Source organism: Pseudomonas sp. B21-021, from assembly GCF_024749205.1.
Lineage (GTDB): Bacteria > Pseudomonadota > Gammaproteobacteria > Pseudomonadales > Pseudomonadaceae > Aquipseudomonas > Aquipseudomonas paraglycinae.
Map to the genome: position 1 here is coordinate 4,683,153 of NZ_CP087192.1, position 57,671 is coordinate 4,740,823.

At 60.3% G+C, this 57,671-nt stretch carries 47 protein-coding genes (2 of these 47 cut by a window edge); 15 read left to right on the plus strand and 32 right to left on the minus strand.

Annotation, left to right across the window (positions count from 1 at the left end; all coding sequences use genetic code 11):
- From rfbD to mtnA, 13 genes are all read right to left on the minus strand, one after another.
- Nucleotides 1-249: the start of a dTDP-4-dehydrorhamnose reductase gene (gene rfbD, locus LOY31_RS20925; protein WP_085607228.1), read on the minus strand. Its footprint begins 645 nt before the window's first position; only the first 249 of its 894 coding nucleotides appear in the window; it begins with the start codon at nucleotides 247-249; the stop codon falls past the left edge of the window.
- Complete coding sequence (gene rfbB, locus LOY31_RS20930) at nucleotides 246-1,322, minus strand: dTDP-glucose 4,6-dehydratase (protein WP_170929391.1); 1,077 nt, start codon at nucleotides 1,320-1,322, stop codon at nucleotides 246-248. Before rfbB ends, rfbD begins: the two co-directional genes overlap by 4 nt.
- A 225-nt stretch (nucleotides 1,323-1,547) precedes the next feature.
- Nucleotides 1,548-1,787: a LapA family protein gene (locus LOY31_RS20935; RefSeq protein ID WP_085607232.1), complete on the minus strand. Its 240-nt coding sequence runs from the start codon at nucleotides 1,785-1,787 to the stop codon at nucleotides 1,548-1,550.
- Between the two features lie 28 nt (nucleotides 1,788-1,815).
- Complete coding sequence (ihfB, locus tag LOY31_RS20940) at nucleotides 1,816-2,112, minus strand: integration host factor subunit beta (protein ID WP_003189779.1); 297 nt, start codon at nucleotides 2,110-2,112, stop codon at nucleotides 1,816-1,818.
- Nucleotides 2,113-2,263: 151 nt separating this feature from the next.
- Entirely contained in the window at nucleotides 2,264-2,542 is a 279-nt protein-coding gene (locus tag LOY31_RS20945; protein ID WP_007950919.1) for a hypothetical protein, read from the minus strand.
- A 203-nt stretch (nucleotides 2,543-2,745) separates the two neighbouring features.
- Nucleotides 2,746-4,431 carry a 30S ribosomal protein S1 gene (gene rpsA / locus LOY31_RS20950; protein WP_007950918.1) on the minus strand — a complete coding sequence of 562 codons (1,686 nt, stop codon included), beginning with the start codon at nucleotides 4,429-4,431 and terminating at the stop codon, nucleotides 2,746-2,748.
- Between the two features lie 120 nt (nucleotides 4,432-4,551).
- Nucleotides 4,552-5,241, minus strand: a complete 690-nt coding sequence (cmk, locus tag LOY31_RS20955) for a (d)CMP kinase (RefSeq protein ID WP_007950916.1) — start codon at nucleotides 5,239-5,241, stop codon at nucleotides 4,552-4,554.
- Nucleotides 5,238-7,445: a bifunctional prephenate dehydrogenase/3-phosphoshikimate 1-carboxyvinyltransferase gene (locus LOY31_RS20960; RefSeq protein WP_258713625.1), complete on the minus strand. Its 2,208-nt coding sequence runs from the start codon at nucleotides 7,443-7,445 to the stop codon at nucleotides 5,238-5,240. The genes cmk and LOY31_RS20960 overlap by 4 nt, the downstream gene beginning before the upstream one ends.
- A 28-nt stretch (nucleotides 7,446-7,473) precedes the next feature.
- Nucleotides 7,474-8,586 carry a histidinol-phosphate transaminase gene (gene hisC, locus LOY31_RS20965; RefSeq protein WP_221533138.1) on the minus strand — a complete coding sequence of 371 codons (1,113 nt, stop codon included), beginning with the start codon at nucleotides 8,584-8,586 and terminating at the stop codon, nucleotides 7,474-7,476.
- A gap of 12 nt (nucleotides 8,587-8,598) precedes the next feature.
- Complete coding sequence (gene pheA / locus LOY31_RS20970) at nucleotides 8,599-9,693, minus strand: prephenate dehydratase (RefSeq protein WP_007950913.1); 1,095 nt, start codon at nucleotides 9,691-9,693, stop codon at nucleotides 8,599-8,601.
- Nucleotides 9,693-10,778, minus strand: a complete 1,086-nt coding sequence (gene serC, locus LOY31_RS20975; protein ID WP_221533139.1) for a 3-phosphoserine/phosphohydroxythreonine transaminase — start codon at nucleotides 10,776-10,778, stop codon at nucleotides 9,693-9,695. Before serC ends, pheA begins: the two co-directional genes overlap by 1 nt.
- Before the next feature lie 64 nt (nucleotides 10,779-10,842).
- The gene (gene gyrA / locus LOY31_RS20980; protein WP_127799246.1) at nucleotides 10,843-13,506 is read right to left on the minus strand and encodes a DNA gyrase subunit A; all 2,664 of its coding nucleotides are present in this window, start codon (nucleotides 13,504-13,506) and stop codon (nucleotides 10,843-10,845) included.
- A gap of 424 nt (nucleotides 13,507-13,930) precedes the next feature.
- Nucleotides 13,931-15,007 (minus strand): S-methyl-5-thioribose-1-phosphate isomerase, encoded by a 1,077-nt coding sequence (mtnA, locus tag LOY31_RS20985; protein WP_011335374.1) that lies wholly within the window; start codon nucleotides 15,005-15,007, stop codon nucleotides 13,931-13,933.
- Nucleotides 15,008-15,115: 108 nt separating this feature from the next.
- Here mtnA and LOY31_RS20990 point away from each other — a divergent pair, with 108 nt between their 5' ends.
- The 5 genes from LOY31_RS20990 to LOY31_RS21010 all read left to right on the plus strand — a co-directional run bounded on the left by LOY31_RS20990 (nucleotide 15,116) and on the right by LOY31_RS21010 (nucleotide 19,992).
- Nucleotides 15,116-16,450, plus strand: a complete 1,335-nt coding sequence (locus tag LOY31_RS20990; RefSeq protein WP_085607241.1) for a TRZ/ATZ family hydrolase — start codon at nucleotides 15,116-15,118, stop codon at nucleotides 16,448-16,450.
- Between the two features lie 57 nt (nucleotides 16,451-16,507).
- Entirely contained in the window at nucleotides 16,508-17,206 is a 699-nt protein-coding gene (ubiG, locus tag LOY31_RS20995) for a bifunctional 2-polyprenyl-6-hydroxyphenol methylase/3-demethylubiquinol 3-O-methyltransferase UbiG (protein WP_007950906.1), read from the plus strand.
- Nucleotides 17,207-17,210: 4 nt separating this feature from the next.
- Nucleotides 17,211-17,882, plus strand: a complete 672-nt coding sequence (gene mupP / locus LOY31_RS21000; protein ID WP_007950905.1) for an N-acetylmuramic acid 6-phosphate phosphatase MupP — start codon at nucleotides 17,211-17,213, stop codon at nucleotides 17,880-17,882.
- A gap of 80 nt (nucleotides 17,883-17,962) precedes the next feature.
- Nucleotides 17,963-18,703, plus strand: coding sequence for a YciK family oxidoreductase (locus LOY31_RS21005; RefSeq protein ID WP_258712163.1), 741 nt, complete (start codon nucleotides 17,963-17,965; stop codon nucleotides 18,701-18,703).
- Between the two features lie 362 nt (nucleotides 18,704-19,065).
- The gene (locus LOY31_RS21010; RefSeq protein WP_258712164.1) at nucleotides 19,066-19,992 is read left to right on the plus strand and encodes a GGDEF domain-containing protein; all 927 of its coding nucleotides are present in this window, start codon (nucleotides 19,066-19,068) and stop codon (nucleotides 19,990-19,992) included.
- Between the two features lie 63 nt (nucleotides 19,993-20,055).
- On the opposite strand, the gene LOY31_RS21015 is transcribed toward LOY31_RS21010, so the two are convergent.
- Nucleotides 20,056-20,850, minus strand: a complete 795-nt coding sequence (locus tag LOY31_RS21015; RefSeq protein WP_007950902.1) for a TenA family transcriptional regulator — start codon at nucleotides 20,848-20,850, stop codon at nucleotides 20,056-20,058.
- A 46-nt stretch (nucleotides 20,851-20,896) separates the two neighbouring features.
- Complete coding sequence (locus tag LOY31_RS21020) at nucleotides 20,897-23,359, minus strand: EAL domain-containing protein (RefSeq protein WP_007950901.1); 2,463 nt, start codon at nucleotides 23,357-23,359, stop codon at nucleotides 20,897-20,899.
- 219 nt (nucleotides 23,360-23,578) lie between these two features.
- Here LOY31_RS21020 and LOY31_RS21025 point away from each other — a divergent pair, with 219 nt between their 5' ends.
- Together LOY31_RS21025 and LOY31_RS21030 are read left to right on the plus strand one after the other, a co-directional pair.
- Entirely contained in the window at nucleotides 23,579-25,432 is a 1,854-nt protein-coding gene (locus tag LOY31_RS21025) for a hypothetical protein (RefSeq protein WP_258712165.1), read from the plus strand.
- An 11-nt stretch (nucleotides 25,433-25,443) separates the two neighbouring features.
- Nucleotides 25,444-27,732: a hypothetical protein gene (locus LOY31_RS21030; protein WP_258712166.1), complete on the plus strand. Its 2,289-nt coding sequence runs from the start codon at nucleotides 25,444-25,446 to the stop codon at nucleotides 27,730-27,732.
- A 1-nt stretch (nucleotide 27,733) separates the two neighbouring features.
- Here LOY31_RS21030 and LOY31_RS21035 read toward each other — a convergent pair whose 3' ends face one another.
- The 5 genes from LOY31_RS21035 to LOY31_RS21055 all read right to left on the minus strand — a co-directional run bounded on the left by LOY31_RS21035 (nucleotide 27,734) and on the right by LOY31_RS21055 (nucleotide 32,071).
- A complete protein-coding gene (locus tag LOY31_RS21035) occupies nucleotides 27,734-29,551 on the minus strand; it encodes an ABC transporter ATP-binding protein (RefSeq protein WP_039770577.1) in 1,818 nt (605 codons plus the stop codon).
- Complete coding sequence (locus tag LOY31_RS21040; protein WP_258712167.1) at nucleotides 29,544-30,179, minus strand: DsbA family protein; 636 nt, start codon at nucleotides 30,177-30,179, stop codon at nucleotides 29,544-29,546. The genes LOY31_RS21035 and LOY31_RS21040 overlap by 8 nt, the downstream gene beginning before the upstream one ends.
- Before the next feature lie 2 nt (nucleotides 30,180-30,181).
- A complete protein-coding gene (locus LOY31_RS21045) occupies nucleotides 30,182-31,123 on the minus strand; it encodes a rhodanese-related sulfurtransferase (RefSeq protein WP_096821010.1) in 942 nt (313 codons plus the stop codon).
- A 117-nt stretch (nucleotides 31,124-31,240) separates the two neighbouring features.
- Nucleotides 31,241-31,540 (minus strand): BolA family transcriptional regulator, encoded by a 300-nt coding sequence (locus LOY31_RS21050; RefSeq protein ID WP_007950896.1) that lies wholly within the window; start codon nucleotides 31,538-31,540, stop codon nucleotides 31,241-31,243.
- Nucleotides 31,541-31,552: 12 nt separating this feature from the next.
- A complete protein-coding gene (locus tag LOY31_RS21055) occupies nucleotides 31,553-32,071 on the minus strand; it encodes a DUF2059 domain-containing protein (protein ID WP_085607251.1) in 519 nt (172 codons plus the stop codon).
- A 193-nt stretch (nucleotides 32,072-32,264) separates the two neighbouring features.
- Between LOY31_RS21055 and LOY31_RS21060 the strand changes: the two genes are divergently transcribed.
- Nucleotides 32,265-33,659, plus strand: coding sequence for a class II fumarate hydratase (locus LOY31_RS21060; RefSeq protein ID WP_085607253.1), 1,395 nt, complete (start codon nucleotides 32,265-32,267; stop codon nucleotides 33,657-33,659).
- A gap of 122 nt (nucleotides 33,660-33,781) precedes the next feature.
- Here LOY31_RS21060 and LOY31_RS21065 read toward each other — a convergent pair whose 3' ends face one another.
- A complete protein-coding gene (locus tag LOY31_RS21065) occupies nucleotides 33,782-34,741 on the minus strand; it encodes a DMT family transporter (protein ID WP_258712168.1) in 960 nt (319 codons plus the stop codon).
- 215 nt (nucleotides 34,742-34,956) lie between these two features.
- Between LOY31_RS21065 and LOY31_RS21070 the strand changes: the two genes are divergently transcribed.
- Complete coding sequence (locus LOY31_RS21070; protein WP_221533143.1) at nucleotides 34,957-35,151, plus strand: DUF6316 family protein; 195 nt, start codon at nucleotides 34,957-34,959, stop codon at nucleotides 35,149-35,151.
- Between the two features lie 129 nt (nucleotides 35,152-35,280).
- Here the strand turns inward: LOY31_RS21070 and LOY31_RS21075 are convergent, their stop codons facing one another.
- Complete coding sequence (locus LOY31_RS21075; RefSeq protein ID WP_258712169.1) at nucleotides 35,281-36,465, minus strand: thiolase family protein; 1,185 nt, start codon at nucleotides 36,463-36,465, stop codon at nucleotides 35,281-35,283.
- 102 nt (nucleotides 36,466-36,567) lie between these two features.
- Nucleotides 36,568-38,082 carry a polyphosphate:AMP phosphotransferase gene (gene pap / locus LOY31_RS21080; protein WP_221533145.1) on the minus strand — a complete coding sequence of 505 codons (1,515 nt, stop codon included), beginning with the start codon at nucleotides 38,080-38,082 and terminating at the stop codon, nucleotides 36,568-36,570.
- A 173-nt stretch (nucleotides 38,083-38,255) separates the two neighbouring features.
- Here pap and mnmC point away from each other — a divergent pair, with 173 nt between their 5' ends.
- Nucleotides 38,256-40,235, plus strand: coding sequence for a bifunctional tRNA (5-methylaminomethyl-2-thiouridine)(34)-methyltransferase MnmD/FAD-dependent 5-carboxymethylaminomethyl-2-thiouridine(34) oxidoreductase MnmC (mnmC, locus tag LOY31_RS21085; RefSeq protein ID WP_258712170.1), 1,980 nt, complete (start codon nucleotides 38,256-38,258; stop codon nucleotides 40,233-40,235).
- A 24-nt stretch (nucleotides 40,236-40,259) separates the two neighbouring features.
- On the opposite strand, the gene LOY31_RS21090 is transcribed toward mnmC, so the two are convergent.
- Complete coding sequence (locus LOY31_RS21090; protein WP_258712171.1) at nucleotides 40,260-45,092, minus strand: NEL-type E3 ubiquitin ligase domain-containing protein; 4,833 nt, start codon at nucleotides 45,090-45,092, stop codon at nucleotides 40,260-40,262.
- 297 nt (nucleotides 45,093-45,389) lie between these two features.
- Between LOY31_RS21090 and LOY31_RS21095 the strand changes: the two genes are divergently transcribed.
- The 4 genes from LOY31_RS21095 to LOY31_RS21110 all read left to right on the plus strand — a co-directional run bounded on the left by LOY31_RS21095 (nucleotide 45,390) and on the right by LOY31_RS21110 (nucleotide 50,549).
- Entirely contained in the window at nucleotides 45,390-47,162 is a 1,773-nt protein-coding gene (locus tag LOY31_RS21095) for an N-acetylglutaminylglutamine amidotransferase (protein WP_085607268.1), read from the plus strand.
- A 3-nt stretch (nucleotides 47,163-47,165) separates the two neighbouring features.
- Entirely contained in the window at nucleotides 47,166-48,914 is a 1,749-nt protein-coding gene (ngg, locus tag LOY31_RS21100; RefSeq protein WP_127799266.1) for an N-acetylglutaminylglutamine synthetase, read from the plus strand.
- Between the two features lie 157 nt (nucleotides 48,915-49,071).
- Nucleotides 49,072-50,262 carry an osmoprotectant NAGGN system M42 family peptidase gene (locus LOY31_RS21105; RefSeq protein ID WP_085683500.1) on the plus strand — a complete coding sequence of 397 codons (1,191 nt, stop codon included), beginning with the start codon at nucleotides 49,072-49,074 and terminating at the stop codon, nucleotides 50,260-50,262.
- 59 nt (nucleotides 50,263-50,321) lie between these two features.
- Nucleotides 50,322-50,549 carry a YheU family protein gene (locus tag LOY31_RS21110; protein WP_003192759.1) on the plus strand — a complete coding sequence of 76 codons (228 nt, stop codon included), beginning with the start codon at nucleotides 50,322-50,324 and terminating at the stop codon, nucleotides 50,547-50,549.
- A 6-nt stretch (nucleotides 50,550-50,555) separates the two neighbouring features.
- Here the strand turns inward: LOY31_RS21110 and csrA are convergent, their stop codons facing one another.
- The 3 genes from csrA to LOY31_RS21125 form a co-directional block, all read right to left on the minus strand.
- Nucleotides 50,556-50,741 carry a carbon storage regulator CsrA gene (gene csrA / locus LOY31_RS21115; protein WP_007950875.1) on the minus strand — a complete coding sequence of 62 codons (186 nt, stop codon included), beginning with the start codon at nucleotides 50,739-50,741 and terminating at the stop codon, nucleotides 50,556-50,558.
- A 140-nt stretch (nucleotides 50,742-50,881) separates the two neighbouring features.
- Nucleotides 50,882-51,214 carry a YnfA family protein gene (locus tag LOY31_RS21120; protein ID WP_258712172.1) on the minus strand — a complete coding sequence of 111 codons (333 nt, stop codon included), beginning with the start codon at nucleotides 51,212-51,214 and terminating at the stop codon, nucleotides 50,882-50,884.
- Between the two features lie 64 nt (nucleotides 51,215-51,278).
- A complete protein-coding gene (locus LOY31_RS21125; RefSeq protein ID WP_258712173.1) occupies nucleotides 51,279-52,094 on the minus strand; it encodes an SDR family oxidoreductase in 816 nt (271 codons plus the stop codon).
- Between the two features lie 256 nt (nucleotides 52,095-52,350).
- Here LOY31_RS21125 and LOY31_RS21130 point away from each other — a divergent pair, with 256 nt between their 5' ends.
- A complete protein-coding gene (locus tag LOY31_RS21130) occupies nucleotides 52,351-52,509 on the plus strand; it encodes a DUF3309 family protein (RefSeq protein ID WP_169432680.1) in 159 nt (52 codons plus the stop codon).
- A 60-nt stretch (nucleotides 52,510-52,569) separates the two neighbouring features.
- On the opposite strand, the gene LOY31_RS21135 is transcribed toward LOY31_RS21130, so the two are convergent.
- The 5 genes from LOY31_RS21135 to LOY31_RS21155 all read right to left on the minus strand — a co-directional run.
- On the minus strand, nucleotides 52,570-54,663 hold the full coding sequence (locus tag LOY31_RS21135; protein ID WP_127799270.1) for an LTA synthase family protein: 2,094 nt from the start codon (nucleotides 54,661-54,663) through the stop codon (nucleotides 52,570-52,572).
- A 313-nt stretch (nucleotides 54,664-54,976) separates the two neighbouring features.
- Nucleotides 54,977-55,582 carry an START domain-containing protein gene (locus tag LOY31_RS21140; protein WP_007950871.1) on the minus strand — a complete coding sequence of 202 codons (606 nt, stop codon included), beginning with the start codon at nucleotides 55,580-55,582 and terminating at the stop codon, nucleotides 54,977-54,979.
- A 41-nt stretch (nucleotides 55,583-55,623) separates the two neighbouring features.
- Nucleotides 55,624-55,878: a YkgJ family cysteine cluster protein gene (locus LOY31_RS21145; protein ID WP_007950870.1), complete on the minus strand. Its 255-nt coding sequence runs from the start codon at nucleotides 55,876-55,878 to the stop codon at nucleotides 55,624-55,626.
- A gap of 166 nt (nucleotides 55,879-56,044) precedes the next feature.
- The gene (locus LOY31_RS21150; RefSeq protein ID WP_258713626.1) at nucleotides 56,045-56,524 is read right to left on the minus strand and encodes a translation initiation factor 2; all 480 of its coding nucleotides are present in this window, start codon (nucleotides 56,522-56,524) and stop codon (nucleotides 56,045-56,047) included.
- Between the two features lie 74 nt (nucleotides 56,525-56,598).
- Nucleotides 56,599-57,671 carry the 3' portion of a PLP-dependent aminotransferase family protein gene (locus LOY31_RS21155; protein WP_258712174.1) on the minus strand. Its footprint extends 367 nt past the window's final position, so only the last 1,073 of its 1,440 coding nucleotides appear in the window; the start codon falls outside the window, past its right edge; it ends in the stop codon at nucleotides 56,599-56,601.

Sequence of the window (57,671 nt, forward strand, 5' to 3'; positions counted from 1 at the left end):
ACCATTTACGCGCTCAGCCAACTCTTTTTCAGATTCAGCTTTGTCGACCGCGGTGTACGCCGCAGCATTGACGATGATATCGGGTGCGCACTGACGAATCGTTGCGCGCAAGCCTTCAAGGTCGGACAAGTCGCCGCTTAGCCCGCTCACCGAGTGACGATCCAATGCAATCAACTCACCAATTGGAGCAAGGGAGCGCTGCAGCTCCCAGCCCACTTGGCCGTTTTTTCCTAAAAGTAGGATTTTCATGCTTTGTTCGAGCGACCTGCGTAGTTCTGGTCGATCCATTGCTGGTAGCTGCCACTCTTCACATGCTCTACCCATTGGGTATTGCTCAAATACCACTCGACAGTCTTGCGGATGCCGGTTTCGAATGTTTCTTCCGGAGTCCAACCCAGGTCTCGCTGGATTTTGCTCGCATCGATTGCATAACGCTGGTCATGACCGGGACGATCCTGAACGTAGGTGATCAGGCTCGAATGAGGACGATGAGCGGAGTCTGGACGCAATTCATCGAGTAGTGCACAAAGCGTGTTCACGACTTCAATGTTCTGTTTTTCGTTATGACCGCCGATGTTGTATGTCTCACCAACCACACCTTCGGTCACAACTTTGTACAACGCACGGGCGTGGTCTTCGACATACAGCCAGTCGCGAACCTGATTGCCTTTGCCGTAAACCGGCAAGGGCTTGCCTTCCAGTGCATTGAGAATGATCAATGGAATCAATTTCTCAGGGAAGTGGCACGGGCCGTAGTTGTTCGAGCAATTGGTAACCAATGTCGGCAGGCCATAAGTGCGAGCCCAGGCGCGAACGAGGTGATCGGAGCTGGCTTTGCTGGCCGAATAAGGCGAGCTTGGCTGATAAGGTGTGGTTTCGGTAAAGAGGTCTTCAGGGCCTTCAAGGTCACCGTAAACTTCATCGGTCGAAATATGATGGAAACGGAAGTTGGCTTTGCGCGCACCATCCAATTGCGCCCAATAATGGCGAGCAGCTTCCAGCAGAGTGTAAGTGCCGATAATGTTCGTCTGAATGAACTCGGACGGACCGGTAATCGAGCGATCGACGTGAGACTCTGCGGCCAGATGCATGATGGCATCTGGTTGGTGCTCACGCAAAACACGGTCGATCTGGTCACGATCACAGATATCGACGCGCTCGAATGCATAGCGTGAATTACCGCTAACCTCGGCCAGCGACTCGAGGTTACCGGCATACGTCAGCTTGTCGACGTTGATCACTGCGTCGTTGGTATTGGAAATTATGTGACGGATGACTGCTGAGCCGATGAAGCCGGCGCCGCCGGTAACTAGAATTTTCACGCGAAACCATACCCTTGAGCTGCGGACAGTGTCACCAACGAGCACTGCCTAATCCATGAATGCAGAAGCCATCAAACCTGTGGCTTCCGTCAGAGTCAGTCTAAATCGATGTGGGAATATGCCACTATCGAACAAGGGACGCATTTTACAGCTTAATGAATCTTTTACTAATGGATATAGACAGGTAAGGACGCAATTTCGACAGACGCCCTGCGCCTGCCGTTATCACACTACACGCTTGCGTGAAGCTCTGGACGAACGTCCCAGAAACCAGCCAAAAAACGGCCCGATCAGCATACCTACCAGCAATGCACCAACCGTAATCACCGATACCGGAAGTTGTGGTCCTGCCCAACCAAGAAACAGCAGGGAGACCGATTGCTGGTTTTCGAGAACGAACGCAAGGATCGCCAATACAAGCAATAGAATCAAAACGGAAAACAAAATGCGCTTGAGATTACTCATGAGCGGCTTCCTCGCGTAACGGCGACCGTCAAACCCCCTCCTCCTCTTCTTCATTCACGCGATCTCGCAGCTCTTTGCCTGGCTTGAAATGCGGAACGAATTTTCCATCAAGGCTGACGGACTGACCGGTCTTTGGATTACGACCGACACGCGGCGCACGATAGTGCAAGGAAAAGCTGCCAAAACCACGGATCTCGATACGATCCCCCGTGGCCAGACACTGGGACATTTGCTCAAGCATGGTCTTGATGGCCAGCTCCACATCCTTGGATGAGAGCAGCCCCTGATGGGTGACAATTCGTTCGATCAACTCCGACTTCGTCATATTTTTCCCTTCTTTTTCAAGCAGCTAGATCAGCGCTTGAAAGGTTTTAGCACGCCCGGAAGATTTTGAACAGCCCAGGGCTTGACATATCTTTCCGCTCGCCGAAACGCCCATTTTCAGGGCATCGGGCGACAAGCCCGCCAACGCTCACTCACCGACAAATCACCAACATGGTTCGGGTGACGTAGCCTGCCGGATTGAAGCCAAAGGGAAACTCATCCTCATCCCGGGCGTCATCGGATCGCGTGACCACCTTATACCCCGCCCCCTTGCATTCCTTGGCGGCACGCTTCTGACACTTCTCCCAGCCCGAACCCAAGCCGGAACAGTCAACCTCGATACCACTGACTCCACGCACCGCATGGGTCTTGGCGCTCGTTGTGCAGCCCGCCAACATCAAGACACCTATAAACACTATAAATTTGCTCATTCACTTCCTTATGCCAGGCGCCTGCCCGACTACTGCGATCTTCAGACTAAGCCTAGACGCGAATAGACGATTGATCCGATTAAAGAAACAGACCACCCGGCAAAGGGAATGGTTTCACTCGCACAACCAGAGCGCGACACCCACCAAATCGCAGGCACAAAAAAGGGCGACCGAAGTCGCCCTTTTTAATGATCAGACAGAACTCAGTTCTGTTTGGCCATTGCTTGACGCAGCAGTGCCGCCATGGTGGTGTCGGCTGCTTCGCCTTCCGGAGCTGCTTTCAGGCTCTGGATGGCTTCTTTCTCTTCAGCATCGTCTTTCGATTTGATCGACAGCTGGATTACGCGGCTCTTACGATCAACGCTGATGATCTTGGCTTCTACTTGCTGGCCTTCTTTCAGAACGTTGCGCGCGTCTTCAACGCGGTCACGGCTGATTTCGGAGGCTTTCAGAGTCGCTTCGATGTCGTCGGCCAGAACGATGATGGCGCCTTTGGCGTCAACTTCTTTCACGGTGCCAGTAACGATTGCGCCTTTGTCGTTAACCGAGACGTACTCGGAGAACGGATCGCTTTCCAGTTGCTTGATACCCAGGGAGATACGCTCACGCTCCGGGTCAACCGACAGGATAACGGTGTCCAGCTCGTCGCCCTTCTTGAAACGACGCACGGCTTCTTCGCCCACTTCGTTCCAGGAGATGTCGGACAGGTGAACCAGACCGTCGATGCCGCCGTCCAGACCAATGAAGATACCGAAATCGGTGATCGACTTGATGGTGCCGGAGATCTTGTCGCCCTTGTTGAACTGGCCAGAGAAGTCTTCCCATGGGTTCGACTTGCACTGCTTGATGCCCAGGGAGATACGACGACGCTCTTCGTCGATGTCCAGAACCATGACTTCCACTTCGTCGCCGACTTGTACGACTTTCGAAGGGTGGATGTTCTTGTTGGTCCAGTCCATTTCCGAAACGTGTACCAGACCTTCAACGCCTTCTTCCAGCTCAGCGAAGCAGCCGTAGTCGGTCAGGTTGGTTACACGGGCGGTAACGCGAGTGCTTTCTGGGTAACGGGCTTTGATAGCAACCCATGGATCTTCACCCAGTTGCTTCAGGCCCAGGGAAACACGATTGCGCTCGCGATCGTATTTCAGAACCTTGACGTCGATCTCGTCGCCAACATTGACGATTTCGGAAGGGTGCTTGATACGCTTCCACGCCATGTCGGTGATGTGCAGCAGGCCGTCCACGCCACCCAGATCGACGAATGCGCCGTAATCGGTGAGGTTTTTGACGATACCTTTGACTTGCTGGCCTTCCTGCAGGGATTCCAGCAGAGCTTCACGCTCGGCGGAGTTCTCGGCTTCCAGGACGCTGCGACGGGAAACGACAACGTTGTTGCGCTTCTGGTCCAGCTTAATGACCTTGAATTCCAGCTCTTTGCCTTCCAGGTGCGTGGTGTCGCGCACTGGACGGACGTCAACCAGGGAACCTGGCAGGAACGCACGGATGCCGTTAACGTCGACAGTGAAGCCGCCTTTAACCTTACCGTTGATAACGCCCTTGACCACTTCCTCGGCTGCGAAGGCTGCTTCCAGAACGATCCAGCATTCAGCGCGCTTGGCTTTTTCACGGGACAGCTTGGTTTCACCGAAACCGTCTTCAACCGAGTCCAGAGCAACGTGAACTTCGTCACCGACGTTGATGTTCAGTTCGCCAGCGTCGTTGTAGAACTGCTCCAGAGGGATCAGTGCTTCGGACTTCAGGCCAGCGTGAACGGTTACCCAGCGAGCTTGGTAATCGATATCAACGATAACACCGGTGATGATGGAGCCTGCCTGAAGGTTCAGGGTCTTTAGGCTTTCTTCAAAGAGTTCCGCAAAGCTTTCGCTCATTTTAATTCCTGTTGATTAGGGCGAAAAATACGCCCGTCTCCACATCCCAGACGATGCGGGTCAGTTTCATTTAAAGGAAGCCACCGCAGGACTATGACTGGTCCCCTGCGGCCTTCCTGGTCACCCGGCGATATCGCGAATGGCGATCTCGCTCATGATGCGTTCCAGCACCTGATCGATGGACAACTCCGTGGAATCCAGCTGTATGGCGTCAGCCGCCGGCTTGAGCGGGGCCACCGCTCGCTGGGTATCACGCTCGTCGCGCGCACGGATCTCATCTAGCAGACTCGACAGACTAACACCCTCGACTTTGCCCTTCAACTGCAAATATCGACGGCGAGCCCGCTCCTCGGCACTGGCGGTGAGGAAAATCTTCAGGGGCGCATTCGGAAAAACCACCGTGCCCATGTCCCGACCATCGGCCACCAGGCCCGGGGTTTCCTGGAAAGCACGCTGGCGCTGCAGCAGCGCCTCGCGCACGGCCGGCAATGCAGCCACCTGAGAAGCGCCGGAACCGACGCTTTCAGTACGGATGACATCGCTGACTTCGTCACCTTCCAGAATGATGCGTTGCAGTTGACCGTCGGTCGCCGCGATGAACTGCACATCCAGATGAGCGGCCAGTTTCTTCAGCAGCTCTTCATTGGTCAGGTCGACACCATGGTTGTGCGCAGCAAACGCCAAAAGGCGATACAGCGCACCGGAATCCAGCAGGTTCCAGCCCAGACGCTTGGCCAGAATCCCGGCTACGGTGCCTTTGCCCGAGCCGCTTGGCCCATCGATGGTGATGACCGGTGCAATGTTGTTCACGACTGAGCCTCTTGCGCCACACGAATGCCGACCTGTGCGCACAGCGCCAGGAAGTTCGGGAACGATGTCGCGACGTTGGCGCAGTCATGGATGCGGATCGGTGCCGTGGCGCGCAGCGAGGCCACGCTGAAAGCCATCGCGATGCGGTGATCGCCATGACCATGCACTTCGCCGCCGCCGATCTGGCCGCCGTCGATGATGATGCCGTCCGGAGTCGGTTCGCACTTGACGCCCAGCGCCAGCAGACCGTCCGCCATGACCTGGATACGGTCCGACTCCTTGACCCGCAGCTCTTCGGCGCCGGTCAGCACGGTGCGCCCTTCGGCACAGGCCGCGGCCACGAACAGCACCGGGAATTCGTCGATCGCCAGTGGAACCAGCGCTTCCGGAATCTCGATACCCTTGAGTTTAGCCGCTCGCACACGCAGGTCGGCAACCGGCTCGCCGCCCACTTCACGCTGGTTTTCCAGAGTGATGTCGGCGCCCATCAGGCGCAGGATGTCGATCACGCCGGTACGGGTCGGGTTGATGCCGACGTGTTCGAGCACCAGCTCCGAACCTTCGGCGATCGACGCGGCCACCAGGAAGAATGCCGAAGACGAGATGTCGCCCGGCACTTCGATGTGGGTCGCGGTCAGCTTGCCGCCGGACTCAACCGATGCCGTGGCACCGTTGACGCTCACCGGGTAGCCGAAGCCGCGCAGCATGCGCTCAGTGTGATCGCGAGTCGGGGCTGGCTCGGTAACGGTGGTCTTGCCTTCGGCGTACAGACCCGCCAGCAGCAGGCAGGACTTAACCTGAGCACTGGCCATCGGCATCGTGTAGGTCAGGCCTTTGAGCTTGTGACCGCCACGAATGGTCATCGGTGGACGACCTTCGGCAGCGGTTTCGATCACGGCGCCCATTTCCCGCAGCGGGTTGGCGACGCGATTCATCGGGCGCTTGGACAGCGAAGCATCACCGGTCAGGGTGCTGTCGAAGTCCTGCGCGGCCAGCAGGCCGGACAGCAGGCGCATCGAAGTGCCGGAGTTGCCCAGATAGATCGGGCCCGGCGCAGGCTTCAGACCGTGCAGACCGACACCGTGGATGGTCACACGGCCGTGATGCGGGCCTTCGATGACCACGCCCATGTCGCGGAACGCCTGCAAGGTCGCCAGAGCATCTTCGCCCTCGAGGAAGCCTTCGACTTCGGTGACGCCTTCAGCCAGGGAACCGAGCATGATCGAACGGTGGGAAATCGATTTGTCACCCGGTACGCGAATCCGACCGGACAGGCGGCCACCAGGTTGAGCCAGGAAAATCAGATCGTTGGAATTCATAGCGTCCACATAGGCCCTGCGGGCCAGGATTTTACTGAAATGCTCGCGGGCAACCCGGGCGCGCGTGAAGACGCCCAACAATTGGTGCCCATCCCCTGCATCGACCGCGTCGCGCAAGGCGTCGAGGTCGCTGCGAAATGTATCGAGTGTGCGCAGGACAGCCTCGCGGTTGGCGAGAAAGATGTCATGCCACATGACCGGGTCGCTTCCGGCGATTCTTGTGAAATCACGGAAACCGCCCGCAGCGTAACGGAAGATCTCAAGGTTTTCATTGCGCTTGGCCAGCGAATCGACCAGACCGAAGGCCAGCAGGTGCGGCAGATGACTGGTCGCGGCCAGCACTTCATCGTGACGCTCGACCTGCATGTGCTCGACGTCGGCGCCCAGCTCGCGCCACAAGCGATCAACCACCGCCAGGGCAGCCGGATCGGTCTGCTCCAGCGGGGTCAGAATCACTTTATGACGGCGGAACAGTTCCGAGTTGGAGGCTTCCACCCCGCTCTGCTCGGAGCCGGCAATCGGATGGCCCGGCACGAAACGCGCCGGCATGCCGCCGAACGCTTCGGTCGCCGCGCGCACCACATTGCCCTTGGCGCTGCCGACATCCGTCAGGATCGCCTGCCCCAGATCCATACTGGCCAGACGGGCCAGCACTTTTTCCATGGCCAGGATCGGCACCGCCAACTGGATCACGTCCGCGCCCTGGCAAGCCGCCACCAGGTCGTCTTCGCAGCGATCCACCACGCCCAACTCGACCGCCAGCTTGCGCGATTGCGGGTCGAGATCGACCCCGACCACTTCGCGGCACACGCCGCTTTCACGCAAGCCTTTGGCAAACGAACCACCGATCAACCCCAGACCGACCACCACCAGGCGCCCGATCATAGGTGCAGCAGATTGCAGCGCAGTGACATCACCCACGAGCCAGAACCTTGCGCAGCGCTTCGAGGAAGCGGCTGTTTTCCGCCGGCAGACCGATGGTCACCCGCAGATGGTTCGGCATGCCGTAGTTGGCCACCGGACGCACGATCACGCCTTCGCGCAGCAGGCCCTGGAACACCGGAGCCGCCACCTGACCGAGATCGACACAGATAAAGTTGCCCTTGGACGGAATCCAGCTCAGGCCCAGCTCGCGGAAACCCGCTTCCAGCTGTTGCATGCCGGATTCATTGAGCTGACGGCTCTGCGCCAGATATTCCTCGTCCTTCAGCGCCGCACATGCCGCGGCCAAGGCCAGGCTGTTGACGTTGAACGGCTGGCGTACACGGTTCAGCACGTCCGCCACCACCGGGGTGGACAAGCCGTAACCAACGCGCAGCGCCGCCAGACCGTAGGCCTTGGAGAACGTGCGCGAGACCAGCAGGTTCGGATAAGCCGCGAGGAAATCCAGACCGTCCGGCAGATCGCTGCCTTCGGCGTATTCGATGTAAGCCTCGTCCAGAACAACCAGCACATGCTCCGGCACGTCCTGCAGGAACTCGTCCAGCGCTTCGGCGCCGAACCAGGTGCCGGTCGGGTTGTTCGGGTTGGCGATGAACACGACACGGGTGTTGGCGTCGATGGCCGCCAGCATCGCCGGCAGGTCATGACCCCAATCCTTGGCCGGAACGACCTTGGCCTGAGCGCCGACCGCCTGGGTCGCGATCGGGTAGACCGCGAACGCGTGCTCGCTGAACACGGCATTCAGGCCCGGCGCCAGATAGGCGCGCGCGACCAGTTCGAGAATATCGTTGGAGCCGTTGCCCAGGGTCACCTGGTTCGGCTCGACACGGCATTGCTCGGCCAGCAGGGATTTCAGGGCAAAACCGTTGCCGTCCGGATAACGGGTCAGCTCGTCCAGCGCTTCGCGGATCGCGGCCAGCGCTTTCGGGCTCGCGCCCAACGGGTTTTCGTTGCTCGCCAGCTTGACGATGCTTGCCGGATCCAGGTCCAGCTCGCGCGCCAGTTCGTCCACGGGCTTGCCCGGCACGTATGGCGAAAGTTGTTGCACGCCCGGCTGTGCCAGAGCGAGGAAGTTGCCACTCATTGCTACCACCCCTTAAAGAACTGCTTTCGGGTAGGAACCCAGCACCTTGAGTGCTACTGCTTCCTGACTGATCTTTTCCAATACACCTTTGATCAGCGGATCACGGTGATGACCGACGAAGTCGATGAAGAACACGTAGGTCCATTTGCCGCTGCGCGACGGACGGGTTTCGATCCGGGTCAGGTCGATCCCGTTGTCATGGAACGGCACCAGCAGCTCATGGAGCGCGCCGGGCTTGTTGCTCATGGATACGATGATCGAAGTCTTGTCGTCGCCGGTCGGCGGCACTTCCTGGTTACCGATCATCAGGAAGCGCGTGGAGTTGTCCGGACGATCTTCGATCTTCTCGGCAAGACGGGTCAGGCCATACAGCCCGGCTGCCATGTCACCGGCGATCGCTGCCGAGTTCCACTCACCCTTGACCCGCTTGGCCGCTTCGGCGTTGCTGGACACCGCCACACGCTCGACATTCGGGTAATGGGCGTCCAGCCACTTGCGGCACTGGGCCAGCGACTGGGCATGGGAATAGATGCGGCTGATGCTGTCGGTCTTGGTGTTTTCACCGACCAACAGATGATGGTGAATCCGCAGCTCGACTTCGCCACAAATCACCATGTCGTGCTCGAGGAAGCTGTCGAGGGTGTGGTTGACCGCACCTTCGGTGGAGTTCTCCACCGGCACCACGCCAAAGTTCACCGCACCGGCCGCCACTTCACGGAACACTTCGTCGATTGCCGCCATCGGCTTGCTGATCACTGCGTGACCGAAGTGCTTCATGGCCGCCGCTTGAGTGAAGGTACCTTCCGGACCGAGATAAGCCACTTTCAGCGGGTTCTCGAGGGCCAGGCACGAAGACATGATTTCGCGGAACAAGCGCGCCATCTCTTCGTTGCCCAGCGGCCCCTTGTTGCGCTCCATCACGCGCTTGAGGACCTGTGCCTCACGCTCAGGGCGATAGAACACCGGCTGCTCGCCTTCGGCCAGGCTGGCCATTTTGACCCGGGCAACTTCTTCGGCGCAGCGCGCGCGATCGCTGATCAGCTGGAGGATCTTCTCATCCAGGTTATCGATGCGAACGCGCAGCGCCTTGAGCTCCTGCTCGGACATCAGGAATGCTCCTTCTCGAATTCAGCCATGTAGCCAACCAGCGCTTCGACGGCGTCCAGACCCAGGGCGTTGTAGATCGAGGCACGCATGCCGCCCACCGAACGATGGCCCTTGAGGTTGAGCAGGCCACGGGCGTCGGCGCCGGCCAGGAACGCCTTGTCCAGACGCTCGTCAGCCAGACGGAACGGCACGTTCATCCACGACCGGGCGTTGACGCTGATCGGGTTTGTATAGAAGTCACTGTTGTCGATGAAGCCGTACAGGCGATCTTTCTTCGCCTTGTTGCGCTGCTCCATCGCGGCGACGCCACCCTGCTCCTTCAGCCACTCGAAAACCAGGCCCGAGAGGTACCAGGAATAGGTCGCCGGGGTGTTGTACATCGAGCCGTTATCGGCGGAGATCTTGTAGTCGAGCATGGTCGGGCACGAACTGCGGGCGCGACCCAGCAGGTCTTCACGGACGATCACCACGACCAGACCGCTCGGGCCGATGTTCTTCTGCGCGCCGGCGTAGATCAGGCCGTACTGCGACACATCGATCGGACGCGAGAGGATATCGGATGACATGTCGACCACCAGCGGAACGTCACCAGCCTCGGGAACCCAGTCGAACTGCAGGCCGCCGATGGTTTCGTTGGACGCATAGTGCAGATAGGCCGCACCCGGAGTCAGCTTCCACTCGTTCTGGCCAGGGATGGCCAGATAGTCATAAGGCTTGGCGCTGGCGGCAACATTGACGTTGCCGAAGCGACGCGCTTCCTCGATGGCTTTTTTTGACCAGATGCCGGTTTCGACATAGTCGGCAGTGCCGTTCTCAGGCAGCAGGTTCAGCGGAATTTCGGCGAACTGTTGGCTCGCACCGCCCTGCAGGAACAGCACTTTGTAATTGGAGGGGATGGACAGCAGGTCGCGCAGGTCTTGTTCGGCCTTCTCGGCGATGGCCACGTAGTCATCACTGCGATGGCTCATTTCCATGACCGACAGACCCTTGCCGTGCCAGTCGAGCATCTCGGACTGGGCACGCAACAGGACAGCTTCAGGCAGCGCAGCGGGACCTGCGCAGAAGTTATAGGCTCGTTTGCTCACATCCACTCTCGCTATGCAATCACGGTAGCGGACAGAGCAAACACTCTGCCCTGCTACGATTTGGTTAGTCTTGCGACTCTTCTTCGTCTGCGGCGTCCGCCTGCAGGTTGTCGACCGCATCGTCCGGTTCGGCGCCGATCACGCCTTCTTCCAGCTCGACACCTTCTTCACCTTCAAACTCTTCACCCTCGACTTCCGACGGCTCCTGGACCCGCTCCAGACCGACCAGGGTTTCATCCTTGGCAAGCTTGATCAGGGTCACGCCCTGGGTGTTACGACCCAGACTGGAAACTTCGTCGACACGGGTACGCACCAGCGTGCCCTGGTCGGAAATCAGCATGATCTCCTCGCCGTCGAGCACCTGAACCGCACCGACCAGACGGCCGTTACGCTCGTTGCTGACCATGGCGATCACGCCCTGGCCGCCACGTTTGTACTCAGGGAACTCGGTGATCGCGGTGCGCTTGCCGTAGCCACGCTCGGAAGCGGTGAGGATCTGGCTGCCTTCTTCCGGGATCAGCATCGAAATCAGCTTCTGCCCTTCCGGCAGACGCATGCCGCGCACACCACGGGCAGTACGGCCCATGGCACGAACGTCGGATTCCTTGAAGCGGGTGACCTTGCCACCGTCGGAGAACAGCATCACTTCACGCTCGCCATCGGTGATGGCCGCGGAGATCAGCACGTCGCCTTCGTCCAGTTCCAGCGCGATCAGACCGACGCTGCGCTGACGACTGAAGGATTCCAGCGGGGTCTTCTTCACGGTGCCGTTGGCGGTAGCCATGAAGATGTAGTGACCTTCGGTGTATTCCTCGACCGGCAGCATGGTGGTGATGTATTCACCGTCATCCAGCGGCAGCAGGTTGACCAGCGGACGACCACGGGCGGCACGGGACGCTTCCGGAATTTCGTAGGTCTTCAGCCAGTACACCTTGCCCTTGCTGGAGAACAGCAGCAGGGTGGTGTGGCTGTTGGCGACCAGCAGGTGAGCGATGTAGTCCTCATCCTTCACGCCGGTAGCCGATTTGCCTTTACCGCCACGACGCTGGGCCTGGTACGCAGCCAGCGGCTGGGTCTTGGCATAGCCACCGTGGGAGATGGTCACGACGCGCTCTTCTTCCGGGATCATGTCACCCAGGGTCAGGTCGAGACGGGCATCGAGGATTTCGGTGCGGCGCACGTCGCCGTATTCGGCGCGGATCACTTCCAGCTCTTCGCGGATCACTTCCATCAGGCGCACGGCGCTGTTGAGGATGCGGATCAGCTCGCCGATCTGGTTGAGGATCTCTTGATACTCGGCCAGCAGCTTTTCGTGTTCCAGACCGGTCAGACGATGCAGACGCAGCTCCAGAATGGCTTGCGCCTGTTCCGGCGACAGGAAGTACTTGCCGTCGCGCAGACCGTATTGCGGATCGAGGTTTTCCGGACGGCACGAATCGGCACCGGCACGTTCCACCATCGCCACCACAGCCGAGGATTCCCACGGCGTGCTGACCAGCGCTTCCTTGGCTTCCGACGGCGTCGGCGAAGCCTTGATCAGGGCGATCACCGGGTCGATGTTCGATAGGGCAACGGCCTGACCTTCGAGGATGTGACCACGCTCGCGCGCCTTGCGCAGTTCGAACACGGTACGGCGGGTAACCACTTCGCGACGGTGACGGACGAAGGCTTCCAGCAGGTCCTTGAGGTTCAGGATCCGCGGACGGCCGTCGATCAGCGCAACGATGTTGATGCCAAATACCGATTGCAGCTGGGTCTGGGCGTAGAGGTTGTTGAGGATCACCTCGGGCACTTCGCCGCGACGCAGCTCGATCACGACGCGCATACCGTCCTTGTCGGACTCGTCGCGCAGTTCGGTGATGCCTTCGAGTTTCTTCTCTTTTACCAGCTCGGCGATCTTCTCGATCAGACGCGCCTTGTTCAGCTGGTAAGGGAGTTCGGTGATAACGATCTGCTGACGACCACCGACCTTGTCGATGTCTTCGATGATCGAGCGGGCGCGCATGTAAATGCGGCCACGGCCGGTGCGGTAGGCTTCGATGATGCCGGCGCGACCGTTGATGATCGCGGCAGTCGGAAAGTCCGGACCGGGAATGTATTGCATCAGCTCATCGACGGTCAGCTCGGGGTTGTCGATGAGGGCCAGGCAACCGTCGATGACTTCACCGAGGTTGTGCGGCGGAATGTTGGTCGCCATGCCCACGGCGATACCGCTGGAACCGTTGACCAGCAGGTTCGGAACGCGGGTCGGCATGACTGCCGGGATCAGCTCGGTGCCGTCGTAGTTCGGCACCCAGTCCACGGTTTCCTTGTGCAGGTCGGCCAGCAGCTCGTGCGCCAGCTTGGTCATGCGCACTTCGGTGTATCGCATGGCCGCGGCGTTGTCGCCGTCCACCGAACCGAAGTTGCCCTGTCCGTCGACCAGCAGGTAACGCAGGGAGAAAGGCTGCGCCATGCGGACGATGGTGTCGTACACCGCGGTATCACCGTGCGGGTGATACTTACCGATCACGTCACCAACGACACGGGCAGATTTCTTGTACGGCTTGTTGAAGTCGTTGCCCAGCTCGCTCATCGCGAACAGCACGCGACGGTGCACGGGCTTCAAGCCATCGCGCGCATCCGGCAGTGCACGGCCGACGATCACGCTCATCGCGTAGTCGAGATAGGACTGTTTCAGCTCGTCTTCGATATTGACCGGGAGGATTTCTTTGGCCAGTTCGCCCATGAGAAGCCTGATTCCTTTTTCTGGTGAAACTTCGCCATATCCATAGGGGACGCACGAAGCTCGTCGATGCAGGCCGAGTGCCATGCGCCGACTTACGACAAATCGACAAGTTGACCCTGGATTTGCGCAGTGAAGACAACCCCGTGGGACTGCCTCGGAAAACGCCGGATGTTATCACAAGAGCCGCCACGCACCTATCCCCCAGATGCGCATGGAGCATAGTTAGATGACCGATGACAGGCTTAACGGGGACGAGAGAGGCTCAGAGCTTCCCTGAATGCAAATTTCGGGACGAAATTGCGGATGTTTATTGACTTTCAAGGCCCCATCGCGAGCAGGCTCGCTCCCACAAGGTTCTGTGGCGATCACAAAACCTGTGGGAGCGAGCCTGCTCGCGAAGAGGACAACGCGGACATCAAGCCAATCAATGCAAGCGCTTGCGGCACATCAACTGCGCCATCTTCGCGGTGTCCGGGCGCTCGACGATGCCTTTTTCGGTGACGATCGCATCGATCAGATCTGCCGGGGTTACGTCAAACACAGGGTTGAACGCTTCAACGTCAGCCCCGACGCGCTTGCCGCCAACCTCCAGCAACTCGGCGCCGTCGCGCTCTTCGATCGGAATGTCATCACCGCTGGCCAGATTCATGTCGATGGTCGAACTCGGTGCCACCACCATGAAACGCACGCCGTGGTGCATGGCGTTGACCGCCAGTTGATAGGTGCCGATCTTGTTCGCCACGTCGCCATTGGCGGTGATCCGGTCGGCGCCGACGATCACCCAGGTCACACCTTTGGTTTTCATGATGTGCGCAGCGGCGGAGTCAGCGTTCAGGGTCACCGGAATGCCTTCGTTGGCCAGTTCCCACGCGGTCAGGCGCGAGCCTTGCAGCCACGGCCGGGTCTCATCGGCGTAGACACGTTCGACCATGCCTTCGATGAACGCCGCGCGAATGACTCCGAGCGCCGTACCGAAACCGCCGGTGGCCAGGGCGCCGGTGTTGCAGTGAGTGAGAATCGCCTGGGCATTGCCCTGATGCTTGCGGATCAGGTCGACGCCGAGCTGGGCCATGGTCAGGTTGGCTTCGCGATCGCTTTCATGAATCGCGATGGCTTCAGCTTCCAGCGCCGCCAGCGGATCGGCGTTTTCCTTCAAACGGTCCAGCCGGTCGTGCATGCGGTTCAACGCCCAGAACAGGTTCACCGCGGTCGGCCGGGAATCGGCCAGCAACATGAAATCCTCTTCCAGCGCCGCATACCAGTCGCCACCTTCGGCAATCCGGGCACGGGCCGCCAGCACGATGCCGTAGGCCGCACTGATACCGATGGCCGGCGCACCGCGCACCACCATCGAACGAATTGCCTCGGCCACGCCGGCGGCGCTGGTGTAGGCGATCCAGTTTTCCTCGAACGGCAAAACGCGCTGATCCAGCAGGTGGAGCGCGCCATCACGCCAATCGATGGCCTTTACTTTCTCCGCAGCCAACAGTCGATCGCGCATCCCTCACCCCGCACTCATGAACAAAAGCCGCCGATTATAGCGATCCCCCCGCGAAGACGCTCGGGTATACTTCGCCATCCTTTACAAAAGCACTGGAACCGACCCTCGATGCCGAAACCTGCCATTGCGCTCGACTTATTATTGCTGCCGACCTGGCTGGTACCCGTCGAACCCGCAGGCGTTGTGCTCAAGGAGCATGGCCTGGGCATCCGCGACGGTCGCATCGTGTTTATCGGCCCGCGTGCCGAAGCGCTGAAGTGTAACGCCGCCGAAGTCCGCGAACTGCCGGACGTTCTGCTGAGCCCCGGCCTGATCAACGCCCACGGCCACGCCGCGATGACGCTGTTCCGTGGCCTGGCCGACGATCTGCCGCTGATGACCTGGCTGGAGAACCACATCTGGCCGGCCGAGGGCAAATGGGTCAATGAAGATTTTGTGCGTGACGGCACCGATCTGGCCATCGCCGAGCAGATAAAAGGTGGCATCACCTGTTTCTCGGACATGTACTTCTTCCCGAAGGTTGCCAGCGAGCGCGTGCACAACAGCGGAATCCGCGCGCAGATCGCGATTCCGATCCTCGACTTCCCGATTCCGGGTGCCGCCAGCGCCGATGAAGCCATTCGTCAGGGCGTCGAACTGTTCGGCGACCTGAAGCATCACGAGCGCATCAAGATCACTTTCGGCCCTCATGCACCCTACACCGTGGGCGACGAGAACCTGGAAAAAATCCGCGTGATCGCCGAAGAGCTGGATGCGTCGATCCACATGCACGTCCACGAAACCGCGTTCGAAGTGCAGCAAGCGGTCGAACAGCGCGGCGAACGCCCGCTGGCCCGCCTCGGTCGTCTCGGTCTGCTGGGCCCGCGCTTCCAGGCCGTGCACATGACCCAGATCAGCGATGACGACCTGGCGTTGCTGGTAGAAAGCAACACCAGTGTGATCCATTGCCCGGAGTCGAACCTGAAGCTGGCCAGCGGCTTCTGCCCGGTGGAGCGCCTGTGGCAGGCCGGGGTCAACGTCGCGGTCGGCACCGATGGCGCGGCGAGCAACAATGACCTGGACCTGCTGGGTGAAACCCGCACTGCCGCCCTGCTGGCCAAAGCCGTCGCCGGCTCGGCCACCGCGCTGGACGCCCACCGGGCGCTGCGCATGGCCACGCTGAACGGCGCGCGAGCCCTGGGGATCGAAGCCGAGACCGGCTCGCTGGAGCTCGGCAAGGCAGCCGACATCGTCGCCTTCGACCTGTCCGGTCTTGCGCAACAACCGGTCTATGACCCGGTTTCGCAGCTTATATACGCCACCGGTCGCGACTGCGTGAAACACCTGTGGGTCGCCGGCAAGCAGTTGCTCGACGACCGCCGCCTGACCCGACTGGACGAACAACAGCTCGGCGAAACCGCCCGGGCCTGGGGCCGACGCATCAGCGGCCACACCGAATCGTAAACACCCTGGGGCAAACTCCGGGGCTACAGCCTTTTTCAAGTTTTAGAGGATTGAATCATGAGCAACGTCGACCACGCCGAAATCGCCAAATTCGAAGCCCTGGCCCATCGCTGGTGGGACCGCGAAAGCGAGTTCAAACCGCTGCACGACATCAACCCGCTGCGGGTCAACTGGATTGACGAGCGCGTCAACCTGGCTGGCAAAAAGGTCCTCGACGTCGGTTGCGGCGGCGGCATTCTCAGCGAAGCCATGGCCCAGCGCGGCGCAACCGTGACCGGCATCGACATGGGCGAGGCGCCACTGGCGGTCGCGCAGCTGCATCAGCTGGAATCCGGCGTGAACGTCGAATACCGCCAGATCACCGCCGAAGCCCTGGCCGAAGAAATGCCCGAGCAGTTCGACGTCGTCACTTGCCTGGAAATGCTCGAACACGTACCGGACCCGTCCTCGGTGATCCGCGCCTGCTTCCGCATGGTCAAGCCCGGCGGCCAGGTATTCTTCTCCACCATCAACCGCAACCCGAAGGCGTACCTGTTCGCCATCGTCGGCGCCGAATACATCATGAAGCTGCTGCCGCGCGGCACCCACGACTTCAAGAAATTCATCCGCCCGTCCGAGCTGGGTGCCTGGAGCCGCATGGCCGGCCTGACCGTCAAGGACATCATCGGCCTGACCTACAACCCGCTGACCAAGCACTACAAACTGGCGGCGGACGTTGACGTCAACTACATGATCCAGACCCTGCGCGAGGAGTAAGCCGATGGCCATCAGAGCAGTCCTTTTCGACATGGACGGCACTCTGCTCGACACCGCGCCGGACTTCATCGCCATCTGCCAGGCGATGCGCGCGGATCGTGGCTTGCCGCCAATGAACGACAAACACATTCGCGATGAAATCTCCGGCGGCGCCAAGGCCATGGTCGCGGTGACGTTCTCGATGGATCCGGAGTCGCCGGGCTTCGAGGAATTGCGTCTGGAGTTCCTCGAGCGCTATCTCGTCGGTTGCGCCGTGCACAGCAAGCTGTTCGACGGCATGGGCGAATTGCTGGCCGACATCGAGAAAGCCCATCTGATCTGGGGCGTGGTCACCAACAAGCCGCTGCGCTTCGCCGAGCCGATCATGCAGCAACTGGGGCTGGCCGAGCGCTCGGCGCTGCTGATCTGCCCGGATCACGTGAAGAACAGCAAGCCGGATCCCGAGATGCTGACCCTTGCCTGCAAGATGCTTGATCTGGATCCGTCGACCGTTCTGTTTATTGGCGATGATCTGCGCGATATCGAATCCGGCCGTGACGCCGGCACCAAAACCGCTGCCGTGACCTATGGCTACATTCACCCCGACGACAACCCTCGGCACTGGGGCGCGGACGTGGTGGTGGATCATCCGCTGGAGTTGCGCAAGGTGCTCGACAACGCGCTGTGCAGTTGCTGAGTGGTGCTGCAAAGCGACCATCGCTGCATTCCCGGGCAAGACGCGGGAACGATCAGAAGTTAATGGATTAGAGGTTTCTTATGTTTGATTACTCCGCTCGCCCCGAATTGCTCAAGGATCGGGTCATTCTGGTCACCGGTGCCGGTCGCGGCATCGGCGCGGCTGCCGCCAAGACCTACGCCGCCCACGGCGCGACTGTGCTGCTGCTGGGCAAGACCGAAGCCAACCTGACCCAGATCTACGACGAGATCGAAGCGGCCGGGCATCCGCAGCCGGCCGTGATCCCGTTCAACCTCGAAACCGCCCTGCCCCATCAATACGATGAGCTGGCGGCGATGATCGAGACCGAGTTCGGCCACCTCGACGGCCTGCTGCACAACGCCTCGATCATCGGCCCGCGCACGCCGATCGAGCAGTTGTCCGGTGAAAACTTCATGCGCGTCATGCAGGTCAACGTCAACGCGATGTTCATGCTGACCAGCACCCTGCTGCCGCTGCTCAAACTGTCGCAGGATGCCTCGGTGGTGTTCACCTCCAGCAGCGTCGGGCGCAAGGGCCGTGCTTACTGGGGCGCCTATGGCGTGTCCAAGTTCGCCACCGAAGGCCTGATGCAAACCCTCGCCGACGAAGTCGAAAACGTCGCTTCGGTGCGCTCCAACAGCATCAACCCCGGCGCCACCCGCACCAGCATGCGCGCCCAGGCTTACCCGGGTGAAAACCCGCTGAACAACCCGACTCCGGAAGAAATCATGCCGGTCTATCTGTACCTGATGGGCCCGGACAGCACCGGTATCAATGGCCAGGCCTTCAACGCCCAGTAATGCCATACGTCGCATTTGTTGCCGTGGCGGAATACCGTCGCGGCATGCAATTGCCGCTTTGAGCGCGGCAAATTCAGTCAAATAACCACCGCACCTCCTTCCGCAAAAATTTCAAGCCATTGATTCAAAACGGTTTTAATAAAATATGAACCGTATGGCACGACTTTCGCTCTACATTTCCTCAAAGCACGCCGTGTGAAGGCAGTCGGGCAAGGCCTGATTCGATAGCTGACTAATCGTCATCGGGCAGACTAAACTTACGCCAAATGTCCTACGGGACTGATGGATCAGTATGACGCGCAGCCCATAGCCGCTCTCACCCAGCCTGTAAGACAGACTTACTGCTTAGGGGCTCACGCCATATGAAATCACCCTCCCAGACCACTGCAATTGACTTCGACAGTGCCAAATTGCAACGCCTGGGCTTTGGTCAGCAGCCACCTCTCCTGGCGCGACCTGTCAGCCTGGCGCAATTGCGCCAGCAAATGAGCCTGCAACTGCAAACCAGCCTTGAGCCTCAACGCATCCTCGGTCTGTTTTTCCGCGAAGTTCAGCGCCTGGTGCCGCTGGACGCCTTGACCTACGTGCACAACGGCAGCGACCTGCGCCTGGAATTCGGCGCCCGCGGCCATCACTCGGCCAGCTATAGCCTGAGCCACGAAGGCGAGCACATGGGTGAACTGGTGTTCCGCCGTAACCAGCGCTTCAGCGAACAGGAACTGGGCAATCTCGAATCACTGTTGTCGGCCCTGCTTTATCCGATGCGCAATGCGCTGCTGTACCGCGCCGCCACACAAAGCGCGTTGCGGGATCCGTTGACCGGAGCCGGTAACCGCATTGCGATGGAGCAGACGTTGCTGCGAGAAATCGAAATGTCGCGCCGGCACCTGCAGCCACTGTCGGTGCTGATGCTGGATATCGACCACTTCAAACAGGTCAACGACCTTCATGGTCACAGCGCCGGCGATGACGTCCTCAAAGCCGTGGCCGCGTCGATCAAGGGCCAGTTGCGCAATGTCGACATGGTGTTCCGTTATGGCGGGGAAGAGTTTCTGATCCTGCTGTCCAACACCGGCCGCGATGCGGCCGCCATGGTCGGCGAGCGCCTGCGTCAGGCAGCACAGGCCCAGGATTACTACGCCAATAATCAGTTGATCGAACTGACCGTGAGCCTCGGCTGCTCGACCCTGCTGCCGGGCGAATCCGCCGACAGCCTGTTGCGCCGCGCCGACAGCGCGCTGTATGTCGCCAAGCGCGAGGGCCGCAATCGCCTGACCATGGCGGGCTGACTATTCGCCGCCAACAAAAAACGGGAGCCAAGGCTCCCGTTTTTTTTATGGATGTCGCCGAAATCAGCTTTCGACCAGCGCCCGACGTTCACGCCCGACTAACACCCGCTCCGACAGTTCGAGCTGCATGCAGCGTTCGAGGAACAGGTACATGTAGTCGTAGCTCTTGCAGATGGCCTGTCGCAGCTCCGCCTGCAAGGCTTTGCTCGGGTTCAACCCGGCCAGGGTGCAGATGATCTCCAGCGCCTCCCACGGATGGGCATCATCGTACTGGGCGTGCATCTTCAGCCACTTCATGGCCCGCTTTCGATCTTCCTCAGGGAAGGCCGCGGCGTAGACACCCGTCGAACACACCAGCGCCGACCACTCCCCGGTCGCGCCTTCAATGGCGTAGTTGGTGGCCGCGATGGCCACGATCAGTGAATCCGCCGAACTGGTGTGCCAGCACCAGTGGCTCAGGGCGTGCAACTCCGGTGGCACTTGCTGCGCTTGCAGGTCTTCCAGGCTCACCCCATGGGCCCGGCTCCAGTGCAGCCAGTAATCGGCGTGGTTGAGTTCGACGCGAATGTTGCGCATCAACCAGCGCCGCGCCATGTCTTCACCCGGATGACGGGCGAATTTGGTCTTGGTGAGATTCTGCGCCATGTACAACGCGAATTGCTCAACGACGGGCCAGCCCCCGATCAGGTACTGGCGCATGGTTTTGGCGCTGAGCTTGTTATCACGCATGCGCAGATAAAGTTCATGTTCGACAACCCGGCGTTTGCTCTCGCTGCAATCCTGGATCAACTGTTGCGCCCAGGCGGGATAACTTGCAGCTTCCATGAGTGGTCCGGTTCGGTTGAATGTGTCGATCACTGTTCGGCTCCTTTTGATTTGTGATTGTACGGATCGGCAAGAGACTTCAACGGAACGTGCCAGGCGCCTTGAATAACAACGGCTGCGGTCTGGCGGGCCGACTTTGCAAACTGTCACAGGTAAACAACTGCGGACGCTCCACAACATAACCCTGAGCGTAATCCACGCCGATTTCAAGCAATGCCTGCTCGATCTGCGCTGTTTCGACAAACTCGGCAATTGTCTGCTTACCCATGACATGCCCGATGTGATTGATCACTTCGACCATTGCACGGTTAATCGGGTCGTCCAGCATATCCTTTACGAAACTCCCGTCGATCTTCAGGAAGTCTACAGGCAAATGTTTCAGATAAGCGAATGAAGACATTCCGGCACAAAAGTCATCGAGTGAGAAATAACAACCCAAGCCTTTGAGTTCATTAATAAATCTGATTGCACTCCCGAGATTTGCAATGGCACTGGTTTCTGTAATTTCAAAACAAATCATTTCAGGCGGTACGCCGTAGTTATCAAACTGCTCGCGTAGAAAGTGCAAAAACGCGTCATCTCCGATAGTAATGCCTGAAAGATTAATCGCACACATTGCCAGAGGGCCTTCGCACTCTTCGTTAATACATTGGGCAATTACCTTAAATACATTCTGCACAACCCAGCGATCCAGCGACGTCATCAAACCGTAACGTTCTGCCGCCGGTATGAAACTGTCCGGCAGAATCATCCGGCCCGCTTCGTCATGCAGGCGCAGCAGAATTTCGATGTGCCCGCGAGTGCCACCGGCAACCGAACCCAGTGGGGCGATTTCCTGGGCGTAGAGACAGAAGCGGTTTTCCTCCAGGGCCATGTGCAGGCGCTGCACCCAGGCCATCTCGCCGAAACGCAGGGACAGTTCCGAGTCGTCGGCATGGTAGACCTGCACCCGGTTGCGGCCCTTTTCCTTGGCCATGTAGCAGGCCATGTCGGCGGCCCGCAGTGAGGCCTCGAGGGTGGTCGGGTTCTGTGCGACGTGCACCAGACCAATGCTGACGGTGGTCAGGAACGGCCGTCCCTTCCAGACGAAATGCAGGTTCTGTACGGTCTGACGCAAGCTCTCGGCGATCTTCTCGGCCGCCTCCGGTGCGCAGTTCTCCAGCAGGATCCCGAATTCATCGCCGCCCAGCCGCGCCAGGGTGTCGCCCTCACGCAAGCCCGATTGCAGCAACGCGCAGATATGCCGCAGCAACTCATCGCCTGCCGCGTGCCCGCAGGTGTCGTTGACCAGCTTGAACTGATCGAGATCGAGGAACATCAGCGCATGTCGCCCGGCCTGCCGCGTCAGGTTGTGCAGGGCCTGTTCGAGGCGGTATTCGAATTCGCGACGGTTGGCCAGGCCGGTCAGCGCATCGTGGGTGGCCTGCCACGACAGATTGGCGATGTATTGCCGCTCCTGGGTCATGTCGTGCAGCACCAGCACCGTTCCGCTGACCTTGCCGGCATTGCGGATCGGCGCGCCGACCAGAGTCACCGACACGGTGCTGCCGTCCAGCCGCTGAATCAGCTTCGAGTGTTCGCTGCCGCCGGTGAGCTGGCCGCTGAGAATGTGTTCGATCAGGGTCAGCCCTTCGGTCTGGGCGTTGTCATCCAGCAAGTTGAACAACGCCGCCAGTGGCAGACCGGCAGCCTGCTCGGCCTTCCAGTGAGTCAACGCCTCGGCCGCCGGGTTCATGTAGTCGATCGCCCCGCTCACATCGGTGGTGATCACCCCGTCGCCAATCGAATGTAGGGTGACGTGGGCCCGATCCTTTTCCAGTTGCAGCGCTTCGGCGAAGGCATGCCGTTGCTTGAGCAACTTGCGGGTACGCAGCAGCGCCAGCACGATCAGGCCCAGCGCGGTGGCAAGGTTGGTGAACAGCAGCAGTCGCAGAATCATCCGCGAGCCCTCACCCAAGGCATCGCTGAACGCCTTGGCGGCCGGGGTCACGCCGTCATTGATTGCAAAGATCCGGTCTTTCCAGCGGTGGATATCAGCCTCGGTGGCGGCATTGGCAGTGATACGTTGATGCATCTCCTGCGCCACGCCGTCGAGTTCCACCAGATAGGCGTCGCCCAGCGTCCAGCGGTCGATGGCGGTTTCCAGATAACTGAAGTGACGAAAGTTCAGATACAGCCAGATCAGACTGGAAACATCATCCGGGTGGTTGCCGCCCTTGAGAATGCCCTCACGCGCCGCCTGCAGGTCGGGCGGTTGCTTGTCCAGCGCCAAGCGCAATTGATGGCCGCCCTGAGGCACGGCAATGGCGTTCTGGTATTTAAGGTAAATCGCCTCGTCGCGACTGTCCGCGTAGAGATTGAGGTAATAGATCGCGTCTTTCTGGCCCTTGGACCAAAGGCTTTCACCAGCGACATAGCCGCGAACGGCCGACAGGACGTAAAGACTCACGCCCCCCAACAAGGCTTGAAACAACACGACGGCGATAAATGGCCAGACGATGCCCAGCAACCGAGGCGTTCCGAGAGTCCGCTTTTGCTTCATGGAGTTCCTTGCGTGGTCACTGCCTGATTGTCCGTCTCTATCAGACCAACCCCCAAAGACTAGGAGGCGTTCGGGTTTCCGGCAAGCGGCGGATCCGCCTCAGTTCAGGACAAACGCCGGATAGACATATGTACAGCCACGGTCGCTGGCGGCATCGATTTACTGGGCACTTCAGGTCTCCCCCCTCTGTAACGGGAATGCCTTCACAAGGAGTGTGACATGCCCTCGACGTCTTCGGCTTCAACCGATCTATCGACAACCGCAGAAACCAGCGCCATCGAGGCGCTTGGACTGGATACCGGCCCGGATATCGAATCCCTGATTCCCCAACCGACCGGCCGGGACCGCAAAAGGTTCAAGGCAGCCCGAGTCGCAACACCGGCTATTACACCCGCCATGAGCCTCGAACAGTACCTGGCACAACGCATCAATGAACGAATGCTCGACACGGTCAAAACCTTTTTGATCGGCAAACCTTCGCTGATCCGTCATTTGAGTGGCGATATCCTGCGGCTCGCCGACACGGATGAACTGCGCGCGACCCCTTCGGTTTTCCTCCAGCGAGTACTGAATTCCCCCGAATCACTGGACCTGACAGAACGGCTGCTGAAAAGGCTCAAATGGTTCGGTGCATCCCCCGGCGAACAGACGCCGTCGTCCGTGCGCTATCAGTTGTCATGCAAAGCCATCTGCCTGCATTTGCATGCGCCGTCTCCCGACGAGTCGCAGGAGCTCGCCGGATTCCACTGGCAAGACCCTGCTCACTGGGGCAAAAGCTACCAGACCCTGCGCCGCGATTTCGAACAGCATTTGCTGCGTACCCGACGGGTTGCCACTACCAAAGAGGCGATCCTGCTGGCCCAGGTGTTTCAACATCGCCTGTCGAAAGACTTTGCCGTGCGCGATATCCCGCCCGAGCTTCGTTACAAGACGTCGATCGTGTGGGTGAACTTCATGCACGGCGTGCTGCTGGCCGAGGTGCTTGGCCTGGATCAGTCTCAACCCTTGTCTTTCCAGCAACTGGTCAGTCTGGCTCTGGAACGCAGTGCTGGCGCCTCCCCCGCAGAGCTGGAAACAATTGCACGACTGCGAATAGGCCCCGCCCTTGAATGGGCGGTGTGCACTGGCGTCATCCCGGCGCGAGCGGCATCCGGTCACGATCAGGAAGACATCAAGCGAGCGCTGACTGCGCTGGAAGAACAAAGCGAAAACCTGAACAAGGCCGTGATGACGCTGGATTCAACCCCGCCTGACCGGATACAGATGGCCAGGGACGTGCTGGCTGACCGGTTCAGTGGTTTTACATTCAACAAGGACGGACGCAAGTTGATGTCTGCCGATCCGAGCCATAGTCATTCAAGAGCACCACTGGACCAGAAGAATCAGCAGGGCCACGACTTTCTGGATGTCTATGCAGACGGCCAGCTCGATGGCGAAAAGCGATGGATTGTCTCCATGCCCGACGGCACAACGCGATCCACCACAGCACTCCGGCTGGATGAGCAGCGCGTCCTCTACGCCGAGCGTGAAAACTCGCGGGGTGGTTATGAACGGGTAAATGCAGATGACTACAGTTGGGCCGGCAAGTCCTTGCCGGATATCAATGCGCAGTTTGAAAGCGCCTTCAACCAATATCTGGCGACGATCAGGCCGCCCTATCAGACCTTGATCGCCAGCTTGCTGACTTCACTGCCAGCGAGCGAACGCCAGGCATTGGCAATGGGTGAAATCGAGTTGTTGGGGATGCGTCGAAAATCAGTACCCAACGAACCGCCGGATCTGACCCGGGCCAGGAAGGGCTTCGTTATAAAAGTGACCCACCAGGGAAATATTGCCTACTACGAGCTGATCCCGAGTGCCGGTGTCATTCGCCTTCGACCCACCTTGAGGTTTTCAACCGTCAATGGCGTTCGGACCGAGTTTGCCTTGCACGCCACCATCCCCGGGCAAACCTATTCACCCGAGCGTGACATCAGTACTTCGTTGCTGCTCGACTGGTCGGCCCATCTCCACGGCAGGACACCTGCCGCCCGGGGGCCTACATCGGCTACCTCGACACCGTGGGCACTATAGCCGCAGCCTCCGTGGATACCGGGACCGATGCTGCGACGCTGACATCACGACTGGACGCACTGGCCAACTACATCGCGACAAACTACCTCTACGTCGATGAAGAACACCTGCGCCAGCAAGCCCGAGGCATGACAATCTTCGACAGCCACAGGGCGAAGATCGAGAAACGGCTGGAAGTATTCGTGACGATCGTCAAAGGGTTCGTTCCTTTCTGGGGCAGCATCGAGGACCTGCTCTCCGACGATGTCAAAAGCAAAGCCCTGGGCGGGATCGGACTGCTGTTCGACCTGGCTTCGTTCCTGTGCCCGATCGGCAAATTCATCTCGGGTTCGGTGCGCCTGCTCCGCGCCGCTGCCGGCACCACTCGCATGGTCGTCAATGCAACGCTGCCGCCGTTTTCGACATTGGCCCGCCATCTCCTCACCCGCTCACTGGCGAACCTCAACCCACTGGACGGTATTCCCTCGCTGCTCAAGGGACTGGGAAGCGGTGCCGGAAAAGGGCTGCTCTTCATCGGCGGAATGAGCGTAGTCGGCATCAGAAAACTGACGGGAAAGGCCGATGGCTTCCGCCTGGTCCAGAATCTGCCACAAGCCATCGATCCCGGGGACTGGAAGCCGCTGACGAACGGTGATCAGCTCGCGACGGTCAACGGTATTGATGATGTACTCCTGCGCCATACAGACTCTTCGGGACTGGAACGCTTTCATCTGGTCGACCCGATGACCTCCCTGCCCTACGGCCCGCGCCTGCGCAACAACGGCAAAAATCTCGCGCAAGGTCGATCCGGCTTCAAGACATTGCCCCCGAGCGAAACCCACGTCGTTGCGCAAGTTCCGGAACACGCCCACGTTCGTGAAGTGCTTGAGGTCGATGGTCGAACCACCCTGCTGATTGATGACATCCCTTATCGACCGGACGGCAACCAACTGCGCCGCGCCGACCTGATCGATGATCAGTCGCTACTCAAAGCCCTGCCCTGCAGAGTGCGGCGCATGCCGGGGTCGGACGCCTGTAAAACGAGCTATGTCACCCGCAATCCGGCCCCCACGCCAGCCAACGGCACTTACGACACGGATAAAGGCTGGGCACCCTGGTTCGGGGACAGCATTTACACCCCGGCCACAGCGGGTCGAGCGATGCTGCTCAAGTCCCTGAAAAAGAAAAGCAGACACTTGGCGGCAATAGCGTTTCAAAAAGGGATTTACGGGAGGATCAAAGTGGATATCCCCTTCGGCACCCGGAATCAGTTCGACACCTTCGAGGCCGGCGCCATCATCGTCCCCGCTATCGACGACTCAAGGCACTATGTGTTCACCCGACTGGACGCCGGATCCTTCTACGTCGCCGAACTGCCCAAAGGTCAGAGCCTCACCACTCCGTTGACGCTGCGCAAGGCCAATACCCTGCCTGCCAATCTGAAGGGTGAGCTGATGACGGTGTACACCGGGTCTCTCAACGCCAACAACATGGCGAGAATCTACGGTATTCCAGCCGTAGAACGCGCCCTCGAAACCATGGAGAAAATTGCTATTCGCATTGGTGGCCATGCGAACCCGCCCGACACGCTCAAACTGCTTAAAGTCGATACCAGCCCCGGTGAAGCGGTGTTGTTCGATCATTCCACACGCATGATCGTCAGCCGGCTGCCGGACGGTGCAGCATCCTGGTCACGTAGCAGGGATGCTTCAGACAGCTTTCGCCAACGAACCGCCGATATCTTCGATACGCTGTTTTGCGAGAAAACCATCAATATCCAACAAAGCGCCGACCTGAAAATCAATCGGACAATGGACAAGTTGCAGGCGCTGCTCCCGTCTCGTTTACAGGGACAGAATCCGAGAAACATCGCCTACGCCGACATCGTGACTTCGACCGGCAAGCGCGAGGTTTACGTCAGCGTTTCCGGAGCGCAAGGACTGACCGGGGAACTGCCTTTGTTCAAGCCTCCATTCGCGCCGGACAAAGTGATTATCGGCGACACCACCTACTTCAACATCGACTTCGACAAGCCCTTCAACAGAACCTCACTGGAAGTCTCGAGCAAAGGGCAATTGGTGGCGATTCCCCATACGATAAAGGACATCGACACCTACACGCCTGCGCTGACCCGTCGGCCGACCTCTCTGGACAGCGAGGCCAAACTGATCAGTGTGCTTCGCAAGAAATACCCCGAAAACCACATGATCGCTTCGGTCGACGTGGCTACAACCATGCCTCCATGCACCAGTTGTTCAGTGATCGTCAAAGAGTTTGGCTACGACGGCACGGCCAACGCACTGGAGGTGCTATGGAAATGATCTACAACCTCTGCAAATGCCCATAAAGCTTGGCGTACAACCCGCCATCGGCAATCAGTTGCTGGTGGTCGCCATCCTCGGCCACTTGCCCGCCGTCGAACACCAGCACCCGATCCGCCTGCTTCACCGCTGACAGGCGGTGGGCGATGATCAACGTGGTGCGGCCATGGAGAAAGCGCGCCATGGCCTGGTGCAGGTTGTATTCGGTGGCGGCGTCGAGGGCCGAGGTGGCTTCGTCGAGGATCACCACTTTCGGCTCGGCGAGGATCATCCGGGCGATGGCCAAACGTTGACGCTGACCGCCGGACAGCCGCACGCCGGAGCGGCCGACGATGCTGTCCAGGCCGTCCGGCAAGGCGCGGATGGTGGGTTCGAGCTGGGCGATTTCCAGTGCCTGCCAGCAGGCTTCATCGCTGCGGGTACGGCCCATGGTCAGATTGGCACGTACGGTGTCGTTGAACAGCGCCGGATGCTGCAGCACCACCGCGACATTTTCCCGAACCGTTTCCAGGCCGATTTCCTGCTGGGTCGACCCACCGAAACGGATCGTCCCGGCCAGTGGCGTATACAGGCCCAGCAGCAATTGCACGAGGGTACTTTTGCCGCCGCCACTGGCGCCGACAATCGCCACTTTCTCGCCCGGCGCGATGGACAGGTTCAACTGATCCAGCACCAGTTCGTCGCCGTAACCGAAGCTCAGACCCTGCACCTGAATCCCGACGGTATCGCGGCCCTTGAACGGGTCGACGCCGCCGGGGTATTGCGGCTCGTCGGCGCGGGCCAGCAGTTCGTTGATCCGCGACAGCGCACCGCCCGCCGCGTAATAGGCGTATTGCAGGTTCAGCAGTTGTTCGACCGGGCCGATCATGAACCACAGGTAGCTGAACACCGCGAGCATCTGGCCGATCGACAAGTCGGAGAACAGCACCGTGAGCATCGCCGCTGCGCGGAAAATGTCGATGCCGAACTGGAACAGCAGACCACTGGCGCGGTTCGAGGCGTCGGTCTTCCACTGCGAATTGACCGCATAGTTGCGCACTTCCTGCGCGCGCAAACCCAGCCGTCCGAGGAAGAAGCCCTGGCGGTTGCCGGCGCGCACCTCCTGGATCGCATCGAGGGTTTCGCTCAGCGCCTGGGTGAAGCGCGAGGTGCTGTCGTTCTCCAGTTTCTTCAGGTGCTTGACCCGTTTGCCCAACTGCACCGTGGCGTAGATCACCAGCGGGTTGAACAGCAGGATCAGCAGCGCCAGTTTCCAGTGCATCCACATCAGGATGCTGGCAGTGCCGACCAGGGTCAGCATCGCCACCAGAAAACGGCTGAGGGTTTCGCCGACAAACTTGTCGAGGGTATCGAGGTCGGTGACCAGGTGCGTGGTGACCGTGCCACTGCCCAGGCTTTCGTATTCGCCGAGGGAGATCCGTTTGAGTCGTTCAATCAAACGCACGCGAATGCGATATACGATGTCCTTGGCCAGCCGCGCAAACAACCGCGCCTGCAACACGCCAAAACACAGGGCGCTGCAGCGCAGGGTCAGCGTCACCACCAGCATCAGGCCGATGTAACCCGCCGCCTGCTGCCACATCGAGGGCAGCACATGGTTCATGACTTTCAGCGCGGCATCGCCGTGGCCGAGCAGGACTTCGTCCACCAGCAACGGCAACAGGAGCGGAATCGGCACGCTGCACAGCGTCGCCAGTACGGCCACGCCGTTGGCGATCCACAGGGATTTTTTGTGATGAAGTGCCAGTCGCCGGACTTCAGCCCAGCTCAGCCGGTCGACACGCTTGACGGCTGGCGTGTCATCGGCCGGGTCAGACACAGGCCGCGCGCTCCAGCCATCGACCGAGCAACGGCGACAGGTCACTGAGCGGCTGGTAGCCGTTGGTCAGCAACGCCAGTTGGCCGTTGCGCTCGGCGAGCAGGGTCGGGAATCCGGCGATGCCCAGATCCTGCACCCAACTGAAATCGGCCTGGGTCGCCTTGTGTTGATCGGCATGATCAAACAGGGCAGCAAATTCGATGCGCGGGACGCCGGCCTGCTCCGCCAGCTCCACCAGAACGCTGGCCTGAGTGACATCGCGACCTTCGGCGTAAAACGCGTGCTGGATCAACCCGACCAGTTTCCACGCGCAATCCGTTGCCAGACTGCGCGCGGTGACGATGGCCCGGCAGGCTGGCTCGGTGTCGTAGACAAAGCCTTCCGGCAACGCGCCTTCCAGCTTGAACGGCTGGCCGGTGGCCTCGGTGACCGCCTGCCAGTGTTCGAGAATGTAGCGCCGGGTGGTCGGCTCCAGCGCCGCACCGCTGCCGGTGCGCAACCCGCCGACCACCAGGTGCAGTTCCACCCCGGCTGCCTGCGCCTGCTCCACCAATGCCTTGGCTACCGGGGCAAATCCCCAGCACCACGAACACATCGGATCCATCACATAGAGCAGGCGTGCAGACATGATTAAGCCTCGGTGGATGCTTGCTTATAGTTGTAGCCGATCGGGTGCGGCATGTTGCGCGCTTTTGCCAGTTCGATCTGCTTCTGGCGGTCGATCGCACTGCGGCGGGTCTTCTCGCTCAGGGTGTCCCAGCAGTGCGGGCAGCTGATGCCGGCCACGTAATGCTCGGAAGCGCGATCTTCAACGCTGACCGGGGTGCGGCAGGCATGGCACTGATCGTAGTCGCCTTCGCTCAGGTCATGACGCACGGTCACGCGGTTGTCGAAGACGAAGCAGTCGCCCTGCCATTTGGTCTCTTCCTGCGGCACCTCTTCGAGGTACTTCAGGATGCCGCCCTTGAGGTGGTAAACCTCTTCGAAGCCTTCGCCGAGCATGTAGCTCGAGGCTTTTTCGCAGCGAATGCCACCGGTGCAGAACATCGCGACCTTCTTGTGCACGGCCGGATCGAAGTGTTCTTTGATGTAGTCGGGGAATTCGCGAAAACTGGTGGTTTTCGGATCAATGGCGCCTTCGAAGGTGCCGATCGAGACTTCGTAATCGTTGCGGGTGTCGATCAGCAGCACTTCCGGGTCGCTGATCAGCGCGTTCCAGTCCTGCGGTTCGACGTAGGTGCCGACCTTCTTGTTCGGGTCGACGCCTTCGACGCCCAGGGTCACGATCTCTTTCTTGAGCTTGACCTTGGTGCGATAGAACGGCTGCTCGTCGCAGTACGATTCCTTGTGATCGATATCGATCATGCGCGGATCGTTGCGCAGCCAGGCCAGCAGGCCGTCGATGCCTTCACGGCTGCCGGAAACCGTGCCGTTGATGCCTTCTTCGGCGATCAGCAGGGTGCCTTTGATGCCGTTGTCGACCATCGCTTGCAGCAGAGGCTCGCGCAGGTTGACGTAATCTTCGAGGGTGACGAACTTGTACAGTGCCGCCACGACAATCGGTTGTGTCATGGGTATTTCTCCAGGTGGCTACCCTCGTAAAGGGTGAACCGGATGCGAAAAAAAACGCGCCGGGTAAGCGGCGCGTTGCGGATTCTAGCAAAAAACCTCAGTTCATTGCTGCAAGACTCAATGCTTGCTGCCGCCGGCACAGGTCGGCGACGCCGGAGCGACGCCTGTCTCTGCCCATTCCTGCGGGGTGTAGGTGTGCAGCGCCAACGCATGGAACTCGCCCATCAGCTCGCCGAGCGTACCGTAGACTTTCTGGTGGCGCTTGACCCGGTTCAGGCCTTCGAACTGCGCACTGACCACCACTGCCTTGAAGTGGGTCTGCAACCCGCGACTGTGCATGTGACTTTCGTCCAGCACTTGCAGATGCTCAGGCTGAAGCAGCGCCAGCGTCGATTCGATGCGTTGTTGCATGGTCATCACGAACTCCGCTTACTTCTTCTTGGCCGGAGCCGCGCCTTTCGGTGCCAGCTCGTTGGTCATGTCGTCCAGCAGCTTGTTGACCACCGGTACGGCGCTTTCCAGCTTGGCCTGGGTCATCTGCGCCGATTGCTGAGTCAGCTGCGGCATTTTTTCCAGGACTTTCTTGCCCAGTGGCGACTGGTAGAACGCGACCAGGTCTTTGAGCTCGGATTCGCTGAAATTGGTGGTGTAGAGCTTGACCATGTCCGGTTTCAGCTTGTTCCAGCCAATGGCCTGGTCCAGAGCGGCGTTGGCCTTGGCCTGGTAGGTATCCAGTACGGCTTTCTTGGATTCCGGCGCCTTGGTCTGTTCAAAACGCTGGGCGAACATCTGCTGAACCTGCATGTACACCGGAGTGCCCAGCTTGTCAGCGTGTGCCAGGGTCAGGAAAGCTTCGGCACTGGCGTTGTGGCTGGCGGTATCGGCAAGCACCTGGCCGCTGGCGCAAACCAGGGCAACCGCGGTGCAGATGGCACGAAGACGAGTCATCGAGTTTCCTTTTCAGCTAGGCGAGGTAAAACCCCAAGGGCGACCATTCTGCGCCTGAATAACGCTGCGGCTCAACCCCCGGGCCTTGCCGCGCTTGATTGGCGGGGATTTGCCGGTCAACAATCGGCCGGAGGGAACCACCCGGGCCGACACCGGCCTAAACTGCGCAAACAGACCAACAGGAGTGTGCACGATGAGCCGTATCGAAACCGACAGCCTGGGCCAGATCGAGGTCCCGGACGACGCTTACTGGGGCGCTCAGACGCAACGCTCGCTGATCAACTTCGCGATCGGTCAGGAACGCATGCCCTTGCCGGTCCTGCACGCCCTGGCCCTGATCAAGAAAGCCGCGGCCCGGGTCAACGACCGCAACGGCGACCTGCCCGCCGACATCGCCCGCCTGATCGAACAGGCCGCCGACGAAGTGCTCGACGGCCAGCATGACGACCAGTTCCCGCTTGTGGTCTGGCAGACCGGCAGCGGCACCCAAAGCAACATGAACGCCAACGAAGTGATTGCCGGCCGCGCCAACGAACTGGCCGGCAACCCGCGCGGCGGCAAGACGCCAGTGCACCCCAACGATCACGTCAACCGCTCGCAGAGCTCCAACGACTGCTTCCCCACCGCCATGAGCATCGCTACCGCGCAAGCGGTGCAGGGCCAACTGCTGCCGGCCATCGCCGAGCTGTCGGGCGGCCTGGCCGAACTGTCGGCGCGGCACATGAAGCTGGTGAAAACCGGCCGCACCCACATGATGGACGCCACGCCGATCACCTTCGGTCAGGAGCTCTCCGGTTTCATAGCGCAGCTGGATTACGCCGAACGGGCGATTCGCGCGGCGTTGCCGGCAGTCTGCGAACTGGCCCAGGGCGGCACCGCGGTCGGCACCGGGCTCAACTCGCCCCACGGTTTCGGCGAAGCGATTGCCGCCGAGCTGGCGGCGTTGTCCGGCCTGCCATTCGTCACCGCGCCCAACAAGTTCGCCGCCCTCGCCGGCCATGAGCCGCTGACCACGCTGTCCGGTGCTCTGAAAACCCTCGCCGTGGCGCTGATGAAAATCGCCAATGATCTGCGCCTGCTGGGTTCCGGTCCGCGTGCCGGTTTTGCCGAAGTGCGCCTGCCGGCCAACGAGCCGGGCAGTTCGATCATGCCCGGCAAGGTCAACCCGACCCAGTGCGAGGCGCTGTCGATGCTCGCCTGCCAGGTGCTGGGCAATGACGTGGCGATCGGTTTTGCCGCCAGCCAGGGTCACCTGCAACTGAACGTGTTCAAACCGGTGATCATCCACAACCTGCTGCAATCGATCCGTCTGCTGGCCGATGGCTGCAGCAACTTCCAGCAGCACTGCATCGCCGGGCTTGAGCCGGACGCCGAAGTCATGGCGAAACATCTGGAACGCGGCCTGATGCTGGTAACGGCGCTGAACCCGCACATCGGCTACGACAAGTCGGCGGAAATCGCCAAAAAAGCCTACAGCGAAGGCAAGACCCTGCGCGAAGCGGCGCTGGAGCTGGGTTATCTGACCGATGAAGAGTTCGATGCCTGGGTGCGGCCGGAGAACATGATCGAGGCCGGGGCCAAGGGCTGAGATCTGCAGCGTCTGTAAGTCAGTCTTCGCGAGCAAGCCCGCTCCCACAGTTGACCGCACTCCCCTGTCAGGAGTGCGGTTAAAAGTAGGAGCGGGCTTGCTCGCGAAGAACGATGACTCGGTTAACCTGCTGCCATGCGCATCCGCCGGGCCTTGAGCCCGGCAATCAGCGAAGGCCCGAGCGCCACCAGCGCCGAACCCAGCACCACCAGCACTGCCCCGCCATACCCCAGCAGATTGATCTGCTCGGCATGCACATATTCAGGCCACACCCCGGCCGCCACGGCCACCGCACCGAACGTCACCAACGGCGTGATCGCCAGCGTCGCGCTGACCCGTGAAGCTTCCCAGTGCGCCAGTGCTTCGGCAAACGCGCCGTAGGCGATCAGGGTGTTCATGCAGCACGCCAGCAGCAGCCAGCCCTGCAGCGGGCTCAGCGACAGCGCCTCAAGCGGATGCACCCAAGGCGTCAGCAACAGGGCGCAGAACAGGTAGATCACCATCATCACCTGCAGCGAATTCCACACCGTCAGCAGTTGTTTCTGCCCCAGCGCATAGAAGGTCCAGACGGTCGACGCCAACAGCACCAGCAACACGCCGGCGGTGTAGTCAGACAAAGAGGTGAGCAATTCAGCCAGACGCTGATTGAAGAACAACGCAAAACCGATCAACAGCACCACCAGCCCAATGCCCTGACCGATACTGAAGCGCTCCTTGAACACGAACAGACTGGCGATCAGCAACATGATCGGCCCCATCTGCACCACCAGTTGCGCGGTGCCGGGGCTGAGCAGGTTCAGGCCCATCAGATACAGCACGTAATTGCCTACCAGCCCGAGCACCGCCATCAGCACCAGCCAGCCCCCCTTCGGCCCGAGCACCTTGCGGCTCGGCAAGCGTTTGGTCGCCGCCAGATAAATGAACAGACAGCCGCCGGACACCAGCAGGCGAAACCAGGTCACCGTGACCGGGTCCATCACCACCAGCACCTGCTTGAGCTTGATCGGCAGGATTCCCCACAGAAACGCCGTCAACAACGCCAGGAACATGCCGTACACCCAACGACCCGATGAAACGTGCATGAGAACCCCAAGCGCCAGAGACAGGAGCACTCATTCTAGGCGCACAGACCCTGCCCGACACAGGGACAGTTGCGCTCCAGCCGCAAATGAAACTGTGCAGGTCGCAGCAGAAAATTGACGATGGGCCGTTGATCGGCCGGCCGGGCAAGGTAAGTGGTTCAGGCATAAGCTTCTTGGATCCAGCCCGGGACATCAATCACCAAGGAGACCCCGTCATGTTAGGCATGCGCGCCCAGGACACCGCCCCCGCCACGCGCTTTCGCAGCGACCGCGTGTGCCGGGTCAACGGCGACCTGTATTTCAGCACCCGGGAAAATACCCTCGAAGGGCCGTTCGACAGCCCCGAGAAAGCCGAGCAGGAAATCCGCGCCTACATCGCGCGGATGCAGTTGCGGGATTCTGGCAGGTAGATCCGGTCGCCCCCTTCGCGAGCAAGCTGGCTCCCACATTCGATCACATTCCTTCAATAAGAATAGGGTCAACTGTGGGAGCGAGCTTGCTCGCGAAAGCTATCGAGAGAGCAAAACAAATTCCCGGACTTAACGCACAGCCTCAAACAACCCGGTCGCGCCCATCCCGCCGCCCACGCACATGGTCACGATTCCGTAACGCAGATTGCGCCGCTGCAACTCGCGCACCAGATGCCCGACCTGCCGTGAGCCGGTCATGCCGAACGGGTGACCGATGGAAATCGAGCCGCCATTGACGTTGTATTTCTCGTTGTCGATTTCCAGACGATCACGGGCGTACAGGCACTGCGAGGCGAACGCTTCGTTCAATTCCCACAGATCGATATCCGCCACCTGCAAGCCTTTGGCCTTGAGCAGTTTCGGCACCGAGAACACCGGACCGATGCCCATTTCGTCCGGCTCGCAACCGGCCACGGTGAACCCACGGAAAAACGCCTTCGGCTTGAGCCCCAGTTGCAGGGCTTTTTCAAGGCTCATCACCAGCGTCATCGAGGCGCCATCAGACAACTGCGACGAGTTGCCGGCAGTCACCGAACCGTCCTCGGCGAACACCGGTTTCAACCCGGCAAGGCTTTCATAGGTGGTGTCCGGGCGGTTGCAGTCGTCGTGATCGACGATGCCGTCGAGGACCTGCACTTCACCACTGTTTTTGTCTTCAACGCGGTACTTCACCGCCATCGGCACGATTTCATCGTTGAACAGGCCGGCGGCCTGCGCCTGTGCAGTGCGAATCTGGCTTTGCAGCGAGTAGCGATCCTGCGCCTCGCGGCTGACGCCATAACGGCGCGCCACCACTTCGGCGGTCTGGCCCATGGTGTAGTAGATGCCGGGGGTCTGCTGTTTGAGCAACGGGTTGATCAGGTGATCGGTGTTGACGCTTTTCAGGGTCAGGCTGATCGACTCGACGCCGCCGGCGACGATGATGTCGCTGCAACCCGACGCGATCTGGTTGGCGGCAATCGCAATCGCCTGCAAGCCTGAGGAACAAAAACGGTTGAGGGTCATGCCCGCCGTGCCGGTGCCCAATTGCGAGAGCACCGCGACGTTGCGACCGATGTTGTAGCCCTGGGCGCCTTCGTTGGAACCGGCGCCGACGATGCAATCCTCGACGCTGGCCGGGTCGATGTCGTTGCGCGAGAGCAACGCATTGACGCAATGGGCCGCCATGTCATCGGGACGGGTCTGGTTGAACTTGCCGCGAAAGGACTTGGCCAGGCCGGTCCGTACGCTGTCGACGATCACCACTTCACGCATGGCATACCTCATTGTTGCAGTCGGTTGAGAGTGGACCGAGCATAAGTCCACCCAATCGCCGACCGCGACAATCATTCACCTCGCGTATGCGGGCCCATCGGTTCAGTCCTTGTGCTTCTTGGCTCGCTTGTCGGACTTTTCGAACGCTTCTTCCAGCGCCCGGTTGATTGTGCGCAGCACCTTGACCCGGGCCCAGCGCTTGTCATTGGCCTCGACCAGGGTCCACGGCGCGATTTCGGTGCTGGTGCGGTCGACCATGTCGCCGACGGCGGCGCGATAGGCGTCCCACTTGTCGCGGTTGCGCCAGTCGTCTTCGGTGATCTTGAAGCGCTTGAACGGAATTTCTTCGCGCTCCTGGAAGCGCTCCATCTGCGTGTCCTTGTCGATCGCCAGCCAGAACTTGACCACGATCACCCCGGCATCGGCCAGTTGCTCCTCGAAGTCATTGATTTCGCCATAGGCACGCATCCAGTCGGCGGTGCTGCAAAAGCCTTCGACCCGCTCCACCAGCACCCGGCCGTACCACGAGCGGTCGAACACAGTGAATTTGCCCCGCGCCGGAATGTGCCGCCAGAAACGCCACAGATACGGCTGCGCTCGCTCTTCTTCGGTCGGTGCGGCAATCGGCACGATGCTGTATTGGCGCGGATCGAGCGCCGCCGCCACACGACGAATCGAACCGCCCTTGCCCGCCGCATCGTTACCTTCGAACACCGCCACCAGCGCGTGACGGCGCATGCGCTTGTCACGCATCAGGCCGGACAGCCGCGCCTGCTCGGTGATCAATTGCTCTTCGTAATCTTTCTTCTCCAGACGCTGGGTCAGGTTGAGGCTGTCGAGCAGGTTCAACTGATCCACCGACGAGCCCAGCGGCTGGGCACTGACATCGTGCGGATGCACATCGGGACGCTTCAGCGCGTTTTGCAGGCCTTCGAGCAGAATCTTGCCGACCGTCAGGCTGCGGTAGTGCGGGTCGACACCCTCGATGACATGCCACGGCGCGTAATCGCGACTGGTTCGACGCAACACGCGCTCGCCGTATTTGACGAACTTGTCGTAAGTTTGCGATTGCTGCCAGTCCAGCGGACTGATGCGCCAGCTGTGCAGCGGGTCATCGGCCAGGGCCTTGAGCCGCGCCTTCATCTGTTTCTTGGACAGGTGGAACCAGAACTTGAAGATCAGCGCGCCTTCATCGCAGAACATCTTTTCCATGCGCTCGGCGCCGGCAATCGCCTGATCCAGACGTGGATCCTTGAACAACCCGTGCACCCGCCCCTGCAGCATCTGGCTGTACCAGTTGCCAAAGAAAATCCCCATCCGCCCCTTGGCCGGCAGCATCCGCCAGTAACGCCAGGCCGGTGGCCGTGCCAGCTCTTCATCGGTCTGCTGGTCGAAGGTGCGCACTTCGATCAGGCGCGGGTCCATCCACTCGTTGAGCAACTTCACCGTCTCGCCCTTGCCGGCGCCTTCGATGCCGTTGATCAAAATGATCACCGGGAAACGCTTCTGCTGCTGCAACTCGAACTGGGCTTCAAGCAACGCTTCACGCAGGGCGGGCACGGCGGCTTCGTAGGTGTCTTTGTCGATGGCGTGACCGATTTCAGCGGATTCGAACATGGGGACGGCTCCTTCCAGGATTCAGCAAGACTAGCGGATTGGGCTCTGACGCGGCACAGAAATTCCCGCCGGCGGCGGATTGTCCTTGAGTGATCGTCGGCAAGGCTTGCCATGGATCAAGCGCCGCCTGCGTGATCGGCTAGAATGGCCGCCTTGTCGTTGCCGAGCCTGCCATGAAACCTGTAATGCCCCACGCCCAACTCGACTGGGATGACCAGGGACGCCCGCGTTCGCGAGTGTTCGACGATGTGTATTTTTCCGACCAGTCGGGGCTGGATGAAACCCGCTACGTGTTCCTCGAACAGAACCGTCTGGCCGAGCGTTTTGCCGCGCTGTCGGCGGGTGGGCGACTGGTGATCGGTGAAACCGGGTTCGGCACCGGGCTGAATTTTCTTTGCGCCTGGCAGTTGTTCGAACAGCATGCGGTGGCAGGTGCGCGGCTGCACTTTGTCAGCGTCGAAAAGTTTCCGTTGAGCCCTGCAGACCTGCAACGTGCGCTGGCGCTGTGGCCGGAACTGAAGCCGTTCTCGGATCAGTTGCTCAAGCATTACGTGGCAATCCATCAGGGCTTTCAGCGCATTGTTCTGGATAACGGTCGTGTGACCCTGACGCTGTTGATCGGCGATGCGCTGGAGCAGTTGCCGCAACTGGACGGCCAGATCGACGCGTGGTTTCTCGACGGTTTCGCCCCGGCGAAAAACCCGGAGATGTGGACTGCCGAACTGTTCGCGGAACTGGCGAGATTGGCGGCGCCCGGTTCGACCATCAGCACGTTCACCAGCACCGGTTGGGTACGGCGCCTGCTGAACGCCGCCGGCTTCAAGATGAAGCGCACGCCGGGCATCGGCCATAAGTGGGAGATCCTGCGCGGCCAATTTCTCGGCTGGCCCGAGGACGTTGCGCCCCCCGCCGCCGAAAAACCGTGGTTCGCCCGCCCGGCTCCGTTGAGCGGTGAGCGTCGCGCCCTGGTGATCGGTGCCGGTCTGGCCGGTTGCGCCACGGCAGCCAGCCTCGCGGCGCGGGGTTGGCAAGTCAGTCTGCTGGAACGGCATGACGCGGTAGCACAGGAAGCCTCGGGCAATCCCCAAGGCGTGCTGTACCTGAAACTGTCCGCCCATGGCACCGCTCTGTCGCAGTTGATCGTCAGCGGTTTCGGCTACACCCGACGTCTGCTGGAAACCCTGCAACGCGGCACCGATTGGGACAACAGCGGCGTGCTGCAACTGGCGTTCAATGAAAAGGAACGCGAGCGTCAGGCGCAACTGGCGGCCGCGTTTCCCGAAGACCTTCTGCAATGGCTCGATCAACCCGAAGCACAGGCCCGCGCCGGGATCGGTCTGGCCCACGGTGGTTTGTATTATCCCGAGGGCGGCTGGGTGCATCCGCCGGCGCTGTGTCAGGCGCAATCCGCACAACCGGGCGTCACGCTGCTCACCCATCATGAAGCCGTGGAGCTGCGCAAAATCGACGGTCAGTGGCAAGCCTTCGACGGTGAACGACTGATCGCAACAGCACCCGTCGTGGTGTTGGCCGGTGCTGCCGAAATCAAGCGTTTTGCCCAGAGTGCCGACCTGCCCCTCAAGCGCATTCGCGGGCAGATCACCCGACTGGCGCAGACCGCGCAAAGTCAGGCGTTGGCCACAGTCGTGTGCGCCGAAGGTTACGTCGCACCGGCACGGCTGGGCGAACACACCCTCGGTGCCAGTTTCGATTTCAACAGCGACGACCTCACCCCGACCACCGCCGAACACCTGGGCAATCTGGCGATGCTCGAAGAAATCTCCACGGATCTGGTCGCGCGCCTGCACATCGACGAACTCGACGCCGAACGCCTTGAGGGGCGCGCCGCCTTCCGTTGCACCAGCCCCGATTACCTGCCGATTGTCGGCCCGCTCGCCGATCGCGAAGCCTTCACCGAGGCCTATCGCGCCTTGAGCAAGGATGCCCGGCAAGTGCCGGACATTCCCTGCCCGTGGCTGGATGGCCTGTACGTCAACAGTGGCCATGGTTCACGCGGGTTGATCACCGCGCCACTGTCTGGCGAGTTACTGGCCGCGTGGCTGGACAACGAACCGCTGCCGCTGCCCAGAGCCGTGGCCGAGGCCTGTCACCCCAACCGCTTCGCCCTGCGCCAGTTGATTCGCGGCAAGTGAACCGGGCGCTCCGTCCAGACGCTGTCAGTCACCGGGCACGATGCAGGTGCCCCGCTCGATCTGCTCCGCGATACGCTGGGTCAAGCGTTGCAACAGGGCGTTCTCGGTCTGTTGCTTACGCGAGGTGCACAGACCCATTTCACTCAGGTAGTCGGCAGAAGTGAGTTCCTCAGCTTTTTCGAACAGTGCCTGAACTTCCTCATGGTGAGGGGCAATGGCGTCTTCGAACTGCTGCGCGAAACGGGTTTTCAGGTAGTCACTCCAGAACGGCTGGCGAACCAGAAACTTCACCCAGCTGGAGGACAGCTCAGCCGTCTGGATTCGGTGGAGCGCCGCTATCAATTCATCACCCGTCACATCAGCCAGTTCGCTGTAACGCATATGCGCCGCCTGCCCAGGCAGGTCGAACGCCCGTGCCAGCCCCGTGCGATACGCAAGGGTCACTTCCAGAGGGTCGGGGGATCCTTGATCCCGGGCGTGTTCCGCCGCTATCAAGTCGATTTGCTCAAGCCGGAACAAGCCTCGGGCAAGCTTCATCAGGACCGTCGGGGAGACCTGCCTCTCACCGGCAAAGCACAATACATTGCGCACATGCACGGCGACCTCCAGATGACTGAAGTTCAGCGCTGCGCTATCCGTGCAATTGATCGGGTTGGCCGCCAGATTGAAAATCTGCTCGCGCAGTTCGGCGTTGGCCTGCGTCGCCTCAAGCACCGCCCAGACCCGCCTGGACATATCCTCTCGCACGAATTCGGAGTCAGCGGTATTGCCCAGCTCCGCCAGCAAATGAAACAGGCCTTCGGCCATCGGATCGTCTTTGATCGCGTTCCATGTTTGCAGCCGCCTGGAACCCACCGTCCCTCCGGTTTCGGTCAGCCAGATCGAACGTGCCTGGTGTTCATCCAGGCGCGCGATATCGTTTTCCAGATACCCCATGCCGACCCCGATTTTCTTGCGGTAGTTCTCCAGATGAGTACTGCTGAGAGCGGAAATCGGGTTGTTGCGCAGATTGATCGTTTCACTGAAGCGCCGCGGTGTTTCAAACAGCCACTGTGGTAAATCGCGAATGTCATTGTCGCGCAAATCTACCCGATCCAGGTTTGGCAAACGGTGCAACCCCTTGGGTAGTTCAGTGGTTCGGGTATTGCGCACGCTCAGGTCAGACAGCTCGAACATCCCGCTGACATCCACCGTCGCCCCCAGAGGGTTTTCGCTCAGGTCCAGGCTTTGCAAATTGCGCATTCGCGACAATTTCACCAGGGCATGCTCGGTCATCTGAAGACGGTTGTGCATCAGGCCCAAACGCCTGAGATTCGGCATGAGCGAGACCGCCTCCGGCAACTGGGTGAGCCTGTTGCGACCCAGCTCAAGTGTCTCGAGGTTCTTGAAGGCTTTGAGGAAATACGCGACATCATTGTCCAGCTGCATGTTTTGCAGTGACAGATGCCTCACGTGATCGAAGCTCAGCCCGGGCGGCAGGATCGGCAGCTTTCCGAACCGCATGCCATCGAGCTTCAGGCCATAGGCCGGACGGTAATACTCGTCGGGCAGTAAAACCAGCCGGCGAAAACTGTCTTCGATCTCGTACGCCACGAGATGCCGGCATTCGCGCACTTCACTCGATATCCCGCCCTGAGCCTTGATGGCCGCGGTATCGTCCATCCAGGTATCGAGCACCTCTCGCAGGCGCGCCAGGTCATCCTGCAATTGCCTGACCCGAAGTGCACGTGTCAGATGGTCTGCGCCCAACTGATCAAGAAACTCCCGGGCCTGGATATCGGAAAACAAGGGGTAGAGTTTTTTCACCTTGCGCAACAGACGTTGTGGATGATTTGCGGCTTCGCCGGGTGGATCGGCGAGCACGCATGCAGGCTCGGGAGCCGGCGGTTCAAACTGCTCGCCGCTTAACAACCGGTTGCATCCTTCCCGCTCATCCAGTGCGGTGTCGAGTAACTTGCTTCGCAGACGCCAGCCATCCTCAGGTTTGACGCCTTCCAGGCCGATGGACTTCAGCTGACGAGGTGAAAGCCCCTTCAGGATCGACTGATAGAGACTGTCCGGCCCCAGCGCTTTTCCGAGAGACCTGGCCTGGCTGTCGAACACCTCGAAGCCGTTGTCGAGCCTGACCAGTGTGAGCGAGTTCCCGGCAGTGAGCGGTTTCTTGCCGAGGGTCTCAAGCAGGTCTCCCTTGAGTGACTGAGCCCGCAATTCCAGGTAAAGCTGCGGATCCCAACCCTCGAGTTGCGGCAACAAGCCAATGGCCAGTTTTTCGGTGTCGGCGTTGGCGACTTCAGCCAGGTAGAACCCGGTCAGCGCCCGATCCAGGCGAACATTGCTCACGGCCTCGCTCAAGCGCTGCGCCAGGCCCATTGGCACTCGTCCGGTGGTGCGCAGAAGCGTGCGCTCGACACTCGAAGCCTGACGGATCAGTTCCTGTGCGTAACGCGTCGGTACGTCGGGATAAGCCGCTCTGGTCTTGAGCACCTCACTGTCTAGGGTCTGGTCATAGCGCCGGTACAGATGATCGAACGTCGAACGACGATCAGCCTTGACCGCCGCGCCGATGACTTTCGCCAGTTTCACCCCCCGATCGGTCAGCGCAACGTCAGCGCCGACCAGAGCCTCGACCTCTTTGGGGTACAGACCGTCGATGACGGTCTGCAGCAACTCGCCCTTCTCCAACTGATCGTTGCTGACAATGACGCTCAGGGTGTCATCTTCAATCGAGCCGGGAGGAAAGGTCTCGGTGATCTCCCCTTTTTCATCAACGACCTCGATGTAGCGATCCTGCGGCCAACCGGAAAGCCTTGGCAGCGCCTGCAACTGTTCCTGGGCATGCCGTGCATCGGTCGCTTCGCCACGCTCCATGGCGGCAACGAAGTCACGCACCCGGCGCTCGAGAGCGAACCGCTCGATCATGTCTCGTAAACGAGGCGTTATTGGCAGACTGTCATCGCTCAAGCGATGCAGTTCGTCGAAGCGCGTGTCGGTCAGCCGCCGGATCATCTCCAGGCGACTGTCGTCGAAACGCGCCAACTGCGGATCGATGCGTTTGAGGGTATAGGCGCCGGCCCATTGCTCGCTCGGCTCCGAGGCATGACGCCAGCCGCCGTGTCGGCTGGGCTTGAGCGTCGGCGCATACGCCTGTGGACGGACAGGGTGCTGAATCCGCCAGGTCTTAGAAGAAGGATCCAGCGCCACGGCATAGGTGCGGTCGTCAATGCGGGCGAAAGTCTTGCCGTCGGCCTGATACAAGCCTGTCGCGTCCGGTTCGAGGCCTTCCTCGACAGGCAGAGGCTGTTCATAGGCGCTCAGTTGCGGCTTCCACAATCGGGACTGACCACTGCGGTCGAGAATGGCGGTAAAGGGCTGAAAGAAATCCGGGTGTTTTTGAACGGTCTTGATCGCCAGGGACTTCAAGACCTTGACGCCGGCACCCACGGCGGCCATCAGGGCAAGGTTTTCCGCGACACTGAGCAGGTGTGAAAAAGCTTCCTGGCGGTCCCCGCGATTCCAGTCCTCGATTCCTTCGTACACTTCCGCGAGCATTTGCCCGATCGCGACACCCATCATCAGTTGCCCCAGTACCGGAACGACGAACCCCGCCACGTTGGCGATCGTCATACCGACTTCCAGATACTGGATCAAACGTTTCTTGCGCTCCTCCTCATCGACATCGGCAGTCGGCACGGCAAGCGCACGGGCGTCGAGTTGCAGTTTGCCGACATGACTTTTGAGCATGAAATCGAACAGCGGGCCGGGCATTTCCAATTGTTTGACGTGCCCCAGGCTATCGTTCTCGGCAAACGTCTTGAAAAACTCGACCTTGTCGACTTCGCCGATGCAGTGGGTGAAGTAGCTTTTGTAACTGCCGACTCCCAGTTTGAACTCCAGATATGCGATGAACGCCGTGAAACTCGCGTACTCGTAGAGGGGCTGGTCAGGTTCCCCGGGCATGTACACCAGACACCATTGATCCGGATCCAGCTCGACCGATTTTTCGGAGAAGACCACAACACCCCAGAGGCAACTGTCGAGCGCTTCAATGCCCTGCATGATCAGCGGTCGCCCCTTGAACTGAAGGCTTTTGGCATCAGCTATGCCACCGGCGTCGATCAGGCGCTGAACCGTCTGAAAACCGTCCCGGGAGACGTGTTCCTTCATCAGCGCCAGGTGCAGATCCAGTTGCAGCATCTGCTTTTTCATCACCGAGATATTGCGAACCATCGTACCGGTGGCGACCCGACTGCCATTGACTTCCCTGACTCCGAACACCTGCTGGAAATGCTCCTGATACAGCCGCCCCAGATCCAGCTCCCGGCAGAGCGCGGCGAACGCCGGCGGGGTCAGACCGGGGACGCCGTCAGGTGCGCTGGCAATGCGCACGAAGCTGCCTTCGGGGAAGTAATCGGCTTGCGCCTCGTCTTGCGTGAAGTTCTGCATCGCTGCTTCCAGCAGCGTCGGGGTAGCGGACGGCGTGACCTTCGCTCCGCCGCCTGGTGGCGTTACCGGCTCGCAACCGCAATAGCTTCCCGGTAACTCGAGGTGGTCTTTCTCGACATCGAACACAGCTGACCAGCGTTTGGTCAGGGCGTATTTCAATTGCGCGATGCAAAAGCTTTTCAGCGACTGCAGCCGGCTCAAGTCTGTCTCGACCTGGGCCTGGATGGTGTGCAGGTCACAGGCGGTCTTGTCCAGTGCCGCCAATGTGTCGGCACTGGCATTGAGCAGCACGGAGGGGAAGTTTTTCTGCAAGGCCGTGGCGGTGTCCAGATCGCCGGTGGCTTCCAGCAAAAAGCTCAGTTTCTGTTTTTCCGTAAGGGCGATCGGTGCGATCGACGCGGGTGTAGTGGACATGGGCAATATTCCTTTATTGCTGTTGAGTCCCTTCCACCCTATCGATCCCGCCGCCGAATAAAAAACACGAATAACTGCCCGTTCGGGCCGGGAAACAACCAGCAATCCGTATGTTTCGAATACTTATCTACTACCTCCCCCTTCACCCAAGCTGTTAATGGGCCACCGGTCAGGCCAACACGCTTATAACTGATCGTTCTAAAACTCCCACATCCGCACCGGGTCAGTTTCTGGGTACCGGCCATTTCGGCGCGGTGCAGCGACACCCTCCCCAACGGAAAAACCGGTAAGGACTTTATGTGCGGATTAGCTGGCGAGTTACGTTTTGATCAACAACCTGCAGACCTTGCAGCCATCGAGCGAATCACCCATCACCTGGCGCCTCGCGGCCCTGACGCGTGGGGCTTTCATGCTCAGGGGCCGATTGCCCTGGGCCATCGACGCCTGAAAATCATGGACCTGTCGGACGGCTCGGCGCAGCCGATGATCGACAGCCAACTGGGCCTGTCCCTGGCCTTCAACGGCGCGATCTACAACTTCCCGGAACTGCGCGCCGAACTCGAAGCGCTCGGTTACGCGTTCTACTCCGGCGGCGACACCGAAGTGCTGCTCAAGGGTTATCACGCCTGGGGCGAAGCGCTGCTGCCGAAACTCAACGGCATGTTTGCCTTCGCCATCTGGGAGCGCGATGCCCAGCGTCTGTTCATCGCCCGCGACCGTCTCGGTGTGAAGCCGCTGTACCTGTCGCGCACCGGCCAGCGTTTGCGCTTTGCCTCGGCCCTGCCCGCGTTGCTCAAGGGCGGTGACATCAACCCGATCCTCGATCCGGTGGCGCTCAACCATTACCTGAATTTCCACGCCGTGGTGCCTGCGCCGCGCACCTTGCTGGCGGGCATCGAAAAGCTGCCGCCCGCGAGCTGGATGCGCATTGAAGCGGACGGCACCACCGAGCAGAAAACCTGGTGGACCCTGCCCTACGGCCCACACGACGACGAGAAAAACCTGACTCTCGAAGACTGGCGAGACCGCGTGCTCGACAGCACCCGCGAAGCCGTGGCGATCCGCCAAAGGGCGGCGGTGGATGTCGGCGTGCTGCTTTCCGGCGGCGTCGATTCGAGCATGCTCGTCGGCCTGTTGCGAGAAGTTGGCGTGGAGAACCTGTCGACCTTTTCCATCGGTTTCCAGGATGCCGGTGGCGAGCGCGGTGACGAATTTCAGTATTCCGATCTGATCGCCAAGCACTACGGCACCCAGCACCATCAACTGCGCATCGACGAAAAAGAGATCATCGAACAATTGCCCGCCGCGTTCCGCGCCATGAGCGAGCCGATGGTCAGCCACGACTGCATCGCCTTCTATCTGCTGTCCCGCGAAGTGGCCAAGCATTGCAAGGTGGTGCAGAGCGGCCAGGGCGCCGACGAGTTGTTCGCCGGTTATCACTGGTATCCGCAAGTCGACGGCGCGGCCGATCCGTATGCGGCCTATCGCGAGGCGTTTTTCGACCGCAGCTACGACGACTACGCCGCCACGGTGCAGCCGAAATGGCTGACAGCGAATGACGCTGCCGGTGACTTCGTGAAGGAACATTTCGCACAGCCCGGCGCCGATGCGGCGGTCGACAAGGCCCTGCGCCTGGACAGCACAGTGATGCTGGTGGACGACCCGGTCAAACGCGTCGACAACATGACCATGGCCTGGGGCCTGGAAGCGCGTACGCCGTTTCTTGACTATCGACTGGTGGAATTGTCGGCCCGTGTTCCGGGCAAATTCAAACTGCCGGACGGCGGCAAGCAGGTGTTGAAAGAAGCCGCGCGACTGGTCATCCCAAGCGAAGTGATCGACCGCAAGAAAGGGTACTTCCCGGTGCCGGGTCTCAAACATTTGCAGGGCGATACCCTGAACTGGGTGCGCGAACTGCTGCTCGATCCAAGTCAGGATCGCGGCCTGTTCAACCCCGCCATGCTCGACAAATTGCTGACCGATCCACAAGGCCAGTTGACCCCGTTGCGCGGCTCCAAGCTGTGGCAACTGGCGGCCCTGAATCTGTGGCTCAGCGAACAAGGAATCTGATCGATGAAACCTCACGCCACGGCTTACAGCCAACGGCTACTGCGCGGTCAGACACCGTCCTACGAACGCTTGCAGGCGCGTCTGGCCGAGGACGGCAGCGAGCCGGCCGCCGAGCCGATTGCGGTGCATTGCGGCTGGGGCCGGTTGCTGATCGGCCACACTTTTCCCGATCCGGCCAGCCTTGCGCGGGAACTGCTCAACGAACAGCCGGGCGAGCGCGACATTGCCTTGTACGTCGCCGCGCCGCAGCAGATTCTCGGCCTGGAACCGACCCAACTGTTTCTTGACCCGTCCGACACTCTGCGCTTGTGGTTCAGTGATTATCGTCAGGCCACCCGGGTGTTTCGCGGCTTCCGCATCCGTCGTGCACAAAGTGACGCGGATTGGCAGGCGATCAATCAGCTGTATCAGGCGCGCGGCATGCTGCCGATCGATGCCACCCTGCTCACCCCGCACCATCAGGGCGGCCCGGTGTACTGGCTGGCGGAAGACGACGACAGTGGCGCGGTGATCGGCAGCGTCATGGGCCTCAATCACCAGAAGGCCTACAACGACCCGGAAAACGGCAGCAGCCTGTGGTGCCTGGCGGTCGATCCGCAGTGTTCGCGCCCCGGTGTCGGCGAAGTGCTGGTGCGCCACCTCATCGAGCACTTCATGAGTCGCGGTCTGAGCTACCTCGATCTGTCGGTGTTGCACGATAACCGCCTGGCGAAAAACCTCTACGCCAAACTCGGCTTCCGCAACCTGCCGACGTTCGCCATCAAGCGCAAGAACGGCATCAATCAGCCGCTGTTCCTCGGTCCGGGGCCGGAGGCGCAGTTCAATCCTTACGCGCGAATCATCGTCGAGGAAGCCCATCGGCGTGGCATCGACGTGCAAGTGGATGACGCCGACGCCGGGCTGTTCACCCTCAGTCACGGCGGGCGGCGGGTGCGTTGCCGCGAATCCCTCAGTGATCTGACCAGCGCCATCAGCATGAACCTGTGCCAGGACAAGAGCCTGACTCATAACGTGCTGAAAGCTGCCGGGTTGAATGTGCCGTCACAACAGTTGGCGGGGAATGCGGACGACAATCTGGCGTTTCTCGACGAGTACCAGCGCGTGGTGGTCAAACCGCTGGATGGCGAACAGGGCCAAGGCGTGGCGGTGGATCTGCAAACCATCGAGGACGTGCAGCAGGCCATCGAAGCGGCCAGGCAGTTCGACACGCGGGTGCTGCTCGAAAGCTTCCACGAAGGCTTCGACCTGCGGATTCTGGTGATCGGTTTCGAGGTAGTTGCAGCGGCGATTCGCCGCCCGGCGGAAGTGGTTGGCGACGGCCATCATTCCATCGGCGCGCTGATCGAAGCCCAGAGCCGGCGACGGCAAGCAGCCACCAGCGGCGAAAGCAAAATCCCGCTGGACCACGAAACCCAGCGAACCCTGCACGCGGCCGGTTACGACTACAGCAGCATCCTGCCGGCCGGGGAGCATCTGTTCGTGCGGCGCACCGCGAACCTGCACACCGGCGGCACGCTGGAAGACGTCACGGCGATTCTGCACCCGACCCTGGCCGACGCTGCAGTGCGGGCGGCCCGAGCGCTGGAGATCCCGATGGTCGGCCTCGACCTGATGGTGCCGGCGGCGGATCAACCGGCGTACGTGTTCATCGAAGCCAACGAGCGGGCGGGTCTCGCCAACCACGAGCCGCAACCGACGGCGGAGCGGTTTGTCGATCTGTTGTTTCCGCACAGTCAGCCGGCTGTCTCTTGATCACCTGGTGTCTGTATTGACGCCTTCGCGAGCAAGCTCGCTCCCACAGGGTATCGCTGCTTATGTGGGAGCGAGCTTGCTCGCGAAGAGGCCGAACCAGACACCACAAATTTCCCTCATCGAAACCGTCGATGCGCCCAACTCATCAGGAGTTTCCATGACAACGAACATTCCCGAACCGGATCTGAACTACCTGCAGAAAGTCCTGCTGGAAATGCTCGCCATTCCCAGCCCTACCGGATTCACCGACACCATCGTGCGTTACGTCGCCGAGCGTCTGGAGGAACTTGGCATTCCCTTTGAGATGACACGTCGCGGCACGATACGCGCCACTCTCAAGGGCAAGAAAAACAGCCCCGACCGTGCGGTATCGGCGCATCTGGACACCATCGGCGCCGCCGTGCGCGCGGTGAAAGACAACGGGCGACTGACCCTGGCGCCGGTAGGCTGCTGGTCGAGCCGGTTCGCCGAGGGTAGCCGCGTCAGCCTGTTCACCGACAACGGTGTGATTCGCGGCAGCGTGTTGCCATTGATGGCTTCCGGGCATGCCTTCAATACAGCCGTGGACGAGATGCCGATCAGTTGGGATCACGTCGAGCTGCGTCTGGACGCCTACTGCGCGACCCGCGCCGATTGTGATTCGCTGGGCATCAGCGTGGGTGATGTGGTGGCGTTCGATCCGCTGCCGGAATTCACCGAAAGTGGCCACATAAGCGCCCGCCATCTGGACGACAAGGCCGGCGTCGCCGCTCTGCTGGCAGCGCTGAAAGCCATCGTCGACAGCGGTCAGGAGTTGATGATCGATTGCCATCCGCTGTTCACCATCACCGAGGAAACCGGCAGCGGTGCAGCGGCAGCATTGCCGTGGGACGTCAGCGAATTCGTCGGCATCGACATCGCCCCGGTCGCGCCGGGCCAGCACTCCAGCGAACACGCGGTGAGCGTGGCGATGCAGGATTCCGGCGGGCCTTACGACTATCACCTGTCGCGGCACCTGTTGCGTCTTGCCGGTGAACACGAACTGCCGGTGCGCCGCGACCTGTTCCGCTATTACTTCAGCGACGCCCACTCGGCGGTCACCGCCGGTCACGACATCCGCACTGCCCTGCTCGCCTTCGGTTGCGACGCGACCCACGGTTACGAACGCACACACATCGACAGCCTCGCGGCGCTCAGTCGTTTGCTCGGGGCGTACATTCTGAGTCCGCCGGTGTTCGCCAGCGATGCACAACCGGCCACCGGATCACTGGACCGCTTCAGTCACCAGATCGAACACGAGACGCAGATGGAGAGCGACACCCGTGTGCCGTCGGTGGACAGCCTGGTGGGGCAACGCTCGGACAGTTGAGTCTGGCCCTCGGCGATCATTCGCCGTAGCATCCCGACATTGATTTTGCCGAGGTGCCCATGCTGATTCCCTACGACGCGCTCGAAGTCGACACCCTCACCCGCCTGATCGAGGATTTCGTCACCCGCGACGGTACCGACAACGGTGACGACACGCCGCTGGAAACCCGCGTACTGCGGGTTCGCCAGGCGCTGACCAAAGGCCAGGCGCTCATCGTTTTCGATCCGGAAAGCGAGCAATGCCAGTTGATGCTCAAGCACGACGTGCCCAAGCACCTGTTCGACTGAAAACGGTCAGCGGCCCTTGCCGCTGGCCTGTTTGCGCTGAATCCGTTCGTAGACCTCGGCGCGATGCACGCCGACCTGCTCCGGCGCTTCGACGCCGAACCGCACGCTGGAGCCGTTGACCGCCAGAACGCGCAGAGTGATGTTGTCGCCGATGGAAATCAGTTCACCGACAACACGGCTGAGTACAAGCATGGGGGGGGTGTCCTTCAAGGTTTGCGAGCCTTGAAGATGCGCGGGTTTCGACCGCCCTACAATGCACGCCGGGCAATTCAGTCATTCCCTACGCATCAGGTCGCGCAAGCCTTCAGACGTTTCCTTCAGGGCTGCAAGATTCAGCTCGCGGAAAACCGTGGCCCGAACAGGATCACACTGGCCCCGATCACACACAGCGCCACACCGATCCAGTCCGAACCCAACGGGCGGACGCGCTCGACCACCGCCAGCCAGCCAATCGAAGCAATGATGTAGATGCCACCGTAAGCGGCATAGGCGCGACCAGCGTAGGTCGCTTCGACACGCGTCAACAACAGCGCAAAGAGAGTCAAGCTGATCAGCGCGGGAATCACCCACAGGGCGCTCTTGCCCTGGCGCAGCCACATCCAGAACGCGAAACAGCCGGCGATTTCGAACAGCGCGGCGAGGAAGAACCACAGGTAATTAAGCATGCAAGACATCTCGTCAGGGTGACTGTTGCGGCCACCCTAACGATGCGGCGAACCCCGGGCAAGTTCAGCCGTTGTTCTGTTTGGCCTTGGCGCGCATCTTTTCGGCCATCGCGGTCATTTCGTTGTACAGCAACTGCGGGTTCTTCTGTTTGAGCGTCCAGGCCATGCGCCCTTGTTCGTGGGGCAGGATCATGAACTCGCCGGCCGCGACTTGCTGGTAGATGTAGTCGGCAATATCGCTGGCGGTGATGGGAGAACTTTCCAGCAACTTGCCGACCTGGGCTTTCATCGCCGGCGTCGGGCCACGGAAAGAATCCAGCAGATTGGTCTGGAAGAATGACGGGCAGACCACATGAACCCCGACTTCCTGTTGGGCCAGTTCGATCAACAGGCTTTCCGACAACGCCACCACTCCAGCCTTGGCCACGTTGTAATTGCTCATCGCCGGGCCCTGCATCAGTGCGGCCATCGAGGCGATGTTGATGATCTTGCCCTTGCTCTGTTCCAGCAGCGGCAAGAACGCCTTGCAGCCCTTGACCACGCCCATCAGGTTGATCGCGATCTGCCAGTCCCAGTCTTCCAGCGACAACTCACTGAAGAAACCGCCCGAGGCCACACCGGCGTTGTTGACGATGATGTCGATGCCGCCAAGTTTCACTTCGCAGGCCTGGGCGAACGCGGTGAGCTGGCTGTAATCGCGCACGTCGCAGCGCTGGATGAAGCCGTCGCCGCCGGCCTCGCGAACCAGTTTCAGGGTCTCTTGCAAACCGGGTTCGCTGACGTCGGACAAGGCCAGTTGCCAGCCTTCACGCGCCCAGCGCAGCGCGATTTCGCGACCCAGGCCTGAGCCCGCGCCAGTGATCATCATGCGATTTTGCATAGCAGACAGCCTTGTTGTTCCGGGGAAGATGCGCGGAGTGTAGCGAAGGATCATCAGCGACCCACGCTCCATCAGATTGCTGAATGGCGAGGGCAAACCGCGACAACAAACGAAATAAGCACGCGAGCCAAATACCTTAAAAAAACATTGAATTTTCTTTCATGCGCACCAGTCGGAATTTGTAAGCCGTCTGGATTTAGTTCAACTTCCAGCCGCCCTTGAACACCAAGACTTCACAGACACTATCAACAAGGAAATAGACATGGGCACAATTCTAATCATTATCCTGATCCTGTTGCTGATCGGTGGTCTGCCGGTCTTCCCGCACTCCAGAAGTTGGGGTTATGGCCCTTCGGGCATTATCGGTGTGGTGCTGGTAGTACTGTTGGTGCTGTTGTTACTCGGTCGGATATGACTGTTTGACCGACAAAAAAAAGAGGCCCTTCAAGGGCCTCTTTTTTATTGCGCCGAATGATCAGTCCGGCTTGCCGTTAATCACACCGGCGGTGTTGTCGATCAGGCTCTTGGTAGCCGTTTGCAGGAACGCTTCGAGCTTGAGTTTCAGTTCGGCAGTGCGCGGTGCATCCGGTACCACTTCGGCGTGCGGGTTGGCGCCCAGTTCGTACTGATAGATCTTCGGTGCCATTTCCTTCTCTTTCGGCAGCACCAGGATCTGGTCGGCGGTGACGATGGCGGTGGTCTGCTCGCTGCCCGACGGCTTGATCACACCGAAACCGGTGTCACCCTGCGGCAGGTTCAGCAGATCGCGGCCCCAGCACTGATGGCGCACTTCGCCGCCGAGGCGACCCATGATGGTCGGCACGATGTCGATCTGCGTACCCACGGTGTGGTCACGAGTACCGAATTTTTCCTGGATGCCCGGTGCGATCATCAGCATCGGCACGTTGAAACGGCCCAGGTCCATTTCGGTGATCTGACGCTCGTTGCCGAAGCCGTGGTCACCGACGATGACGAACAGGGTTTCCTTGAAGTACGGCTCCTTGCGGGCCTTCTCGAAGAACTGACCCAGCGCCCAGTCCGAATAACGCATGGCGGTCAGGTGCTCGTTGAGCGGGCCACGGTCAGTCACGCGCTCGACTGGCAACGGCGTCGGCAAGGCATACGGCGTGTGGTTGGACAGGGTCTGCAGCAGCGCGTAGAACGGCTTGCCGTTTTCGCGCGCCTTGAGCTCCACCAGACCACGGTCGAACATGTCCTGGTCGGACACGCCCCAGGTCGGATCGGAGAACACCGGGTTCACGAAGTCGTTACGGCCGACGAAGTTGGTCATGCCCTGGTTGCTGAAGAAACCGGACTGGTTGTCCCAGGCAAAGTCGCCGTTGTAGACGTACACGTCGTCATAGTCGCGAGCGCTGAGCAACTGCGGCAGGCCGGACAGTTTGTGGCTGCCTTCCGGAGTCTGCATCAGGTATTCGAAACCCGGCAGGTTCGGGAAGCAGGCCATGGTGGCGAACATGCCCTGGTGGGTATGGGTGCCGTTGGAGAAGAAACGGTCGAACAGCAGGCCTTCCTTCGACAGCTTGTCGAGGTACGGCGTGATGTTGCCCGGCGCGCCCAGTGCGCCCACCGAGTGACCGGCCATGCTTTCCATCAGGATCACGACGACGTTCTTGATCGGCAGGGTCTTGTCGGCAGGCGGCGTGTATTCACGACGCACGGCGGCGATATCGGCATCCACCAGTTTGTCGTCCGACGTCATCAGCATTTCGCGAACCACTTTCTGCGCCTGATCCTGCGGCAGCGTGGCTTTCCAGATGTTGTCGCGATCCTCGCCCATCCGGTCCTTGGCCGCCGCGATCAGCGACAGCGTGCCGTTGAGGCCGAGCTGGTTGGCGAAGTTCGAATCGGTGGTGTACACGTCACCCCAGCGCAGCGGCGGGCCTTGACGCAGGGTGCCGCGAGCGGCGACCACACAAATCAGCAGGCACACCACGAACACCGCCAGACGCGCATACCATGGCGCCACTTGACGGGTGCCGACGTTGCCACCGCTGAACGGGCCACGCGGACGGGTCAGACGGTCGGCGCCCTTGAACGCCAGGGTCAGGATCAGCGTGCCCACGGCCCAGGCCAGCAGGTAGCGCACCACCGGGAAACCGTACCAGAGCATGCTCATCACGGTTTTCGGGTCTTCCTTCACGTACTGGAACACCAGGCCGTTGAGGCGCTGGTGGAACTCGCGATAGAAGTCCATCTCCATCAGGCCGAGGAACAGCGCGATGCTCGAAGCGACAGTCAGCCACAGACGGAAGAACCCGCGCGCCGCCATGGCCCGGGCACTGAACAGCGCCAGCACCAGCGGAATGCAGACATACACCACCAGGCGAATATCGAAGCGCAGGCCGTTGGCGAAGGCTTCGAGGAAGGTCGAGGCCGGGGTGTCGAGGATCATCTCGCGGTTGTAGACCAGCAGCGCGAGGCGCAGCACGGAAAACATCACCATCATGACCAGCGCGCACAGGAGCGTGTAGGCCAGATGCGATTTGACGGTCGGTTGCAGCAGGCGACTGGAAGATCGCTGCTGACTCAGGGCGTCCGGGTTTGCCATGTCGTTTTAGGACCCATTGGAAGTTGAAGTTGCAAAAATTCAGCTGCGCCCTGCCCTCTGTTGGCCATTCCAGGCCCCGGGGCTTGCGCGGAGCGCAAATGTTGCACGATCACCGGCGGCATTGCCATTGATTAGTGCCCGTTGCCGGACGCTTTCATTCAAGGCACGGCGCACCGGGACAGGTGCAGACAGCGCGGGCGAATTGTCTTGGAGACTTTGTGAAAATTTCGTCCAACGCATATCTGGAAACACAATAAACCTGGATAACAAAACGCCCCGAGTTCTTCGGGGCGTTTACAGATGAACGCGACCGTTACTTCTCGGCGCGTTCTTTCAAGGCTTTCAGGGTGTTGAACGGTGCATCGACCACAAACTTGTTGGCGATCATCGACGGCACGCTGCCGCCCGGCTCGGTGTGAACCTGATAGGTCACTTCAACCTGGTCGCCTTTTGGTACGAACTTCCAGAAGCCTTTGACTTGAGCAACCCGCACAAAGCCCTTTTCTTCAGGCAGGTACTTCGGCACGCCTTCCAGATTACGGGTCAGGCTGCCATCGGCGCCTTCAACGGTGGTGACATGCAGGATCGAATCGCGCGGGGTGACCGGCCATGGCGTGTTGAACTGAGTGTAGGTCCAGCTCTGGTCGCCTTCGTGCTTGAGCAGTTTCTGGGTCTTGCATTCGTGAATCCAGGCGCACGCACCGGAAACGTCTTCCTGCAAGGCGCGCAGTTTGGCGATGGTGGTCTTCATCACGGTCACGCCCTGATAAGACTTGTAGTCCGAACCCGGCACTTCGCTCAGGGAGACCTTGATGCCGTCCTCGTTCTTGGCGACTTTCCAGTCTTCAGCCTGGGCGGCCGAGGTGGCCAGCACGGCCGTCAAACCACACAACACAGCGATACGATGCAGCGAACCCATAGTCTTATTCCTTATTGTTGAAGTTCCGTTCGTTTGACACATCACGCCGCCGTCATCTGCTCCCACCAGCCGAGCAGTCTGATCGCGTCTTCCTGGCTGCTGCCGCAGACTTCGGGATCGGCCTTGAATCCTGAACAGACCGCCGGACGTTCCGGTCGACCGAAGATGTTGCACAGGTTATCGACCGACAACTGAACGCAGCGTTCACCGGCAGGTTTGCCATCGGGCATGCCTGGAATCGGCGAACTGATGGAAGGGGCAATGCAGCAGGCGCCACAGCCTTCACGGCATTTCATGACGACGCATTCCTCGCAGCGGGCAATGTGTTAAAGGGACGCGGAACAGGGTAACCGCTTAAACGGCTGTTTTAAATTCCCTGAACCGGGGTTTTTACGCAGAAACGAAAGTGACTGACCAGTCTCCGACAAAGCGTCTGGTCTGCGGGTCACCGATGGGGACGATTTATTGCTTGAACTCGAAATCCAGCGCCGCGCCTTCGACTTCCCGGCGCTCTTCGTTACGCAGCTGCAACTGCATTTCGTTGCTGAGCAAACGGCCGTTGAGCTGGAACCCGCTGTTCTTGTCACCGAACATCTGCGGCAGGATCGGTTCGCGCTTGGGCAGCGTCACTGAGCCGGGCGGCTTCAACTCTTGAACCATGTCTTTGGGAAGACTCAAATCTAGCTTCGCGGACGGCAATGGCGTCTTGGCCACTTCTTTAGCCGACTTCGACTTGGAAGCGACCGGAGCGCGCTTCTTGGCAGTAGCAGCCTTTTTCTGCGGAGCTTTTTTCGCTGGAACGGTTTTCTTGGCCGTGACCGGTTTTTTCGCGGTGGCAGCGGCCGGCGTCTTTTCCTGAGCCGCGGCCGCCATGGCGCCAGGCACATGACCCATCATCAGCAGGCAGAGCACAACCCAGACGGCAGAAAATTTCGCTTTCATGAACCCAACGAAGCTAACGGCAGAGGGCCATATGCTCGCCTGTTGGGCGTCACATGACAAGCTCCGCCATTGTTTCAAAATCCGCCGGCCATCTCCTGGCAGAGCTGTGTCGCCAGCATTCCGAGGGTCATCAGCGCCCGTTCCGCCTCGCGATTCCACGGGATGCCGCAGTTCAACCGGATGCAGTGGTTGAACTGTTCGGTGTTGCTGAAGATCAGGCCCGGCGCAATGCTGATGCCCTGTTGCAGCGCCCGCACGTGCAATTCCTGGGTGTTGACCCTCCCCGGAAGACTGACCCACAGAATGAATCCGCCAGTCGGCCGGGTCATTTGTGTGCCTTCGGGAAAGTACTGCTGAACCGCCAGCTGGAATGCGCTGAGATTTTTTCGGTATTCCTGGCGGATGTACCTTAAATGCCGGTCATAGCCGCCGTTTTCCAGGTACGCCGCGATGGCCATTTGCGTGACGCTGCACGCCGAATGGGTGCTGAAAGTCTGCAAGCGCTGGATTTCCTGCTGGAACTTGCCGGCGATCATCCAGCCGATGCGTACACCGGGCGATAACGTCTTGGAAAAACTCGAGCAGTAGATCACCCGGTCGAGCCGGTCGTAGGCCTTGAGAGACTTGGTGCGGCCCTGCTCGAACATCAACTCGCCATAGATGTCGTCTTCGACGATCTGGATGTCGAAGTCCGAGGCCAGGCGCAGCAGTTGTTTCTGCCGCTCTTCGGGCATGGTGCCGCCGAGTGGATTGCTCAGGCGAGTGGTCAGCACCAGCGCCTTGATCGACCATTGATTGGCCGCCAGTTGCAGGGCTTCGAGGCTCATGCCGGTGGCGGGGTCGCTGGGGATCTCGATGACTTTCAGGCCCAGCAGATCGGCCAGTTGCAGCAACCCGTAATAGGTGGGGGATTCGGCGGCGATCAGGTCGCCGGGGCGGGTCAGCACTCGCAACGACATCTGCAATGCGTCGACACAGCCGTGGGTGATCACCACTTCCGACGGGTCAACCACCACACCTGCATCACGCATGCGAATCGCCACCTGCCGGCGCAGCGGCTCGAAACCCGGGCTGAACATGTAGCTGAACGCCCGAGGGCTGTGAAAGCGGGTGACCTTGGCCAGTTGCTGATGCAGGGCGCGTACCG

Excerpts from the sequence above, each read along its gene's own strand:
- LOY31_RS20935 (WP_085607232.1), bottom strand. The coding sequence starts at position 1,787 with ATGAGTAATCTCAAGCGCATTTTGTTTTCCGTTTTGATTCTATTGCTT.
- ihfB (WP_003189779.1), bottom strand. The coding sequence starts at position 2,112 with ATGACGAAGTCGGAGTTGATCGAACGAATTGTCACCCATCAGGGGCTG.
- LOY31_RS20945 (WP_007950919.1), bottom strand. The coding sequence starts at position 2,542 with ATGAGCAAATTTATAGTGTTTATAGGTGTCTTGATGTTGGCGGGCTGC.
- rpsA (WP_007950918.1), bottom strand. The coding sequence starts at position 4,431 with ATGAGCGAAAGCTTTGCGGAACTCTTTGAAGAAAGCCTAAAGACCCTG.
- LOY31_RS20960 (WP_258713625.1), bottom strand. The coding sequence starts at position 7,445 with ATGATCGGGCGCCTGGTGGTGGTCGGTCTGGGGTTGATCGGTGGTTCG.
- hisC (WP_221533138.1), bottom strand. The coding sequence starts at position 8,586 with ATGAGTGGCAACTTCCTCGCTCTGGCACAGCCGGGCGTGCAACAACTT.
- pheA (WP_007950913.1), bottom strand. The coding sequence starts at position 9,693 with ATGTCCGAGCAGGAGCTCAAGGCGCTGCGCGTTCGCATCGATAACCTG.
- gyrA (WP_127799246.1), bottom strand. The coding sequence starts at position 13,506 with ATGGGCGAACTGGCCAAAGAAATCCTCCCGGTCAATATCGAAGACGAG.
- mtnA (WP_011335374.1), bottom strand. The coding sequence starts at position 15,007 with ATGCGCGATCGACTGTTGGCTGCGGAGAAAGTAAAGGCCATCGATTGG.
- LOY31_RS20990 (WP_085607241.1), top strand. The coding sequence starts at position 15,116 with ATGCCGAAACCTGCCATTGCGCTCGACTTATTATTGCTGCCGACCTGG.
- ubiG (WP_007950906.1), top strand. The coding sequence starts at position 16,508 with ATGAGCAACGTCGACCACGCCGAAATCGCCAAATTCGAAGCCCTGGCC.
- mupP (WP_007950905.1), top strand. The coding sequence starts at position 17,211 with ATGGCCATCAGAGCAGTCCTTTTCGACATGGACGGCACTCTGCTCGAC.
- LOY31_RS21005 (WP_258712163.1), top strand. The coding sequence starts at position 17,963 with ATGTTTGATTACTCCGCTCGCCCCGAATTGCTCAAGGATCGGGTCATT.
- LOY31_RS21010 (WP_258712164.1), top strand. The coding sequence starts at position 19,066 with ATGAAATCACCCTCCCAGACCACTGCAATTGACTTCGACAGTGCCAAA.
- LOY31_RS21020 (WP_007950901.1), bottom strand. The coding sequence starts at position 23,359 with ATGAAGCAAAAGCGGACTCTCGGAACGCCTCGGTTGCTGGGCATCGTC.
- LOY31_RS21025 (WP_258712165.1), top strand. The coding sequence starts at position 23,579 with ATGCCCTCGACGTCTTCGGCTTCAACCGATCTATCGACAACCGCAGAA.
- LOY31_RS21040 (WP_258712167.1), bottom strand. The coding sequence starts at position 30,179 with ATGTCTGCACGCCTGCTCTATGTGATGGATCCGATGTGTTCGTGGTGC.
- LOY31_RS21045 (WP_096821010.1), bottom strand. The coding sequence starts at position 31,123 with ATGACACAACCGATTGTCGTGGCGGCACTGTACAAGTTCGTCACCCTC.
- LOY31_RS21050 (WP_007950896.1), bottom strand. The coding sequence starts at position 31,540 with ATGACCATGCAACAACGCATCGAATCGACGCTGGCGCTGCTTCAGCCT.
- LOY31_RS21055 (WP_085607251.1), bottom strand. The coding sequence starts at position 32,071 with ATGACTCGTCTTCGTGCCATCTGCACCGCGGTTGCCCTGGTTTGCGCC.
- LOY31_RS21060 (WP_085607253.1), top strand. The coding sequence starts at position 32,265 with ATGAGCCGTATCGAAACCGACAGCCTGGGCCAGATCGAGGTCCCGGAC.
- LOY31_RS21065 (WP_258712168.1), bottom strand. The coding sequence starts at position 34,741 with ATGCACGTTTCATCGGGTCGTTGGGTGTACGGCATGTTCCTGGCGTTG.
- LOY31_RS21070 (WP_221533143.1), top strand. The coding sequence starts at position 34,957 with ATGTTAGGCATGCGCGCCCAGGACACCGCCCCCGCCACGCGCTTTCGC.
- LOY31_RS21075 (WP_258712169.1), bottom strand. The coding sequence starts at position 36,465 with ATGCGTGAAGTGGTGATCGTCGACAGCGTACGGACCGGCCTGGCCAAG.
- pap (WP_221533145.1), bottom strand. The coding sequence starts at position 38,082 with ATGTTCGAATCCGCTGAAATCGGTCACGCCATCGACAAAGACACCTAC.
- mnmC (WP_258712170.1), top strand. The coding sequence starts at position 38,256 with ATGAAACCTGTAATGCCCCACGCCCAACTCGACTGGGATGACCAGGGA.
- LOY31_RS21090 (WP_258712171.1), bottom strand. The coding sequence starts at position 45,092 with ATGTCCACTACACCCGCGTCGATCGCACCGATCGCCCTTACGGAAAAA.
- LOY31_RS21095 (WP_085607268.1), top strand. The coding sequence starts at position 45,390 with ATGTGCGGATTAGCTGGCGAGTTACGTTTTGATCAACAACCTGCAGAC.
- ngg (WP_127799266.1), top strand. The coding sequence starts at position 47,166 with ATGAAACCTCACGCCACGGCTTACAGCCAACGGCTACTGCGCGGTCAG.
- LOY31_RS21105 (WP_085683500.1), top strand. The coding sequence starts at position 49,072 with ATGACAACGAACATTCCCGAACCGGATCTGAACTACCTGCAGAAAGTC.
- LOY31_RS21110 (WP_003192759.1), top strand. The coding sequence starts at position 50,322 with ATGCTGATTCCCTACGACGCGCTCGAAGTCGACACCCTCACCCGCCTG.
- csrA (WP_007950875.1), bottom strand. The coding sequence starts at position 50,741 with ATGCTTGTACTCAGCCGTGTTGTCGGTGAACTGATTTCCATCGGCGAC.
- LOY31_RS21120 (WP_258712172.1), bottom strand. The coding sequence starts at position 51,214 with ATGCTTAATTACCTGTGGTTCTTCCTCGCCGCGCTGTTCGAAATCGCC.
- LOY31_RS21125 (WP_258712173.1), bottom strand. The coding sequence starts at position 52,094 with ATGCAAAATCGCATGATGATCACTGGCGCGGGCTCAGGCCTGGGTCGC.
- LOY31_RS21135 (WP_127799270.1), bottom strand. The coding sequence starts at position 54,663 with ATGGCAAACCCGGACGCCCTGAGTCAGCAGCGATCTTCCAGTCGCCTG.
- LOY31_RS21140 (WP_007950871.1), bottom strand. The coding sequence starts at position 55,582 with ATGGGTTCGCTGCATCGTATCGCTGTGTTGTGTGGTTTGACGGCCGTG.
- LOY31_RS21145 (WP_007950870.1), bottom strand. The coding sequence starts at position 55,878 with ATGAAATGCCGTGAAGGCTGTGGCGCCTGCTGCATTGCCCCTTCCATC.
- LOY31_RS21150 (WP_258713626.1), bottom strand. The coding sequence starts at position 56,524 with ATGAAAGCGAAATTTTCTGCCGTCTGGGTTGTGCTCTGCCTGCTGATG.